The sequence below is a fragment of the Streptomyces sp. bgisy027 genome (genome assembly GCF_057710365.1).
This window is the reverse complement of the sequence record NZ_JBYIVZ010000017.1, coordinates 111,845-165,208: the sequence shown is the minus strand read 5'-3', so window position 1 is coordinate 165,208 and position 53,364 is coordinate 111,845. Positions and strand designations below refer to the sequence as shown.

At 70.6% G+C, this 53,364-nt stretch carries 59 protein-coding genes and 1 tRNA gene (2 of these 60 only partly in view); 27 read left to right on the top strand and 33 right to left on the bottom strand.

The annotated features are described in order from the left end of the window. Positions 1-627, bottom strand: partial view of an MDR family MFS transporter gene (locus AC3ETA_RS19695; protein ID WP_432194206.1) — the start only. Its footprint begins 633 nt before the window's first position; 627 of the gene's 1,260 nt are visible here — the first part of the coding sequence; its start codon is at positions 625-627; its stop codon lies off the left edge, out of view. Positions 628-800: 173 nt separating this feature from the next. Here AC3ETA_RS19695 and AC3ETA_RS19690 point away from each other — a divergent pair, with 173 nt between their 5' ends. Beyond that, on the top strand, positions 801-1,562 hold the full coding sequence (locus AC3ETA_RS19690; RefSeq protein ID WP_432194205.1) for a phosphoglyceromutase: 762 nt from the start codon (positions 801-803) through the stop codon (positions 1,560-1,562). 78 nt (positions 1,563-1,640) lie between these two features. On the opposite strand, the gene AC3ETA_RS19685 is transcribed toward AC3ETA_RS19690, so the two are convergent. From AC3ETA_RS19685 to AC3ETA_RS19625, 13 genes are all read right to left on the bottom strand, one after another. Next, positions 1,641-2,876, bottom strand: a complete 1,236-nt coding sequence (locus AC3ETA_RS19685; RefSeq protein WP_432194204.1) for a tyrosine-type recombinase/integrase — start codon at positions 2,874-2,876, stop codon at positions 1,641-1,643. Between the two features lie 86 nt (positions 2,877-2,962). Then, positions 2,963-3,205: a helix-turn-helix domain-containing protein gene (locus tag AC3ETA_RS19680; protein ID WP_432194203.1), complete on the bottom strand. Its 243-nt coding sequence runs from the start codon at positions 3,203-3,205 to the stop codon at positions 2,963-2,965. Positions 3,206-3,429: 224 nt separating this feature from the next. Next, on the bottom strand, positions 3,430-3,618 hold the full coding sequence (locus tag AC3ETA_RS19675; protein WP_432194202.1) for a hypothetical protein: 189 nt from the start codon (positions 3,616-3,618) through the stop codon (positions 3,430-3,432). 51 nt (positions 3,619-3,669) lie between these two features. Continuing rightward, positions 3,670-5,148, bottom strand: coding sequence for an ATP-binding protein (locus AC3ETA_RS19670; protein WP_432194201.1), 1,479 nt, complete (start codon positions 5,146-5,148; stop codon positions 3,670-3,672). A gap of 2 nt (positions 5,149-5,150) precedes the next feature. Beyond that, on the bottom strand, positions 5,151-6,041 hold the full coding sequence (locus AC3ETA_RS19665; protein ID WP_432194200.1) for a bifunctional DNA primase/polymerase: 891 nt from the start codon (positions 6,039-6,041) through the stop codon (positions 5,151-5,153). 89 nt (positions 6,042-6,130) lie between these two features. Then, positions 6,131-6,421: a hypothetical protein gene (locus tag AC3ETA_RS19660; protein WP_432194199.1), complete on the bottom strand. Its 291-nt coding sequence runs from the start codon at positions 6,419-6,421 to the stop codon at positions 6,131-6,133. Between the two features lie 18 nt (positions 6,422-6,439). Further along, positions 6,440-6,904 carry a hypothetical protein gene (locus tag AC3ETA_RS19655; protein WP_432194198.1) on the bottom strand — a complete coding sequence of 155 codons (465 nt, stop codon included), beginning with the start codon at positions 6,902-6,904 and terminating at the stop codon, positions 6,440-6,442. 202 nt (positions 6,905-7,106) lie between these two features. Next, complete coding sequence (locus tag AC3ETA_RS19650; protein WP_432194197.1) at positions 7,107-9,233, bottom strand: FtsK/SpoIIIE domain-containing protein; 2,127 nt, start codon at positions 9,231-9,233, stop codon at positions 7,107-7,109. 103 nt (positions 9,234-9,336) lie between these two features. Next, positions 9,337-9,654: a hypothetical protein gene (locus tag AC3ETA_RS19645; RefSeq protein WP_432194196.1), complete on the bottom strand. Its 318-nt coding sequence runs from the start codon at positions 9,652-9,654 to the stop codon at positions 9,337-9,339. 236 nt (positions 9,655-9,890) lie between these two features. Next, a complete protein-coding gene (locus AC3ETA_RS19640; RefSeq protein WP_432194195.1) occupies positions 9,891-10,715 on the bottom strand; it encodes a phosphoadenosine phosphosulfate reductase in 825 nt (274 codons plus the stop codon). Continuing rightward, positions 10,712-11,611 carry a DUF2637 domain-containing protein gene (locus AC3ETA_RS19635; protein ID WP_432194194.1) on the bottom strand — a complete coding sequence of 300 codons (900 nt, stop codon included), beginning with the start codon at positions 11,609-11,611 and terminating at the stop codon, positions 10,712-10,714. Before AC3ETA_RS19635 ends, AC3ETA_RS19640 begins: the two co-directional genes overlap by 4 nt. Beyond that, entirely contained in the window at positions 11,608-12,033 is a 426-nt protein-coding gene (locus tag AC3ETA_RS19630; protein ID WP_432194193.1) for an RlpA-like double-psi beta-barrel domain-containing protein, read from the bottom strand. Before AC3ETA_RS19630 ends, AC3ETA_RS19635 begins: the two co-directional genes overlap by 4 nt. Beyond that, a complete protein-coding gene (locus tag AC3ETA_RS19625) occupies positions 12,033-12,302 on the bottom strand; it encodes a DUF6284 family protein (RefSeq protein ID WP_432194192.1) in 270 nt (89 codons plus the stop codon). The genes AC3ETA_RS19630 and AC3ETA_RS19625 overlap by 1 nt, the downstream gene beginning before the upstream one ends. A gap of 459 nt (positions 12,303-12,761) precedes the next feature. Here AC3ETA_RS19625 and AC3ETA_RS19620 point away from each other — a divergent pair, with 459 nt between their 5' ends. Together AC3ETA_RS19620 and AC3ETA_RS19615 are read left to right on the top strand one after the other, a co-directional pair. Further along, a complete protein-coding gene (locus AC3ETA_RS19620) occupies positions 12,762-13,535 on the top strand; it encodes a GntR family transcriptional regulator (RefSeq protein WP_432194191.1) in 774 nt (257 codons plus the stop codon). Beyond that, entirely contained in the window at positions 13,532-14,101 is a 570-nt protein-coding gene (locus tag AC3ETA_RS19615) for a GNAT family N-acetyltransferase (protein ID WP_432194190.1), read from the top strand. Before AC3ETA_RS19620 ends, AC3ETA_RS19615 begins: the two co-directional genes overlap by 4 nt. 290 nt (positions 14,102-14,391) lie before the next feature. Here AC3ETA_RS19615 and AC3ETA_RS19610 read toward each other — a convergent pair whose 3' ends face one another. The 3 genes from AC3ETA_RS19610 to phoU all read right to left on the bottom strand — a co-directional run bounded on the left by AC3ETA_RS19610 (position 14,392) and on the right by phoU (position 16,945). After that, positions 14,392-14,916, bottom strand: a complete 525-nt coding sequence (locus tag AC3ETA_RS19610; protein WP_432194189.1) for a lamin tail domain-containing protein — start codon at positions 14,914-14,916, stop codon at positions 14,392-14,394. 318 nt (positions 14,917-15,234) lie between these two features. Further along, positions 15,235-15,594: a hypothetical protein gene (locus AC3ETA_RS19605; protein ID WP_432194188.1), complete on the bottom strand. Its 360-nt coding sequence runs from the start codon at positions 15,592-15,594 to the stop codon at positions 15,235-15,237. Positions 15,595-16,243: 649 nt separating this feature from the next. After that, positions 16,244-16,945: a phosphate signaling complex protein PhoU gene (gene phoU, locus AC3ETA_RS19600; RefSeq protein WP_150501549.1), complete on the bottom strand. Its 702-nt coding sequence runs from the start codon at positions 16,943-16,945 to the stop codon at positions 16,244-16,246. A 453-nt stretch (positions 16,946-17,398) separates the two neighbouring features. On the opposite strand from phoU, the gene phoR reads away from it, so the two are divergent. Further along, the gene (phoR, locus tag AC3ETA_RS19595) at positions 17,399-18,676 is read left to right on the top strand and encodes a two-component system sensor histidine kinase PhoR (protein ID WP_432194187.1); all 1,278 of its coding nucleotides are present in this window, start codon (positions 17,399-17,401) and stop codon (positions 18,674-18,676) included. Continuing rightward, positions 18,673-19,353, top strand: a complete 681-nt coding sequence (phoP, locus tag AC3ETA_RS19590) for a two-component system response regulator PhoP (RefSeq protein ID WP_109496890.1) — start codon at positions 18,673-18,675, stop codon at positions 19,351-19,353. Before phoR ends, phoP begins: the two co-directional genes overlap by 4 nt. 216 nt (positions 19,354-19,569) lie before the next feature. Here phoP and AC3ETA_RS19585 read toward each other — a convergent pair whose 3' ends face one another. Beyond that, entirely contained in the window at positions 19,570-20,265 is a 696-nt protein-coding gene (locus AC3ETA_RS19585; RefSeq protein ID WP_432194186.1) for a copper chaperone PCu(A)C domain-containing protein, read from the bottom strand. A gap of 614 nt (positions 20,266-20,879) precedes the next feature. On the opposite strand from AC3ETA_RS19585, the gene AC3ETA_RS19580 reads away from it, so the two are divergent. The 6 genes from AC3ETA_RS19580 to AC3ETA_RS19555 all read left to right on the top strand — a co-directional run bounded on the left by AC3ETA_RS19580 (position 20,880) and on the right by AC3ETA_RS19555 (position 27,190). Beyond that, the gene (locus tag AC3ETA_RS19580; protein WP_003953493.1) at positions 20,880-21,362 is read left to right on the top strand and encodes a CarD family transcriptional regulator; all 483 of its coding nucleotides are present in this window, start codon (positions 20,880-20,882) and stop codon (positions 21,360-21,362) included. A 322-nt stretch (positions 21,363-21,684) separates the two neighbouring features. Then, positions 21,685-22,449: a 2-C-methyl-D-erythritol 4-phosphate cytidylyltransferase gene (ispD, locus tag AC3ETA_RS19575; RefSeq protein WP_432194185.1), complete on the top strand. Its 765-nt coding sequence runs from the start codon at positions 21,685-21,687 to the stop codon at positions 22,447-22,449. Beyond that, positions 22,439-22,939: a 2-C-methyl-D-erythritol 2,4-cyclodiphosphate synthase gene (ispF, locus tag AC3ETA_RS19570; RefSeq protein WP_432194184.1), complete on the top strand. Its 501-nt coding sequence runs from the start codon at positions 22,439-22,441 to the stop codon at positions 22,937-22,939. The genes ispD and ispF overlap by 11 nt, the downstream gene beginning before the upstream one ends. Positions 22,940-22,991: 52 nt before the next feature. Further along, the gene (gene cysS / locus AC3ETA_RS19565) at positions 22,992-24,386 is read left to right on the top strand and encodes a cysteine--tRNA ligase (RefSeq protein WP_432194183.1); all 1,395 of its coding nucleotides are present in this window, start codon (positions 22,992-22,994) and stop codon (positions 24,384-24,386) included. 99 nt (positions 24,387-24,485) lie between these two features. Continuing rightward, positions 24,486-25,427, top strand: coding sequence for a 23S rRNA (guanosine(2251)-2'-O)-methyltransferase RlmB (gene rlmB / locus AC3ETA_RS19560; RefSeq protein WP_432194182.1), 942 nt, complete (start codon positions 24,486-24,488; stop codon positions 25,425-25,427). 134 nt (positions 25,428-25,561) lie between these two features. Continuing rightward, on the top strand, positions 25,562-27,190 hold the full coding sequence (locus AC3ETA_RS19555; protein WP_432194224.1) for a DoxX family protein: 1,629 nt from the start codon (positions 25,562-25,564) through the stop codon (positions 27,188-27,190). A gap of 379 nt (positions 27,191-27,569) precedes the next feature. Here the strand turns inward: AC3ETA_RS19555 and AC3ETA_RS19550 are convergent, their stop codons facing one another. From AC3ETA_RS19550 to AC3ETA_RS19540, 3 genes are all read right to left on the bottom strand, one after another. Next, positions 27,570-28,301: a nucleotidyltransferase family protein gene (locus AC3ETA_RS19550; RefSeq protein ID WP_432194181.1), complete on the bottom strand. Its 732-nt coding sequence runs from the start codon at positions 28,299-28,301 to the stop codon at positions 27,570-27,572. A 162-nt stretch (positions 28,302-28,463) separates the two neighbouring features. Next, positions 28,464-28,922, bottom strand: a complete 459-nt coding sequence (locus AC3ETA_RS19545; protein ID WP_432194180.1) for a hypothetical protein — start codon at positions 28,920-28,922, stop codon at positions 28,464-28,466. A 209-nt stretch (positions 28,923-29,131) separates the two neighbouring features. After that, on the bottom strand, positions 29,132-30,220 hold the full coding sequence (locus AC3ETA_RS19540; RefSeq protein WP_432194179.1) for an ABC transporter ATP-binding protein: 1,089 nt from the start codon (positions 30,218-30,220) through the stop codon (positions 29,132-29,134). A 217-nt stretch (positions 30,221-30,437) separates the two neighbouring features. Between AC3ETA_RS19540 and AC3ETA_RS19535 the strand changes: the two genes are divergently transcribed. The 5 genes from AC3ETA_RS19535 to AC3ETA_RS19515 all read left to right on the top strand — a co-directional run bounded on the left by AC3ETA_RS19535 (position 30,438) and on the right by AC3ETA_RS19515 (position 32,930). Then, positions 30,438-30,512 (top strand) — tRNA-Thr (locus tag AC3ETA_RS19535). Positions 30,513-30,716: 204 nt separating this feature from the next. After that, positions 30,717-30,953: a hypothetical protein gene (locus AC3ETA_RS19530; protein ID WP_269642014.1), complete on the top strand. Its 237-nt coding sequence runs from the start codon at positions 30,717-30,719 to the stop codon at positions 30,951-30,953. Between the two features lie 336 nt (positions 30,954-31,289). Then, positions 31,290-31,670: a hypothetical protein gene (locus AC3ETA_RS19525; protein ID WP_432194178.1), complete on the top strand. Its 381-nt coding sequence runs from the start codon at positions 31,290-31,292 to the stop codon at positions 31,668-31,670. A 291-nt stretch (positions 31,671-31,961) separates the two neighbouring features. Then, positions 31,962-32,318 (top strand): hypothetical protein, encoded by a 357-nt coding sequence (locus tag AC3ETA_RS19520; RefSeq protein ID WP_432194177.1) that lies wholly within the window; start codon positions 31,962-31,964, stop codon positions 32,316-32,318. Positions 32,319-32,582: 264 nt separating this feature from the next. Further along, positions 32,583-32,930, top strand: coding sequence for a hypothetical protein (locus AC3ETA_RS19515; RefSeq protein WP_432194176.1), 348 nt, complete (start codon positions 32,583-32,585; stop codon positions 32,928-32,930). A 160-nt stretch (positions 32,931-33,090) separates the two neighbouring features. Here AC3ETA_RS19515 and AC3ETA_RS19510 read toward each other — a convergent pair whose 3' ends face one another. The 3 genes from AC3ETA_RS19510 to AC3ETA_RS19500 all read right to left on the bottom strand — a co-directional run bounded on the left by AC3ETA_RS19510 (position 33,091) and on the right by AC3ETA_RS19500 (position 34,629). After that, the gene (locus AC3ETA_RS19510; RefSeq protein ID WP_432194175.1) at positions 33,091-33,390 is read right to left on the bottom strand and encodes a hypothetical protein; all 300 of its coding nucleotides are present in this window, start codon (positions 33,388-33,390) and stop codon (positions 33,091-33,093) included. 254 nt (positions 33,391-33,644) lie between these two features. Further along, positions 33,645-33,938 (bottom strand): hypothetical protein, encoded by a 294-nt coding sequence (locus AC3ETA_RS19505; RefSeq protein WP_432194174.1) that lies wholly within the window; start codon positions 33,936-33,938, stop codon positions 33,645-33,647. Positions 33,939-34,146: 208 nt separating this feature from the next. After that, complete coding sequence (locus tag AC3ETA_RS19500) at positions 34,147-34,629, bottom strand: hypothetical protein (RefSeq protein WP_432194173.1); 483 nt, start codon at positions 34,627-34,629, stop codon at positions 34,147-34,149. 410 nt (positions 34,630-35,039) lie between these two features. Here AC3ETA_RS19500 and AC3ETA_RS19495 point away from each other — a divergent pair, with 410 nt between their 5' ends. From AC3ETA_RS19495 to AC3ETA_RS19470, 6 genes are all read left to right on the top strand, one after another. Further along, the gene (locus AC3ETA_RS19495) at positions 35,040-35,762 is read left to right on the top strand and encodes a hypothetical protein (protein ID WP_432194172.1); all 723 of its coding nucleotides are present in this window, start codon (positions 35,040-35,042) and stop codon (positions 35,760-35,762) included. Positions 35,763-35,832: 70 nt separating this feature from the next. Continuing rightward, positions 35,833-36,114 carry a hypothetical protein gene (locus AC3ETA_RS19490; protein ID WP_125524052.1) on the top strand — a complete coding sequence of 94 codons (282 nt, stop codon included), beginning with the start codon at positions 35,833-35,835 and terminating at the stop codon, positions 36,112-36,114. 132 nt (positions 36,115-36,246) lie between these two features. After that, the gene (locus AC3ETA_RS19485; RefSeq protein WP_432194171.1) at positions 36,247-37,494 is read left to right on the top strand and encodes a wax ester/triacylglycerol synthase domain-containing protein; all 1,248 of its coding nucleotides are present in this window, start codon (positions 36,247-36,249) and stop codon (positions 37,492-37,494) included. A gap of 26 nt (positions 37,495-37,520) precedes the next feature. Continuing rightward, a complete protein-coding gene (locus AC3ETA_RS19480) occupies positions 37,521-37,811 on the top strand; it encodes a phosphopantetheine-binding protein (RefSeq protein ID WP_432194170.1) in 291 nt (96 codons plus the stop codon). Next, entirely contained in the window at positions 37,808-39,016 is a 1,209-nt protein-coding gene (locus AC3ETA_RS19475; protein ID WP_432194169.1) for a beta-ketoacyl-[acyl-carrier-protein] synthase family protein, read from the top strand. The genes AC3ETA_RS19480 and AC3ETA_RS19475 overlap by 4 nt, the downstream gene beginning before the upstream one ends. Positions 39,017-39,065: 49 nt before the next feature. Continuing rightward, on the top strand, positions 39,066-40,370 hold the full coding sequence (locus AC3ETA_RS19470; RefSeq protein ID WP_432194168.1) for a wax ester/triacylglycerol synthase domain-containing protein: 1,305 nt from the start codon (positions 39,066-39,068) through the stop codon (positions 40,368-40,370). Between the two features lie 81 nt (positions 40,371-40,451). Here the strand turns inward: AC3ETA_RS19470 and AC3ETA_RS19465 are convergent, their stop codons facing one another. Together AC3ETA_RS19465 and AC3ETA_RS19460 are read right to left on the bottom strand one after the other, a co-directional pair. Further along, positions 40,452-40,946 (bottom strand): GNAT family N-acetyltransferase, encoded by a 495-nt coding sequence (locus AC3ETA_RS19465; RefSeq protein ID WP_432194167.1) that lies wholly within the window; start codon positions 40,944-40,946, stop codon positions 40,452-40,454. A gap of 35 nt (positions 40,947-40,981) precedes the next feature. After that, complete coding sequence (locus tag AC3ETA_RS19460) at positions 40,982-41,869, bottom strand: aminoglycoside phosphotransferase family protein (protein ID WP_432194166.1); 888 nt, start codon at positions 41,867-41,869, stop codon at positions 40,982-40,984. A gap of 54 nt (positions 41,870-41,923) precedes the next feature. Here AC3ETA_RS19460 and AC3ETA_RS19455 point away from each other — a divergent pair, with 54 nt between their 5' ends. Continuing rightward, the gene (locus AC3ETA_RS19455; RefSeq protein ID WP_432194165.1) at positions 41,924-43,330 is read left to right on the top strand and encodes an NAD(P)/FAD-dependent oxidoreductase; all 1,407 of its coding nucleotides are present in this window, start codon (positions 41,924-41,926) and stop codon (positions 43,328-43,330) included. A 66-nt stretch (positions 43,331-43,396) separates the two neighbouring features. On the opposite strand, the gene AC3ETA_RS19450 is transcribed toward AC3ETA_RS19455, so the two are convergent. From AC3ETA_RS19450 to AC3ETA_RS19440, 3 genes are all read right to left on the bottom strand, one after another. After that, entirely contained in the window at positions 43,397-44,893 is a 1,497-nt protein-coding gene (locus AC3ETA_RS19450; protein WP_488187640.1) for an MFS transporter, read from the bottom strand. A gap of 56 nt (positions 44,894-44,949) precedes the next feature. Further along, positions 44,950-45,930, bottom strand: coding sequence for a zinc-binding dehydrogenase (locus tag AC3ETA_RS19445; RefSeq protein WP_432194163.1), 981 nt, complete (start codon positions 45,928-45,930; stop codon positions 44,950-44,952). Between the two features lie 79 nt (positions 45,931-46,009). Next, positions 46,010-47,170: an FAD-dependent oxidoreductase gene (locus AC3ETA_RS19440; RefSeq protein ID WP_432194162.1), complete on the bottom strand. Its 1,161-nt coding sequence runs from the start codon at positions 47,168-47,170 to the stop codon at positions 46,010-46,012. Positions 47,171-47,359: 189 nt separating this feature from the next. Between AC3ETA_RS19440 and AC3ETA_RS19435 the strand changes: the two genes are divergently transcribed. Then, positions 47,360-48,007 (top strand): pentapeptide repeat-containing protein, encoded by a 648-nt coding sequence (locus AC3ETA_RS19435; protein ID WP_432194223.1) that lies wholly within the window; start codon positions 47,360-47,362, stop codon positions 48,005-48,007. Positions 48,008-48,030: 23 nt separating this feature from the next. On the opposite strand, the gene AC3ETA_RS19430 is transcribed toward AC3ETA_RS19435, so the two are convergent. Further along, positions 48,031-48,531, bottom strand: coding sequence for a hypothetical protein (locus AC3ETA_RS19430; RefSeq protein WP_432194161.1), 501 nt, complete (start codon positions 48,529-48,531; stop codon positions 48,031-48,033). A gap of 41 nt (positions 48,532-48,572) precedes the next feature. Between AC3ETA_RS19430 and AC3ETA_RS19425 the strand changes: the two genes are divergently transcribed. Then, positions 48,573-50,039, top strand: coding sequence for a M1 family metallopeptidase (locus tag AC3ETA_RS19425; protein ID WP_432194160.1), 1,467 nt, complete (start codon positions 48,573-48,575; stop codon positions 50,037-50,039). A 6-nt stretch (positions 50,040-50,045) separates the two neighbouring features. Here the strand turns inward: AC3ETA_RS19425 and AC3ETA_RS19420 are convergent, their stop codons facing one another. Together AC3ETA_RS19420 and AC3ETA_RS19415 are read right to left on the bottom strand one after the other, a co-directional pair. Continuing rightward, positions 50,046-50,594, bottom strand: coding sequence for a GNAT family N-acetyltransferase (locus AC3ETA_RS19420; RefSeq protein WP_432194159.1), 549 nt, complete (start codon positions 50,592-50,594; stop codon positions 50,046-50,048). Between the two features lie 168 nt (positions 50,595-50,762). Next, positions 50,763-51,338: a TerD family protein gene (locus AC3ETA_RS19415; RefSeq protein WP_030955885.1), complete on the bottom strand. Its 576-nt coding sequence runs from the start codon at positions 51,336-51,338 to the stop codon at positions 50,763-50,765. A gap of 168 nt (positions 51,339-51,506) precedes the next feature. On the opposite strand from AC3ETA_RS19415, the gene arfB reads away from it, so the two are divergent. Both arfB and AC3ETA_RS19405 read left to right on the top strand, forming a co-directional pair. Then, positions 51,507-51,944, top strand: coding sequence for an alternative ribosome rescue aminoacyl-tRNA hydrolase ArfB (gene arfB / locus AC3ETA_RS19410; protein ID WP_432194158.1), 438 nt, complete (start codon positions 51,507-51,509; stop codon positions 51,942-51,944). Between the two features lie 84 nt (positions 51,945-52,028). Then, positions 52,029-52,949 (top strand): sigma-70 family RNA polymerase sigma factor, encoded by a 921-nt coding sequence (locus tag AC3ETA_RS19405; RefSeq protein WP_432194157.1) that lies wholly within the window; start codon positions 52,029-52,031, stop codon positions 52,947-52,949. A 49-nt stretch (positions 52,950-52,998) separates the two neighbouring features. Here the strand turns inward: AC3ETA_RS19405 and AC3ETA_RS19400 are convergent, their stop codons facing one another. Next, positions 52,999-53,364, bottom strand: the 3' portion of a protein-coding gene (locus AC3ETA_RS19400) for a GNAT family N-acetyltransferase (protein ID WP_432194156.1). 108 nt of this gene lie beyond the right edge of the window; the window shows 366 of its 474 coding nt (coding positions 109-474); its start codon lies off the right edge, out of view; the stop codon is at positions 52,999-53,001.

Sequence of the window (53,364 nt, the reverse complement as noted above, 5' to 3'; positions counted from 1 at the left end):
CTCCTCCTCGGCCTTCCCGGTGTCCGGCATCTCGGGCCGGGACTCGGGCAGCTTCACGAAGATCACGACCGCGCAGACGGCCGTCATGCCGGCCTCGATCAGGAACCCGGCGAGGTAGCTGACCTCGGCGATGAACCCGGCGGCCATGGAGGAGACGGCGAAGCCGAGGTTGATGGCCCAGTAGTTGAGGGAGAAGGCGCGCACCCGGTCCTCGGGGCGGACGATGTCGGCCATCATCGCCTGGACGGCGGGCCGGGAGGCGTTGGAGGCGGCACCGACGACGAAGGCGACCGCGGCGATGGCGACGGGGTGGTGCACGAACCCGAGCACGGCGACGGACACGGCGGTCGAGGCCTGGGCCACCAGCAGAGTCGGCCGCCGCCCGAGCCGGTCGGTCATGACGCCCGCGCCGATCGAGGAGACGACGCCGCCGAGCCCGTGGAGGGAGGCGACGAGACCGGCGTAGGAGGCGGAGTAGCCGCGGTCGAGGGTGAGGTAGAGCGCCATGAACGTGGCCACGAAGGCACCGAGCCGGTTGACCAGGGTGCTGGTCCACAGCCACCAGAACTCGCGGGGAAGCCCGGCGACGGTCTCTCGGGTGGCGCGTCGCACGGCGGCGAGTGGCATAGGGGTCCCCACGGATGTAGCCGGACACCGGCAGCGGATGTAAGAAGCCAAGAGGGCATCCGCAACTTACAAAGGTGGGGCCCGGGCAGGCCACTCGATTAACAGATCCCGTCAACTGTCCGCCTGCTGGGCGGGCCGCCTGGGGGCCGAATGCGTCGATTACGCTCTGGGGCATGGCCGACGCACCGTACAAGCTGATCCTCCTCCGCCACGGCGAGAGCGAGTGGAACGCGAAGAACCTGTTCACCGGCTGGGTGGACGTGAACCTCAACGAGAAGGGCGAGAAGGAGGCAGTCCGCGGTGGCGAGCTCCTGAAGGACGCCGACCTTCTCCCCGACGTGGTCCACACGTCCCTCCAGAAGCGCGCGATCCGCACGGCCCAGCTGGCGCTGGAGTCCGCGGACCGCCACTGGATCCCGGTCCACCGCTCGTGGCGCCTGAACGAGCGCCACTACGGCGCCCTCCAGGGCAAGGACAAGGCGCAGACCCTCGCCGAGTTCGGCGAGGAGCAGTTCATGCTGTGGCGCCGTTCCTACGACACCCCGCCGCCGCCGCTCGAGGACGGCACGGAGTTCTCCCAGTCGGACGACCCGCGCTACGCGACGATCCCGCCGGAGCTGCGCCCCCGCACGGAGTGCCTGAAGGACGTCGTCGTCCGCATGCTCCCGTACTGGTACGACGGCATCGTCCCGGACCTGCTGGCCGGCCGCACGGTCCTGGTCGCGGCCCACGGCAACAGCCTCCGCGCCCTGGTCAAGCACCTCGACGGCATCTCCGGCGCCGACATCGCGGGCCTGAACATCCCGACGGGCATCCCCCTTTACTACGAGCTCGACGCCGACTTCAAGCCGGTCACCCCGGGCGGCAAGTACCTCGACCCGGAGGCGGCCGCGGCAGCGATCGAGGCGGTCAAGAACCAGGGCAAGAAGAAGTAGTTTTGGTGATCATGCCTCCCACCTGCGCATACGGCGCGGATGGGAGGCATTTTCGTGCTCTGGAACCTCCCTGGAACCTCAGCCCGAGTGATCTTGAGGCCGGAGTGCCTTGCCGAGCGCCTTCCGGGCCCGGTCCCGGCTACTCGGCATGAGGTGCGCGTACACCTTCAGCGTCAGCCCGGGGTCGGAGTGTCCGAGGTACTCCGCGAGCGCCTTGATGCTCTCTCCCGCGTCCAAGAGCACGGACGCGTAGAAGTGCCGCAGGGCGTGCATACCGTGCTCGCGGGCGGCGGCGTGCTCGCGGCTCTTGGCCTTGGGGATGACGCCCGCCTTGGCGAGCGCGGGCTTCCAGTGGTCTTCGTTCAGGGACGTGCGCCAGACGTGCCCACCGTTGGGGCCGGTGAAGATGAGCCGTCGCGTCACTGGCTGACCGTTGCCCCGCATCCACGGGAGTTTGATCTCCACAGGCGGGAACCGCTTGATGTGCGCCTGTAGCGCCTCTGCCACGGGGTCGGGCAGAGGCACGTCACGGAGCTTGCCGCCCTTCGGGGGCGCGAACACGGCCTTGCTCAGGCTCAGCTTGAGTTGCTGCACCACATGCAGAGTGCCGCTGTCGAAGTCGATGTCATCGACGGACAGCCCGAGGATCTCCCCTTGCCGCAGACCGCATCCGGCGCCCACGTCCACCATGGGCCGGAAGCGCTCGACCATGGCGGCGCGCATGGCGAAGACGCGCTCAGGCTCCCAGGGGACGACACGGCGCGCACCGATGGCCGGCGGGGTCACCGTGCGCGAGTTGCAGGGGTTCCGGCGCAGACATCCGTCCTCCACGGCGGCCGAGAGCACGGCGCGGACGTTGGAGAAGATGACGCGCGCGTACGCACCGGACATGCCGGACGCTTCGAGCTGGGTCACGAACTCCCGGATGTGGCTCGGCTGGAACGATCCGAGCTGACGCGACCCGATGCGGGGGAAGGCGTGCAGCTTGAGCTGAGACTCCATCGACGCGCGGGTGTTGGGGTCGCCGCTCTGGCTCGCGAGCCACTTCTCCGCGAACTCCTGGAACGTCGTACGGGACGCGTTCGGGTCGATGAAGTCGCCGCGGGCCACGTCCGCTTGCATGGCGCTCAGCCACTGCTCGGCGAGGCGCTTCTGTCCGTCGGGGAAGGACTTGTTCTTCCGCTTGCCGTCGGGCGTGAGGTAGCGGGCTTGGTAGCGCATCCCCGTGCCGTAACGGTCGGTCCTGACGCGGACCGTCTTGCCGTCGGCGTCGGTGATGGTCTTGATCCAGCGGTCGAAGATGTGGCCAGCCATGTGGTGGTAGTCCCTTCTGGCACATGGGAACGGGAGGGCCACTGGGCGGCCCTCCCTGGGGTGCTGAGCTGTGCGATTGCGCTGCGTCAGGCGGTGGTCTGGTCGGCGCTCTTGCGCTGGGTGACGTAGGTGCGTACGTCGGCGGGGTCGTAGCGGACGTACTTGCCGATACGGAAGCCGGGCGGACCGGTGTGCTTCCGGCGCCACTGGTAGACGGTTTCGAGGGGCACGTCGAACATCTCGGCGATGTCGTCGGGGGTGAGGTAGCGCTCAGGTAGTCCGGCGCGGAGCGTGGCGCGCGGGTCTGACTGTTCGGGCGGGACGGTCATGAGGTGCCTCCGTGCGCGGACTTCCGGGGTGGGGGCCTGTTTCGCGGGCCTGCGTCTGTCCGAGGTGTGGATTTCTGCGTCATCTGCGTCATCTGCGTCATTTGCCGTTCTGACCTGCGACTTTGCGGTGACGCAGCGCGGTGGGGTTGTGTCACCGGTGACACGGACCTGCGTCATGGGGTGACGCAGGTGACGCGGGGTGACGCAGGAATCGGCCGTCTGCGTCACCGCTGTTTCGGCAGGTCACTGGCCGTTTTCGGGGTGTGGGTGACGCAGGTGACGCAGCGTTTCTCTACTTCGGACAAAGAGGGGGTGGTGTCTGTTGTGGTGCGCGGCTCAGAGAGTGAAGAAGGAGCCGCTTCGCGGCGCGTCCATTGCAGGGCGGCGGTGCCGCCGAACAGCAAGAGGAGCACGCGGGGGCGGGTGCTCCTCTTGCTGTTGCGGGCGGTCGTGGTGCCGCGCGGTCAGAAGGCCGCTTCCTGCTCGGACGGGGGTGGCGCGGCGGCCGGGCGGGCGATCTCGATGTAGCGGGATGCGTTGGTGCGTCCCCAGTCGATGAGGACGCCCCGGGCGGCGAGGGTGGGCTGAAGGCGTTTGAGGCGGTCTGAGAGCACCTTGCCGGTGGTCGGCCACCCTTTGGGCAGGGGACGGAAGTCCTCGCCCGTGTAGAGGCCGGTGAGGCTGTGCAGCCATTCGGCGGACGTCATTCGCTGTTCGGTGCCCGGGTCGATGCCGGCGGCGTGCTTGAGCACGGTCTGTGCCAACAGGTCGCCTTCGATGACGTCGTCGTTGAGGTCGTCCAGGCTGGCCCGGTAGGCGGCGAGAGCTCCCAGGCCGGTGGCCGCGTCGAGTTGTGCGCACAGGTGCGCGAAGTCGGCCATGCGCAGGTCGGTCGGGATGTCCGCCTCCGCTGCCCGCACCTGCACGGTGAGGTCCAGGAGCGAGCCGAGGATGACGGGCAGCACTTCTGCGAAGTCGGACCACAGTTCGGCCTCGGTGCGCCGGACGCGGGGGCGTTCCAGGCGGAGCGGCAGGAGCCGTTCGGCGAGGTCGGGCCGGATGACTCCGACGTCGATGCCGGTCAGGAGCAGGGGGCGGCGGTAGCCGATGCGGAAGACGTCCCCGTCGGTGAATAGGGCGCGCTTGACGTTCTCCGCGCCGGTCACGATGCAGCACATCGCATCCGACAGTTCGGGGGTCATGTGGGAGAGGTTGTCCAGGGCGGTGACCCAACCGGCCGCCACCGCTGTGATCAGGTTCTCTTCATCCTTGGGTGCCCGGCGCAGGTCGCCGGTCATGCCCTCGATGATCCGCACGAGCATGCGTCCGCCGGTGGACTTGCCGGCTCCCTGCGGTCCGGTGAGGAACGGGGCCGGGACGGGCACGGTCGGCCCGAGGCAGCCGATGAGCCAGGCGATGGCCAGGCACTCGGTCTCGGCGGTGGCGAAGTTGCACAGTCGCATCAGCAGGTCGCTGCCCTTGCCGTCGGTGTCCTTGACCGGCAAGGGCAGCTCTCCCGTGAGCTGGGTGCGCCGCCAGCACACCTCGCGCGGGTCCGGGGTGCGGATGTTCCATCCGGTGGGGTGGATCCGTACGGACTGCCCGTCGCTGCGCCCGAGGTCCAGCCACGTCGCCCCGTCGGATCCGGGGGCGACGCGGATGTGTACGGGCTGTACGTCCTCGGTCAGCGCGAGTGCCTCGATCAAGTCGAGCGCCTCCTTCATGGCGGTGCCGTTAAACACGCCGATGCCGTCCTTGAACAGTCCGACCATGAGTTCTTGGCGGTGGCTGCCGGTGGTGCCCTGGGAGCGGATCGGGCGGGCCACGGGGTGGCCGTTGCGCTGCGCGTACACAGTTCCGTCCGCGGTGCGGAAGTACCGGAAGTGCGCCTGTGCGTAGTCGGTGATGATCTCGCGGGCCGGGGTCTTCTCATCGTCGGACATCGTCACAGTCCCAACGTGGTACGGGCGTTGGTCCACGCGTCCGTGCAGTGCCGGGCCGTCTCGCCCTTGGTTTGCGCGGCGGTGAACAGTCGGGCGACGTGGGTGTCGGTGAGGCAGCCGCACCGGCCGTGCGTGGACAGCACGGCGAGGAACGTCCCGTAGACGGTGGAGTGGATCGCGCTGCGGGCGGCGGTGATGCGCTGCTCGGCCATGGAGATGCCGCGTTCCAGGAAGACGGGCGTGCGGTGCGGGCACTTGCCGCCGCCGGATCCGGCGGGCACGCCGGCGTGCGGTAGCGGCCGGGCCGGGGAGCGCGTCTTGGTGGCCAGGGCGCGCACGGTGTCCGGCAGGTCGGCCATAACTCCGGTGCCGGGACCGAGGTAGCGGGCGTAGGACATGGACGACTTGATGTCGACACCGGGACGCACCTTGTTGCGGGAGGTCATGGCGCCCCGGTAGATCCAGTGCTCACCGCGTGTGGTCGGTACGGTCCGTGTGGCGGGCAGGGCGGTGCGGGCCCATGCGATGGCGTCCGCGTTGTCCAGGTCGACCACGGTCAGTCCGGCGCCGCCGGGGTGGTAGCCGACGCATACCGCGCGGCGCCATGCCGCCGCCCATGCGGGCGAGACGATGACGGCCGGGTCGGTGGTCGCGGCGGCCCACGCGTGGCAGACGCCGGGACAGCGGCAGGGGCCCGGGGTTTTCATGTTCGGCCGGCCGCCGCACGCGTTGTCCGCGCAGGTGGGGCAGTTGCCGAACGGGACCTTGCCCCGGCGCAGGGGCAGCGCGGGCACGCCGGATGCGGCGAGGCTCAGCGCGGTGGGCCGGGGGTAGGGCGTCTGGCTCATGCCGCCCCCGGCGGACACTCGCCGGTAGGCAGTGGGTTGCGTCATGCTGGGGTATCTCCAGTTCCTTGATGGGTTCTGGTTGGCAAGGGCGGCCCCGTGTTCTTGGCGGAATCGGGGGGCCGCCCTTGGCGTAGCTAGAAGGGCGGTTCGTTGCTGTAGCCGTCCGGGCCCCACGGGTCGGCGTCACGGCCGCGCCGGCGCAGCCAGCGGGGCAGGCCGGGGAGGGGCAAGAGCAGCCAGCGGCGGGACTCGTGCCAGCAGGTGCAGGGCTCCCAGTCGGTGCCCGCGTACTCGCCGGTGTCGTAGTCGCCGTAGTCGTGCTCGATGCCGCCCCATCCGTCGCAGTCAGGGCAGTCAGGGCGGGGCGTGTCGGTCAGGATCACCGCGTTGTGGGGCAACGCGGTGCGCTGGATACGCAGTCGCACGGGTTGGGTCTCCTTGTCTCAGCCGTGGAAGTGGTTGCGCTTGAACGTGGCCTTGCGGATGTTCACGGTCGTGCCGCTCTGGTGGCCGCTCGTGCTGAGCACCTGCACGGCGATCCATCCGCCGAAGATCACGGCGGCAAGGGTGATGAGTTGGGTGATGAACGCGGTGAGCGCGGCGATGAATGAGGTGAGCAGGATGAGCCCGCCGCACACTGCGAGGAATCCGACGCCTCCGAGGGCGACGTTCACGGCCGTCCGCGAGACGGCCGGCTTGGCCGCGACCGGTTCGGGCTGGGCGGGGTTGATGGCGTAGCCGGTGACGACGCGGCCGTCCGGCAGGATGATGCTCGCCACCGCCGGGACGCTGCCGGGCTGCACCGGCACGACCGGTGCGGACACGGCTACGGCGGGCGGGAGCGGGGTGGGCTGGTGGACTTCCACGGCCCGGCGTGTGGGCGCGTGCGGGGTGTGGTCGGGGTACATGCGGAATCCCTTCCGGTGCTCGGCCGGGGAGGCAGGGGCACCCCCTTCGGGGTGCGGTGTGGAGGGGTGTTTCAGGTCTGAGCAGGGCGCCTCCCCGCCTCCCTGAAACGATGTTTGTGCTGATCAGCGCGGGGAGGCGGGCCCGGGGAGGGGATTGGGGAGTTCTCCCCGCCTCCCCGGGCCGGACGGCCGCGCCTCCCCGCTACTCGGCAGCGGAAGCGGAACCTTCGCTGTCGCGGTTGGCGAGGGCGCGGGCCACGTCGTCGCGGCGCACGACCATGACCCCGTGGGACTTCTTCGGCTCCTCGCCGTGCTCCTCCAGCAGCCGCTTGAGCCGTCCGTTGTTCCACTCGCGGTAGACGGCCGTGTCCAGCGCGTGCAGCCGCTTCAGCACCTCATCCGTACGCAGCCGGGCCGCGTCGCCGATGACGGCCGCCACGTCGGCGAGCGCATCGCGCTCCTCGGTGCGGTCGATGGCGTGCAGGGTGGCCACTCCGTCGCGCAGGGCCTTGGCCCGGGCGGCGATCTCCTTGGCCGGGTCGTCGTCGATGAAGTGGGTGCGGACCGTGATGGAGGACTGGCCTGCCGGCATCTCGATGCCGTCGGAAGCGACCACCAGGGTTCCCTTGTCCAAGCCCTGGCGCAGCAGGTGCGGGGCGGCGCCGTCGTCCACGGCTTTGTCACCCAGCGCCATCCGGGACTGAGCCTCGGTGCCCAAGACGAGGGAGGCCCGGGTGTGGGCGCCCTCGCGGACCAGCTTGGGAAGGTTCTGGTCGGTGGGGTCCTGCGTGCCCTGCCACATCAGCACGTCGACCGCACGCCCCTGGTTGTGAATCTTGCGGACGGCCATGAAGTACCGAGAGGTGGCCTTGGCGCCGCCGTAGGGGCGTCCGTCCTCGCCCTTGACGGGGCACATGAACGCCACCTGCGCTTCGTCCACCAGGACGATGAGTGGCGGGAACGTCGCACTGGGGTCGGTGCGGCGCACCTCGATCCGCCGGTTCATCTCCTCGACCGCATCCTCAACCATCTCGGTGGCCTGGACGACGTGGTCGTCGGACGGACCCTCGATCAGCACCTCTGCGATGCCGTCGTACATGGACCAGTCGCCCACGCCCTTGAGGTCGGCGATCCAGAACTGCACGGAGCGGTCCAGCGACAGCCACAGGGCCAGGGAGCGCAGGGCAGCGGTCTTGCCCTGGTTGGAGCGGCCGGTGATGAGCAGGTGCCGCTGATACACGCTCAGCTCCGCTGCGTCCCCGCGCAGGTTCCGACCCCACGGGGCCTTCCCCTTCCTGTAGTCGGCGGTGATCGTCTCGTCCGTGACCAGCGGAGACGGGCCGATCGGCTCATCCAGCGCCCCGGAGTCGGCGATCCACAGCCGCACCGTCCGTGCCGCCTCGGGGATGGTGATGAACACCTCGTGCTCGTGCCGGGTGAGGTTCTCGGCGAGCTTGCGCCGCTTGTTCTGCACCTCGTTGGTGGCCACCCCGGAGGGAAGGGTCACGTCGACTTCCACGCCGCATCCGGCGATCCGGATCGGTCCGAGCATGGAGGCGCCGGCGTCGCCCATCTCCTTGATGGCGTTGCGCAGCGCAGGGACTCCGAGGTCGCGCAGGGCCTTGACCACGATGGACGGGGTGATCGGCTCCCCCTCGCTGCTGCGGACGTTCGCCGGGAGTGCCCAGGCGGGTGCCGCCTGCTGCTTGCGGCCCACCGACCACAGCGCGAGCAGGGCGAGGAACGGGCCGATCGTGAGGGCCGGGCCCCACACGATTTGCACGATGCGGATGAGCAGGGCGATGAAGTCGATGGTGGCCGACAGGGGGGTGATGACGTCGCCGACGTGGCCGGTGTTGAGGGCCATGACGACTCCAAGGGCGACCAGGACACTGATGCTCATGCCGGCGCCGACGGCCACGCCCTTGGCGGCCTCCACCGGGGAGTGGAGCAGGTCCATGCGGCGGTGGTGGCGGGCGGCGCGGAACCGCTGCAACCGCTCCTCCCACTCCTCGGCCGCTTCCAGGTTTCCCGCGGCTTCCGCCGCCCGGATCATCCGCTCGTACCGGGCCCCGGTACGGCCGTCCCACGCGCGACGGGCCACGATCCGCCCGCCGTTGAAGGTGTAGAGGCTGTGCCGGGCCGCCGCCCGGACCGTCGCCCGGGTCTTCTCGTGGGTGACGCCGGTCTTGATGGCGCGGCCGGAGCGGACCCACAGCGGCACGGGCCGCGCGGGCGGCGCGTCCGGTACGACCGTGAGCACGGTGGGGGCCGTGTCGGAGGCCGGGGGGTCGGTGGGCTTGTGGAGGTGAACGACGTTCTCAGACATGCTGGGACTGCTCCTGACTGCCCCCAGCGGGGGCGGGAGTAAAGGGAGAGAGCCGGGGTGGCCGGGTCCGTGGAAAGAGCGGCCACCCCGGTGTGATGGCTGGTCAGAACCAGCCGGACGACTTCCTTTTGGCCTTGACGCGGGCGGCCTCGGTGATCAGCCGCTGACGCTCGCCGTGCAGGGCGGTCAGCTCCGCGTTCAGCCGTGTCTCGGCAGCCGTGCCGATGGAGTCCATCCGGTCCTCCGCACCGGCCGTGCCGCGGTCGCGGTAGACGTTGCGAGCGCCTCCGGCCAGGGCACGGGACATGGCGAGTCGTTCGCGGGCGGTCAGGGGCCACCACTCACCCCGGCGTACGGCTTCAAGCTTCTTCGTGGTTGCCCGGATCTCGCGGTCCAGGCGGCGAATGTCGGAGTTGCCCATCAGGTGCTCCTTCGGGAGGTGAGTGATCGGTGGGTGAGGCACGCGGGGGACGGCCCGCTACGGTGGGGATGTGGGCCGGGGACCAGAGCGCGAGACGCGGCCGTGCAAGTGGTGCGATGCACCGGTCCGGCAGCCGCGGAGCCGTTGGCGCCGACGCCGGTTCTGTAGCCGGGCACATCGTCGGCGCTACGGGGTTGTGTCGGCGGTCGTGAGGTTTCTCGACAACCTCTAGCCGGTCAGGTCATGCACCAGCCGGAGTCACAGCCGGAGTCCCACTCGTCGAACGGCAGGGTGTCGACACCGTCCGGGATCGCGGCGCGCAGCGGCCGGTTGAACCGGGTCAGCCAGACGTGGTCTTTGCCGAGTTCGTCACGGCGCCGGTTGAGGAGTTCTTCGAGCTGGCACGCCTTCTCGAACAGTTCCGGCTCGGTGCGGCGCATGTCGTGCCACGTCTCCGGCCGGTGGAACGGGCAGAACCAGCACGACGACTTCGGTGGCACCGGCAGACCCGCGGCGCGGATGATGCGGGCGCAGTCGATGCGCCGGATACCGCGCTCCAACAACGGATACTCGATGCGCTCGTGCGGCTCGCAGCGCCGGTTGTTCGCCCGCTGGATTTCGTCCAGGCTGATCCCGATACCGACCGTGGCGGGCGCGTCCTTCGTCGCCCCGCGCCGTTTGAGTTCGTCGGCGATGACCTTGATTTTGAACTGGGCCGTGCAGGAGCGAGTGCCGGGGGCCCCGTTCGACATCCGCACCGGGATCTTCAGCGACCGCGACCCCTCCCGGGTCAGGTCCTGCAAGAGAGTGCGGACCTCACCCGAGCGCTTCATCACCCGGTCCAACACGACCAGATCAAGGCCGTGCTCTTGGGCGTACGGGATGGCGTACTGACGCAGGTAGGCAAGGGTGCCGGGGTGCTCGGAGTCGTCCCCGACGTTGGCCATCAGGAAGGTGCGGTAGTCCAGCTCACCCTGTGCCGCGAGGACCAGCGCGGCCGTGGACTGGACACCGCCGCCGAAGCTGAACGACTTCACCGTGCCCATCGTGGGCGTGGTCATCCCCCCACCTCCACCGTGCGGGCCCGCTCAGCAAGGAGCGTGTCCCGCAGCGCCCGGGCGTTCGCGGGTGAGGTGTGGAGGGCGCGGCGGATGCCCTCGCCGGTCACCTTCGCGTCCGGCCAATCAGCCGTCGCCTTACGTGCTTCGGCGAGCAGCTGTTCCGGCGTGCGCTTCGGTCGGGTCGACTTCGCCACCGCCGGGACACGACCGGTGGCGCGGCGCGGTCGGGTCGATTCCGCGGCCACCGCGCGCCGCTCGATCGGCGCGGCGGGGGCCGGTGCGATCGAGGGGAGCGGTTTGGCCGGGAGCGTCGACTTCAGGAAGCCGACGGCCATCGGCCGGGGCAGCACGGTCACATTCGGCGTGATCGGCGCCGGAGTTGATACCGGCAGGTCAGCCATAGACCGTTTCATCTCGGTCTCGGTCGATTCCTCCGCATTCGTGCTCACGGTCGGGATCGGGTCGGGGCGGTGGTGCAGCACCTTTGCCACAAGGTCGGAACCGAAGTAGATCGACCCGACCGGCAGCGACGTGGCGAGCAGGACCAGTGCCCAATTCGCCGGGTCCCAGTCGGCCAGTCGACCCCAGTCGACCGTGCGGCCGTGCAGCTCCGGAACCAGACCGTGCACGTAGTTCAGAACCAGCGAGGCAATCGTGTACGCACCGAGCACCCGCAGCGCGAAGCGTCGGGCGTCGCCGGTGAGTACGAGGGTGGCGATCAGAGCGAGCGCCATCAGGCCGTCGACCACGAACGGGTACAGCATCGCGGCCGTGTCGTCCGCGCCCACGGCGCCGGCGATGTCCCGCAGCGCGTTCCACGACACCCGAAACGCCATGGCGACCACGGCGACCAGGGCGAGCACCAGGGCGGCACGTCCCTTGCGGTGAAGACTCATGACCGGCCCTCCAGCCACGGGAAGGGACGGGTGTGGTGCGCGGCGCGGAAGATGCGCAGGGCCACCCCGGCGGGGGCGTCGGGCTTGGCGACCGGGCGAGCGCCGGTGATCGAGGCGAGCATGCGGGCGGCGTGGTGCTCGCATCCGTCGGCGCCCGCATTCTGCGTGTCGATGATGGTCACGACGACCGGGCCACCGCAGGGCGTCGGGTCCTCCGGGTGCGCGGCCGGGCACCGGACGACGTTCCCGCCGGCCGTCTCGTCAACCATCTCGATCAGCCGCTCCACCGCCACCTCAAGACGGCCGATCATGCGAGCCATGGCACTGCCATCCAGGAGGTTCACACTCTGCGCAGCCGCCAACGTCATCCGGGCGGCCTTGATGGTGCAGCGGTCGTACTCGGTGAGGTCGAAGCGAGCCATCAGGCAGCACCCCCCGGCACGGTCGCGCCGGCCGCGCGGTTGACCAGCGCGACCCGGGCGGCCAGCGCACGGCGGCGGGCCCGGCGGATGCGACGCTCGTCCACCTCGGTCGGCGTGCGGTCCAGGGTGACGACGTACGCGTCCAGCAGGTCGACGTCCGCCAGGATGACGGGCATCTCCTGCTCGATCGCGTCCAGCTCCGCGTCCGTCGGCTCCATGAAGTCGGCGAACGCGGTAACAGCGTCCTGAACAGTCACGATGTGGCTCATTGGGTCGTGTTCCTCTCAGCGTGGAACGGCCCGACAGCACCCCCGGAGCGGCTACTCCGGGGGTGCGCGCCGTTGATGGGGAAAGCCGCGCATCACGCGCGGTGCGGCCACTGAGCAGCGGCCGAAGTGCCCCGGACCGGACTCGAACCGATCGGGTTGCCGTACGAGGCACGCCGGTCTTCTCCGCCTTGTTTCCGACCCCTTCGGGCAGGCGGACCACGGGTTACCGGCAGTTCCCTGTGTGAAGTTCTCAAGGCGCTTGCGCTTCCTTCGTACTCACCCCCGCGGGCTTTCCTCCGGACGCTGTCAGTGCAGGCGGGCATACTTGAAGGTGTTGCACCACCTGTTCAGCTTGTTGGTACAAGCTGATGCAGTGATGCTGCACCCACGGACAGTGAGTCGTCAAGGGGGTTGGCCCACATGTACCAACAAGTTGCGCGAGTGCGTCATGATGAGGGCATGAACAAGCAGCCGAAGTACCGGCAAGTCGCCGATGCCCTACGCCGCGAGATCGACAACGGCACGTTTCCGCCGGGGTCGCGGCTGCCCTCGGAGAACGACCTACAGCAGCGGTTCGACGCGTCCCGGAACACCGTCCGCAACGGGCTGAGCCTGCTGGTCAGCGAGGGACTGCTGACGTCCAGCCAGGGACTCGGCTACGAGGTCAAGTCTCACGAGGTGTTCGAACTCAACGCGTCCCGGTTCGAGAATCTGAACTTCCCGCAGAACGGGGACTCGTACAACACCGACGTCACCAACGCGGGTCGACGGCCGCACCAGACGTTCCGGGTCGAGATGCTGCCGGCGCCGGAGGAGATCGCCCAGCGTCTGAACATCACGACAGGCACGAAGGCGGTATTGCGGTTTTGCCATCGCTATGTGGACGACGTCCCTTGGTCGACGCAGGCGACCTACTACCCATCGTGGCTGGTCGACGCGTCGCCGCGACTCGCCGAGCCAGGAGACATCGAAGAGGGAACCACACGGTACCTAGCGGCTCAGGGCATTGAGCAGATCGGGTACTTCGACGAGATTGCCGCGCGTATGCCGACGCCGGATGAGGCGCGACTGTTGGAGATCGGCGCTGGAGTTCCGGTGCTGCTTTGGACCCGTACCGGCTACTCCGAGGACCGACCCATCCGGTGCACCATCACCACGTTCCGGGGCGACCTCAACCGGATGAACTACGAGATCGGCGATCTGACCGCCCGAAGCGAGAACGAGCCTCAGTGAGAATCATCCCCGCCCGCCCAGACGACGTTTCCAGGCTGCTGGCCTTCCGTGAGGAGGCCGCAGCTTGGCTTTCCCGTCTCGGCACCGACCAGTGGCAACGCCCCTATCCCGCTGACAAGCTGCTGGAGACCATCGAGGCAGGGACTGTCTTCATGGTTGTGGACGGTGATGCGACGGTCGCGACCATCACTCTGACTCTTGATGCAGAGGCAGGGCTCTGGACAGAGCAGGAGCTCTCGGAGCCCTCTCTGTTCATCAACAAGCTGACTGTGGCGCGCACGCATGCCGGGGCGAACGTCGGGGGGCGCCTGCTCGACTGGGCGGGGGATCGGGCTTACCGGGCCGGAGCCAAGTGGCTTCGTCTGGACGCGTGGACGACAAACGAGGGGCTTCAGGCGTACTACCTTCGGCAGGGCTTTCAGCACGTTCGGACAGTTCTTGAGGGAGTGGCCGTGAACGGCGGACCTCGGGTGTCTGGCTGGCTTGCTCAGCGTCCAACACATCCCGCCGAACACGGTTTCGCGGACGAAACTCGCATGCCCGGGCGAGACTGCTCCTCTTCGTGAGTGAGGGCCAGGGCGACACTGCCGGGCCTTCTCCGGAACCTCTGTGGAACCTCCGAGGTCAACCACCAACGACCGACAACGACGAACAACGACCGCCCGACCGCAGGTCAGTTGAGGTGTGCCCCTCGCTGACCAGCCTCAAAAACCGGGCGGTCGAAACCCAGGGCAAGAAGAAGTAGCCCGACACCATCAGATGTACGAAGCGCGCCCGGCCGGGGAGGCCGGGCGCGCTTCGTGGCTTGGCGGTGAGCGGGGACGCGTGCGTTCAGTTCACGTGTGTGGTGCCGGGGTCAGCGGCGGTAGCCGCCGTGGGAGCCGCCGTGGAACCCGTCGTGGTGGCGGTCGTAGCCCCAGGACTTGTTGTCGATGAAGCGTCCGCGGTCGTTGCGCAGGGTGGCGGTGTCGGAGCGGTTGTCCCAGATGTAGTGGCGGCTGTCCTGGTACAGGTCGCTGTCGGTGTCGCGGCCGTAGCCGGTGTGGATGCGTACCGTGGCGCGGCCTTCCAGGCGGTAGCGGTCGAAGGTGTACGTGTGACCGTCCTCGTCCTCGAGGGTCCAGCCGTCGAGGTTGACGGTGTGGCGGGTGGTGTTGGTGATTTCCACCCACTCGCGGTTCAGGGAGCGGTTGGAGCGGTCGTCACGGCCCGGGGAGTCGTACTGGACGTCCGAGATCTTCACCTTCGGCCGCTCGTGGCGGGGGTGGTCGGCGGCGGACGCCGGCAGCGTGACGACCGAGACCAGAGCCCCGGCGGCGAGCGCGGCGGCGGCGAGACGGCGGGCGCTGACAGAAGCGGAAGCGGACAAGGGGTCTCCCATGGTGCGGACACCTTCCCCGAGCGGCAGCTCGGGCTGCCGGGGAGTCGGTGCGGTGTGAGGTGGCGGCCGGCCGGCCGCACGCACACCTTGTCCACGTCGTGGAGGAATTCAGGAGAAGACGTCACCCCTGTTACCTGTTGCCCATATTTCTATGACTCTCGGCTGCAACATCCACTTATGCCGTCTATCGCCTTGTGCTGACATGCCGGCAGGCCGGGAGGCCCTGCGGGCTTTGGGATGTGAGGCCTCCCCGCCAGGGCGCGCCACCCCGCGAGGAATCGGGCCATCACCCGAAAGTGAGTAACAGCGGATCGCCGATCACTCGGCCCCTGGCATGGTGGCTGTCGTCGAGGCGTGGCCGGCCGGGGGCTGGCTCGTGCTGGTTGTTGCCGGCTGGACGTGTCCGACTTCCACGTCGGCCCGGATCACGAGGTGTCTGTCTTCACTGTCGGCCCGGATCACGAGGTGTCTGTCTTCACTGTCGGCCCGGATCACGAGGTGTCTGTCTTCACTGTCGGCCCGGATCACGAGGTGTCTGTCTTCACTGTCGGCCCGGATCACGAGGTGTCCGTCTTCACTGTCGGCCCGGATCACGAGGTGTCCGTCTTCACTGTCGGCCCGGATCACGACGTGTCCGTCTTCACCGTCGGCCCGGACCACGACGTCTCCGACTTCCACGTCGCATCGGAACCCGACGTCACCGCCACGGCCGTCGCCTGCATCGTCTCGGACCAGACCCCGCCGGCAAGGCCGGCCGCCGCGCACAGCGAAGGGCCCGGCGCGTCATCCGCCCCGAGGCCCTCACCGTCGTACGAGATCTACGGCGTCCACCGCGTCCGAGGCGTCCGACGACACCCGCCGCGCCGTGCGCCACGGACCTCCGCGTCCTACACCCTCACCTTCACCCGCACTGGCAAGGGTTCCCCGACTGGCACCCGCACCCGCAGCCCGAGCCGCAGCCGCACGCGCCGAAGAGCGGGAGGCTCCTGATGTCGGCGGACTGCTCGGTCGGGAGTTCCTGAGTGGGGTCGGGCGTGGTGCCGGGCGTGCTGGGGGATTCGGCCATGGTCCCTCCTCGAGGCTGGTGCCTGTGCCCATTCCATGCCCGCCCCGCTGGGCGCATCAACGGCGCACAGAGGCTTGCCCGCGCCCTGAACGGCTCTCCGCGAGCCCGCTCACGGACCCCACAGAGGGCTCGGGGCGAGCGGACACCCACCCACCCGCGCGCCCTCGGATGCCCATGGCCCGAACCCAGGATCCCCCAGGACCCGAAGGACCTGGGGGACCGAGAGGACTCGAAGCACCCGGAGAGACAGAAGGGACGGACCTACGCCCCCTCCACCCCCGAAACCGGCTGGATGTCGGGCTGGATGTCCTGCTGCAGCTCGTCCGCGTGCTCGCCCGTCACCAGGTAGACCACCCGCTTCGCCACCGCCACCGCATGGTCGGCGTACCGCTCGTAGTAGCGGCCGAGCAGCGTCACGTCGACGGCCGTCTCGATGCCGTGCTTCCAGCGCTCGTCCATCAGGTGCTGGAAGAGCGTGCGGTGGAGGAGGTCCATCGCGTCGTCGTCCTGCTCCAGCTGCATCGCGAGGTCGACGTCCTTGGTGATGATCACCTCGGCCGCCTTCGCCATCAGGCGCTGCGCGAGCTGGCCCATCTCCAGGATGGTGGCGTGCAGGTCCTGCGGAATCGCCCGCTCCGGGTAGCGCAGCCGCGTGAGCTTCGCCACGTGCTGGGCCAGGTCGCCCGAGCGCTCCAGGTCCGCCGACATGCGCAGCGAGGTGACCACTATCCGCAGGTCCGTCGCCACCGGCTGCTGGCGCGCCAGCAGGGCTATGGCCCGGGCCTCCAGGTCGTGCTGAAGGTCGTCGACCTTCTCGTCACCCTCGATCACGCTCTCGGCCAGCTTCAGGTCGGAGTCGAGGATCGCCGCCGTGGCGCGCCCGATCGCCGACCCGACCAGCCGGGCCATCTCGACCAGACTGTCGCCGATCGAGTCCAGTTCCTCGTGGTACGCGTCCCGCATCAGGGTCCCTCTCTTACGTATGCCTCGGGGGGTTCCGGGCGCCAGGAGACTGCCGTCCGACCGGCGGTGCCGTGGCCGTGGCCGCCGTAGGTGCCGACCACCGGCCCTCTCCGACCACTGACCACCGGTCCTGTCGTGCGGCCACCGGTCCCGTCATCGGACAGGAAGTCCTACCGTCATGACCTCCGACAGTACGACCGTCGCGAAAACGACAGTCCGACTGTCGTTAAACCGCCAGTGCGATCTCGCGACCTCTACGCTAAACCGACTGTGTGATCTACGCGCTGAACTGGCCGTGCGAACCCCACGCCCCCACGATCGGGTCTCTACGCGTCCGTTTCCGCCACCCCGAATGAACCGATACTGGCTCCAAGGTGAACTCTGGGCGACGAGTGTTCGAGCTCGCACTCCGACGGCTGTGGGCACAGCCCTGGCCATGCCTAACCTGGGTGCATGGACGTGAACGCGGCGGTCGCCGCAGCGGCAGCGATCGCCGGGGTTCTCACCGGCGTGATCGCCATGCTGGCGTTCCGCTGGAGCGAACGCGACCTGAAACGACCCACCCGAACCTCCCTGCACACCGACCCGGTCCTGCCGCCCGGCGTGGACACGGTCCTGTCGGTGCTGCGCTCCTCGGCGGTGGTCCTCGACGAAGGGGACGCCGTCGTCAAGGCCAGCTCGGCGGCGTACGCCCTCGGTCTGGTGCGCGGCGGCAAGCTCTCCGTCGAACCCATGCTCCAGATGGCCCGGGACACCCGGCGCGACGGCGAGATACGGCAGGTCGAGCTGGACCTGCCCCGGCGCGGCACCGGCCGCGGCGAGGCCCTCGCCGTCTCCGCCCGGGTCGCGCCCCTCGGCTCCCGGCTCGTCCTGCTCCTCGTCGAGGACCTCACCGAGGCCCGGCGCATAGAGGCGGTACGGCGCGACTTCGTCGCGAACGTGAGCCATGAGCTGAAGACACCGGTCGGCGCGCTCTCCCTGCTGTCCGAGGCGGTCATGGACGCCTCCGACGACCCGGAGGCCGTGGAGCGCTTCGCCGGGCGCATGCAGATCGAGGCGACCCGGCTCACCAACCTGGTGCAGGAGCTCATCGACCTCTCCCGGGTGCAGAACGACGACCCGCTGGAGGACGCCGAGCCCGTCCGCGTGGAGGAACTCGTCGCCGAGGCGATCGACCGCTGCCGGCACGCCGCCGGGACCAAGCAGATCACCATGGCCTCCGGCGGCACGGCCGAACTCAGCATCTGGGGCAACCGGGGCCAGCTGGCCGCGGCGCTCGGCAACCTCGTCGAGAACGCCGTCAACTACTCGCCCGCCCGCACCCGCGTCGGCATCGCCGCACGCCGGCTCACCGCACCGGGCGGGGACCACATCGAGATCGCCGTGACCGACCAGGGCATCGGCATCTCGGACAAGGACAAGGAGCGCATCTTCGAGCGCTTCTACCGCGTCGACCCGGCCCGTTCCCGTGCCACCGGTGGCACCGGCCTCGGTCTCGCGATCGTCAAGCACGTGGCCGCCTCGCACGGCGGGGAGGTCACGGTGTGGAGCTCCGAGGGACAGGGCTCCACGTTCACCCTGCGGCTGCCCGAGGCGGGTGCGGCCCGTGACCGTGCTCAGCAGCACCCCGATCTCGACGACGAGGCCGGGCAGCCCGCACCATCGAATTCCCCCACTTCCCCCGACTCACCCGCGTACGAAACGCTTTCCGCCCCGGAGGTCCTTCCGTGACCCGTGTGCTCGTCGTCGAGGACGAGGAGTCCTTCTCCGACGCCCTGTCGTACATGCTCCGCAAGGAGGGCTTCGAGGTCGCCGTCGCGACCACCGGGCCCGACGGACTCGACGAGTTCGAGCGCAACGGCGCCGACCTCGTCCTCCTCGACCTGATGCTGCCCGGCCTGCCGGGCACGGAGGTCTGCCGTCAGCTGCGCGGCCGCTCCAACGTGCCGGTGATCATGGTCACCGCCAAGGACAGCGAGATCGACAAGGTTGTCGGCCTGGAAATAGGAGCCGATGACTACGTCACCAAGCCGTTCTCCTCGCGCGAGCTGGTCGCCCGTATCCGGGCCGTCCTGCGCCGCCGCGGCGAGCCCGAGGAGGTCACCCCGGCCGCGCTGGAGGCGGGACCGGTCCGCATGGACGTGGACCGCCATGTGGTCACGGTCGCCGGCTCCAAGGTCGACCTGCCCCTCAAGGAGTTCGACCTGCTGGAGATGCTGCTGCGCAACGCGGGCCGCGTCCTGACCCGTATGCAGCTCATCGACCGGGTCTGGGGTGCCGACTACGTCGGTGACACCAAGACCCTCGACGTCCACGTCAAGCGCCTGCGCGCCAAGATCGAGCCGGACCCGGGCGCGCCCAGGTATCTGGTGACGGTCCGCGGGCTGGGCTATAAGTTCGAGCCCTAAGTCGCCGACCTGCTACATTAAGTGACCCTCGCCGTCGGGTGGGCGGAGAGGCTAAACGCTTGTGGAGCGTCGGTAGGACCTGGAGGAATCCGGGCGCGGTGCCGTGAAGCAGGAAGCCCCTTGAGGGCGCGCCAAAAGTTCGAGCCGTAGAGCTCGGAAACGCCAAGGGCGGGAACCGATAACCAAGGTTCCCGCCCTAGCTGTGTGCAGTGCTGCTCAGTGGCCGGCGGCCGACTGCGAGGCGGCGTCGGTCGCCGTCGCCTCCCCGGCGCCCGCTCCGGTGCCGGCCCCCGGCGTCTCGCCCGCGGAGGCACCACCGCCAGGCGTGGCCCCGGCACCGGCGTTCGGAGTCCCGGTCGCGGTCCCCGTCGGCGTGGACGTCGTCTCCGGCGCGGCCGGGACCTCGCTCGGGCCCCAGCTCTCGAAGTAGTGCTCGGCCGGCACGACGAAGGCGCGCAGGCTCACGTCACCGGTCTTGCTGAAGGTGAAGGTGATCTTCTGCGCGTTGCCGTCCTGGACGGCCTCACGGCTGCTCGGCAGCACCGCGGAGGCGTTGTCCTTGCCCCCGATGATCAGCCGGCCGCCGGCCGGGATGGTCAGGCTGCCGCCCTTGGCGGCCTTGAGCTCGGCGGTCTTGCCGGTGTCGTCCACCTTGATCGCGTCGAGCGTCTGGGCCGTCCTGCCGGAGTTGAACAGGGTCGCGGAGATCGCGGCCGGTCCGGTCGACTCCAGGTCGGGCTGGGTGATGACGAGAGCGTTCTGGATCTTGATGTCGCCGACGCTGGTGGCCGCGTTGTCCGGCTTGATCTGCAGCGTCTGGGCGTCGTTGCCTGCGGCGCACGCGGCGAGCGAGGTGATCGAGAACGCGAGGGCGGCGGCAGCGAGTGCGCCGCGTCGAAGGCTGCTGCTCACGGCGGCGGCAACTCCTTGACTCGAACGGGGGGCGCCTGAAGCCGCCCTAAGTGTCTGTCAGCGGCCTTAGGTTACCGAGCCGTTCCCGTGCGACCGCACCCGACCCTCCCCTCGGAGAGGGAACAGCCGTCGAAGTCCCTCTTCCAACCCCCCTCTCTTCACCCACAAGCGGCCCGGGAGTCACATTGCCCGGTCGCTCGTCCGTCATTCACATAAGCCCCTCGCAAGCACCCGCGCGAAATTTCCGTGAAGGAATGCGCGACGCTCCGGAAATCGATCACCGGCCATGCCGTCCGGCCTGGCTGTGATCAATTCCGGGATTCGTCCGGGACCCGACTCGGGACGCCGAACGGAGTAGCGGAAGTCGCACACTTGGAACCGGACATTTGTGTACGTTCGGCCACTCGGGGGCGCCGCCGGATGTGTGTAACGTGCGCGTTTCCCTGTGTCCGCAGAGCCGCTCCCACCTGCGAATACCTTCTTCCGGTCGGCCCGCGAAGCACGTTCCTGTTGGAGTTGTCAAGCCCCGAGATATGCCCTGACCTGCGAAAACGTCATTCAGAACCCGCCGTTTCCGTGTTACCCTGGATAGCCACGGAAGGGGTACCTGTCACATGACGTTCAAGGTTGGCGACACCGTGGTCTATCCCCATCACGGGGCCGCGCTGATCGAGGCCATCGAAACTCGCCAGATCAAAGGCGTGGACAAGACCTACTTGGTGCTGAAGGTCGCCCAGGGTGACCTGACGGTACGTGTGCCAGCGGACAATGCGGAGTTCGTCGGCGTGCGTGATGTGGTCGGTCAGGACGGGCTGGACCGGGTCTTCGAGGTGCTGCGCGCGCCGTACGCCGAGGAGCCCACGAACTGGTCGCGTCGTTACAAGGCAAATCTGGAGAAGCTCGCCTCCGGCGATGTCATCAAGGTCGCGGAAGTCGTGCGTGACCTGTGGCGTCGTGAGCGCGAGCGTGGACTCTCCGCCGGTGAGAAGCGCATGCTCGCCAAGGCCCGCCAGATTCTGGTGAGCGAGCTCGCCCTCGCGGAGAACACCAACGAGGACAAGGCCGAGGCCCTGCTCGACGAGGTTCTCGCGTCCTGACGCGGTTTCATCCGCCTCAGTTCATTCAGCACAGTGCTGTATGGCTTTAAAAAGTGCCGCGGTGCCCGATGACGTATTTGCTGTCGCCGGGCGCTGCGGCATGTTCGCTCGCGGGCGCTGTTCCACCTGCTTCGCAGGCCTGTCTCGGGGGTGCCCCCGATACTTGACGTGCCGGGCCCGGCAGCAGGCTCGACCGACTGTCACGGAAGGGTCCGGTCAAGGCTCGCGCCCGGCACTCCCCCAAGCTCTCGAATCAGTCGAGCAGGGGGCACCTCCAGGGCCATACCCAACTAGGCCGAGCACACAAACCTGACAGGAACCGATGTCTGACGATTCGCGCCCTTCGCCCTCGGAAACCCGCAGCGCAGCCCGTACGGCCGTGGTGATTCCGGCCGCCGGCAGGGGCGTACGCCTCGGTCCGGGCGCGCCCAAGGCACTTCGCGCGCTGAACGGCACGCCCATGCTCATCCACGCGGTCCGCGCGATGGCCGCGTCCCGTGCCGTCTCCCTGGTGGTCGTCGTCGCCCCGCCCGACGGCGCCTCCGAGGTCAAGAGCATGCTCGACGCGCACGCCCTGCCCGAGCGCACCGACTTCCTGGTGGTCCCCGGCGGTGAGTCCCGTCAGGAGTCCGTCAGGCTCGGCCTGGACGCGCTGCCGCCGGACTTCGACATCGTCCTGGTGCACGACGCGGCCCGCCCGCTGGTGCCGGTGGACACGGTGGACGCGGTGATCGAGGCCGTACGCGACGGGGCGCCGGCCGTGGTGCCCGCGCTGCCGCTCGCGGACACGGTCAAGGAGGTCGAGCCCGCGCCGGCGCCCGGCGCACCCGAGCCGGTGGTGGCCACCTTGCACCGTGCCCGCCTGCGTGCCGTGCAGACCCCGCAGGGCTTCGACCGCGCCACGCTGGTCCGTGCGCACGAGACGGTGACGGACGACGTCACCGACGACGCGAGCATGGTCGAGCAGCTCGGCCCGGCCGTCGTGGTCGTCCCCGGCCACGAGGAGGCCTTCAAGGTCACCCGCCCGCTGGACCTGGTCCTGGCCGAGGCGGTCCTGGCGCGCCGGAGGCTGAACGATGGCTTCTGAGCAGCCCATGCTGCTGCCCCAGGTGGGCATCGGCACCGACATCCACGCCTTCGAAGAGGGCCGCGAGCTGTGGTGCGCGGGCCTGAAGTGGGAGGGCGAGGGGCCCGGACTCGCCGGCCACTCCGACGCGGACGTCGTCGCGCACGCCGCGTGCAACGCGCTGTTCTCGGCGGCCGGCCTCGGCGACCTGGGGCAGCACTTCGGCACCGGGCGCCCCGAGTGGTCGGGCGCCTCCGGCGTCGCACTCCTCACCGAGGCGGCCCGGATCGTGCGCGAGGCGGGCTTCCGCATCGGCAACATCGCCGTCCAGGTCGTCGGCCCGCGCCCGAAGATCGGCAAGCGGCGCGAGGAAGCCCAGAAGATCCTCTCCGAGGCCGCCGGCGCGCCGGTGTCGGTGTCGGGCGCGACGACGGACGGGCTGGGGTTCCCCGGCAGGGACGAAGGGCTGATGGCCGTGGCGACCGCGCTCGTGGTGCGGACCACGATCTGACTGTTGTCCACAACCGTCCGAGGCACCGGGCATCGCCGACTACCCTGGACCCGTGACTATTCGCCTGTACGACACCAGCGCCCGGCAGATCCGTGACTTCACCCCGCTCAAGCCGGGTTGTGTCTCGATCTACCTCTGTGGTGCCACCGTGCAGGCAGCACCGCACATCGGGCATATCCGCTCCGGCCTGAACTTCGACATCATGCGCCGCTGGTTCGAGTACCGCGGCTACGACGTCACGTTCATCCGCAACGTCACCGACATCGACGACAAGATCATCAACAAGGCGGCCGACCAGGGCCGCCCCTGGTGGTCCATCGGCTACGAGAACGAGCGCGCCTTCAACGACGGTTACCGCGCGCTCGGCTGCCTGCCGCCCACCTACGAGCCCCGCGCCACCGGCCATGTCACCGAGATGGTCGAGATGATGCGCACGCTCATCGAGCGCGGGCACGCCTACGAGGCCGACGGCAGCGTCTACTTCGACGTGCGCTCCTGGCCGTCGTACCTGGAGCTGTCCCGGCAGGACGTCGACGACCTGCGCCAGCCCGACGAGGGCGTCTCCGGCAAGCGTGACGCCCGCGACTTCGCCATGTGGAAGTCGACCAAGCCGGGCGAGCCCGACTGGGAGACGCCGTGGGGCCGCGGGCGCCCCGGCTGGCACCTGGAGTGCTCGGCCATGGCCCACAAGTACCTGGGCAGCGCCTTCGACATCCACGGCGGCGGCCTGGACCTGATCTTCCCGCACCACGAGAACGAGATCGCCCAGGCCAAGGCCTTCGGCGACGACTTCGCGCGGTACTGGGTGCACAACGCCTGGGTCACCATGAGCGGCGAGAAGATGTCGAAGTCGCTCGGCAACAGCGTGCTGGTCTCCGAGATGGTCAAGACCTGGCGCCCGATCGTCCTGCGCTACTACCTGGGCACCCCGCACTACCGCTCGACCATCGAGTACAGCGAGGAGGCCCTGCGCGAGGCCGAGTCGGCGTTCGCGCGGATCGAGGGCTTCGTGCAGCGCGTGGTCGAGAAGGCCGGCCCCGTCGAGCCGTCCGCGGAACTGCCGCCCGCCTTCGTCGAGGCCATGGACGACGACCTCGGTGTCCCGCAGGCCCTGGCCGTCATCCACACCACGGTCCGCCAGGGCAACAGCGCGCTGGCGACCGACGACAAGGAAGCCGCCGTGGCCCGCCTCGCCGAGGTCCGTGCCATGCTCGGCGTCCTCGGCCTGGACCCGCTGGACGCGCACTGGGCGGGCGAGTCCGACCGGGGCGAAGATCTGCACGGCGTGGTCGACAGCCTCGTCCGGCTGGTCCTCGACCAGCGCGAGGCCGCCCGGGCCCGCAAGGACTGGACGACCGCGGACGCCATCCGCGACCAGCTCAAGCAGTCCGGCCTGGCCATCGAGGACGGCCCCGACGGACCCCGCTGGAGCCTGGGTCCGCGCTGACCGGCCCCGGCTCCCGGAAGATCGATTGTGCCGCCCGGCCCCCCGGGCGGCACACTTCATAGACGTACGTACGACACACCCACGACAGACAGGTAGGTCATGGCCGCGAACAACCGCCGCATGTCCGGCAAGAAGGGCGCGCAGGTCGGCAGTGGCGGCCAGCGGCGCAAGGGTCTCGAGGGCAAGGGCCCGACCCCGCCGGCCGAGATGCGCAAGGGACACAAGAAGAACCGCATCGCCACCGCCAAGGCGAAGCAGACCGCACGCCGTCCCGCGCCGCGCGGCCGCGGCGGCAAGAGCACGTCCGAGCTGGTCGTCGGCCGTAACCCGGTCGTCGAGGCGCTGCGTGAGGGGGTCCCGGCCTCCACGCTCTACGTCCAGCAGTTCATCGACAGCGACGAGCGCGTCCGCGAGGCCCTCCAGCTCGCCGCCGACCGCGGCGGCATCAACCTCATGGAGGCCCCGCGCCCCGAGCTGGACCGCATGACGAACGGCCTCAACCACCAGGGCCTCGTCCTCCAGGTCCCGCCCTACGAGTACGCCCACCCCGAGGACCTCGCCGCCGCTGCCGCCGACGCGGGCGAGGATCCGCTGATCGTCGCCCTCGACGGTGTGACGGACCCGCGCAACCTCGGTGCCGTGGTCCGCTCGGTCTCCGCCTTCGGCGGCCACGGGGTCGTCGTCCCCGAGCGCCGCGCGGCGGGCATGACGGCCGGCGCCTGGAAGACGTCCGCCGGCACCGCGGCCCGTACGCCGGTCGCCCGCGCCACGAACCTGACCCGCGCCCTGGAGGCGTACAAGAAGGCGGGCATCGCGGTCGTCGGTCTCGCGGCCGACGGCGAGGCGGAACTCGGTGACCTCCAGGCCCTCGACGGCCCGGTGGTGATCGTGGTCGGCAGCGAGGGCAAGGGCCTTTCCCGCCTGGTCGGCGAGACGTGCGACTTCCGTGTCCGCATCCCGATGCCGGGCGGCGCGGAGTCCCTCAACGCCGGTGTGGCGGCGGGGATCGTCCTCTACGAGGCGGCCGGCCGACGCGTCTGAACAGACATCCGCGGCGTCACCCGTGCGGGTTAATTCTGGTGACAGTGGTGCGACCTGCGCATCTTTGACGGGGTCCGGACAGATCGGACCGGTCAAAGCAGTGTCCTAACCACACGTCACTCGGTTAGTTGAGTGTGGACACCAGAACACCCCGCACACCCACGGGGGACCGCTCGTCGGGATACGACGACGCTCCCGCGCTGAGCATGGTGAAGGTGCCGAGCGATCCGGCGCAGATCATCGTCAATCACGCGAGTTTCCGCGTGCTGCTGGGTTCGTCTGCCCGGCGCGCCAAATCTCCGCGGATCGCACGGCACCTGAGCGCCACCCAGGACACCTCCCTCATGCCGCTCGTCAACGCGGCCGGCAGAGCGGGCGCGGCCCCGGGCGCCCGCCGCCGGGTCGCCGTCTGGAACGGCACGTCCGCGCCCGACGACACCGGCGCCCACCGGCTCCTCCAGGCCGCGCGGGACGGCAGTGTCCGCCACGGCGACGAACCGCTTCCCGCCGGGGGCGGCACGCAGGTCATCCCGCGCGTCGACGTCGGTTACGGCGGCGGCTACGAGGACGAGATGGCGCGGACCGTCGAGACGCCGATCGTGGGCGCGCAGCGCACGCACGAATCTGTCGAGACCCGGCTGCTGCCCCACATGCGAACGGTCGAGAGCGCCTACGACGAGGAATTCGCGTACGCCGCCGAGGACTTCGTCGACGAGGAGCCCGACGGCCCGGACGACGACGCCTCGCCCCGCCGCCCGGGCGCCGACGACCCCGCGCGGCACGCGTACTACCCCGGCCGCCGGATGAACCTCGGCGTCGTCCTGCTCCCCCTCCGGGTCTTCCTCGGCTTCATCTCCATCTACGCCGGCATGGGCAAGCTCTGCGACCCCGTCTACTTCGACGGCGGCAAGCGCGGCTCGATGGTCAAGTGGCTCAACACGCTCCACCCCTGGGAAGTGGCCGAGCCCCTCCGCCAGTTCGCCCTGGAACACCCCGTCGGCTCCGGCCTGGTCATCGCCTTCTTCCAGGTGATCGTGGGCGTGCTGACCGTCCTGGGCTGCTGGCAGCGGGTGGCCGCGGTGGTCGGCGCCCTGTTGTCCGCCGCGCTCCTGGTCACCGTCAGCTGGAAGAGCGTCCCGGTCTACGACACCCCCGACATCATCTACCTCGCCGCCTGGTCCCCGCTGATCATCGCCGGTGCTCCCGTCTACTCGATCGACGGCCGCCTGGCGGGCATGGCCTGGCGTCGTCTCGGTCCCCGCTCCGACATCTGGGAGCTGCGCCGCTACGTCCTTCGCCGCGGCGCCCTGATCACGGCGATCGTGACCGGCCTGACGCTGCTGGTGGGCTCCCTGCTCGGTGGCGCGGTCCGTGACGCCGACCGTGTCGTGGTCCCCGGCCCCGGTGAGGCCCCGCGCAACGAGCTGCCGGGCTCGCCCCTGCCGGAGGAGTCCGACCGGCAGCACGACAAGTCGCCGTCCGCCTCCAACTCGCCCACCCAGGGCGCGACATCGGGCGCGACCACCCCGTCCGGCGCGGCGACCACGCCGGGCGCCACCGTCGACACGGGGTCGACGGGCGCCGGTACGCCCAGCCAGACGCAGGGCACGGAGGGCCAGGCCCCACCCCAGCAGTCGGCACCCGCCGACGAGGCCCCCAGCACCACCACCGGCCCCACCTCCGGCGGCCCCACCTCCGGCGGCAACTCCTCGGGCGGCTCCACCGAGGAAGAACCGGGCCTGGTAGGCGGCCTCCTGGGCTGACCACCACCCCCCTGAAGGGGCCCCGGCCGCAACCAGCGCCCGGGGCCCATCGCTGTCCCCCACCTCTGGGACTGCCGCCCCAGACCGGGTGCGGACCGGCTGAAAACATCCCCAGACGGGCTGACATGGTGCGGACCGGCGTAGATAGGTGCTCAAAGAAGCGGCCGCCGTCGAGAGACGCACCCGCAGCCGCGTACGGCGGCAAGGGGACGTGTCGGGGGGTGTCCGCCCGCAGCGGCCGGCGTCAAGACACAGCACCCTCTGAGACACAGCAACCGCCGGACCGAGGACGGACACCCCCCGGCACGGCCCCGACCCACCCACCGGACCACCGGCGCTGCACGCACCCCCACCGAGGCCGCACAGGCCGCCGCAGGCATCAGCGTCCCAGTGCCGCCAGCTCCTTCGCGGCCTCAGTCAGATCCTTGGCCGTATCGATGGCACGCCAATACGCCCCCTGCGGAATCGGGAACCCGGCCAGACGCCGCTCCCGGGCAAGATGGGGGAACGTCGTGCGCTCATGGTCGCCGCGCTCGGGCAGCAGCGAAGCAAAGGCGGGCGAGAACACGTACACACCCGCGTTGATCTCGAACGTGGACGGTGGAGCCTCGATGAAGTCCGTGATGTGCCCGAAGCCGTCCGTCTGCACAGCCCCCCAAGGCAGACGAGGCCGAGCGAGCGCCAGCGTCGCCACGGCGTCCCGCTCGGCATGGAAGTCGGCCATGTCGCGCAGCGAGAACCGCGTCCAGATGTCACCGTTCGTCGCGTACCAGGGCCTGTCCGGATGCGGCAGATGCGCCGCCGCGTACTTCAGACCGCCACCCCGCCCCAGCGGCTCCGTCTCGACGACAGTCGTGACCCGCACAGGAAGATCCGCCGTCTTCAGCCAGTCCTGAAGCACCTCGGCGAGATGCCCACAGCTGATCACCACATCCGTCACACCCTCCTCGGCCAGCCAGACGAGCTGATGGCCGATGATCGGCGTCCCCGTACCAGGGATCTCGACCATCGGCTTGGGCCGATCGTCGGTGTACGGACGCAGCCGGGACCCCTGGCCCCCGGCCAGGACGACGGCTTGAACGGGGCGGGTCGCGGCGTTCGGATCAGTCATGCCCGAACTGTACGCGGCGCCCCGCTCACGGCATTCGTCGGCAACGGTTCCTTAATCAGCCGTTACCGTCCGGAAGCGGAGTGTTCCTCGAACCGCACCTCGAATGGGGCGGCGGCAACAACGCCGGGCGCCATCCAGCGGCGCCGGCGCTCGTGCCCGCCGCTAGCGGTGCGCCGCAGCGACCCCCGAGGCGAACGCGGTGTCGCACACGGGCCGCGCATAGGACTGCGCCCGAGTCGGCCCGTACACACGGACCGCCGCGCGACCGAGTGCGCGGGCGATCGAGGCGCAGTGCCGGGCGAGCGACGGCCGGTCGTCGACGGCCTGCTGGAGGTGGGTGAGCGCGACGCTCGGGTTCTTCTCCTGGAGCTCGGTCAGCAACTGGTCGCGCAGCACGTCCTGCGGAGCGCGCGGCGCGCTGTTCCCAGCGGCACCCGCGCTCGAGACGTCGGTCGCGGTGAGCACCGAGTCCGAGGGGTTTCCCGACCAGTTGACCCGGGTGACCGCGAGGGTCCCGGAGAGCACCAGGACGACGGGCAGGACGAAGGCGATGGTGCGGCCGAGCTGGCGGGCGGGGCCCCGGTGGCCGCGTCGTGTCTGTTGGGTGGTGGAGTGCTTCACGCGAGTGAGGGTAGCGTTCGGTGCTGATATGGCGACATTTAGTCACCGGTTCGGGGGACGAAGGGGCCCTCAAACTCGGGCGGCACGTTGACGCACAATGCTCGAAATGACCGGTATGCCGGGGTATTTGTCGACAACGAAGAGGGCCCCGCAGCGCTCTGCGGGGCCCTCTTCGTCAACCTGGGTGAATTACCCGGGGTTGTGCTGCCTCAGTCGGACAGGCGCGCACCCGTGGAGGTGGAGAACACGTGGGTCTCACCGGAACGCGGGATGATGTGCAGCGTGCTGCCCTTCTCGGGCACGTCACGGCCGCTGACGCGGACGACGAGGTCCTTGCCCTCGTCGCCCACCTTGGCGGTGCCGTAGACGTACGCGTCGGCGCCGAGCTCCTCCACCACGTTGACGGTGACGGCGAGGCCCTGGTCCGACTCCGAGCCGGCCACGTCGAAGTGCTCGGGGCGGACACCCACGGTGACGGTCTTGTCGGTGGTGCCGGAGAGCGCCTCACGGTCCACCGGCACGACCGAGTTGCCGAACTTCACGCCACCGTCGGTGATCGGGACCTCGACCAGGTTCATGGCCGGGGAGCCGATGAAGCCGGCGACGAAGAGGTTGGCCGGACGGTCGTACATGTTGCGGGGGGTGTCGACCTGCTGGAGCAGACCGTCCTTGAGGACGGCCACGCGGTCGCCCATCGTCATGGCCTCGACCTGGTCGTGGGTGACGTAGACGGTCGTGATGCCGAGACGGCGCTGGAGCGAGGCGATCTGCGTACGGGTCGAGACACGGAGCTTGGCGTCGAGGTTCGACAGCGGCTCGTCCATGAGGAAGACCTGCGGCTCGCGCACGATGGCGCGGCCCATCGCGACACGCTGGCGCTGACCACCGGAGAGCGCCTTCGGCTTGCGGTCCAGGTACTCGGTGAGGTCGAGGATCTTCGCGGCCTCTTCGACCTTCTTGCGGATCTCCGCCTTGTTCACGCCGGCGATCTTGAGCGCGAAGCCCATGTTGTCGGCGACGGACATGTGCGGGTACAGCGCGTAGTTCTGGAACACCATGGCGATGTCCCGGTCCTTGGGCGGCAGGTGCGTGACGTCGCGGTCACCGATGCGGATGGCGCCGCCGTTGACGTCCTCGAGCCCCGCCAGCATGCGGAGCGAGGTGGACTTGCCGCAGCCGGACGGGCCGACCAGAACGAGGAACTCGCCGTCCTCGATGTGGATGTCGAGCGCGTCCACGGCGGGCTTCTCGGTGCCCGGGTAGATCCGGGTCGCCTTGTCGAACGAGACAGTGGCCATGATGAATGGGCCCCCTTCTACCGGCAGGAACGTGCCGGACGATCCGTTGTAGGAAGGTGGTTGGTTTAGTCCACATGTGCGGACTGGCTCTGGACGGTACCTGGCGTTCGCCTGGTCTGTCAGTACCTGGGGGCATGTGAACTTCGCGGAAATTTTCGACAGGGCCCACTCGGAACCTGGGTACACTGCACGGGCGCGTGCGTGACGGCGCGTGCAGGCCTCCTTAGCTCAGCTGGTCCAGAGCGGCTGTCTTGTAAACAGCAGGTCGTCGGTTCGAATCCGACAGGGGGCTCAATCTGCGGGGCGGTTGTCGATGACACCGCCCCGCTCTTCTTTTCCCCACACCCTTGTCGGTGAATTCCATCGCCTCATGTCCCCATAGGGACACGGGACATGCGTCTGCGTGGAATAGGATCCCGGATCGCTACTGCTAGTGTTCGTGCAGTCACAGTAGGCAATCAGCCTCAATGTACATGTAATGAAATCCGAGGGTTCCATGCGCAAGCTTCACCAGGTCATGATCGCCGCAGCTGCTGCCGGCGGCCTGTCCGCCATCGGTGCCGGCACGAGCGTCGCCTACGACGCCGCGCCGTCCGTTTCGGACCTTTACCGCCCCTACCAGGAGTGCAGCCCGCAGACGGTCGCCGCGACCGACGTCCCGGTCGCCGTGCTCGGCCTCTCCGAGACCTTCGACACCACCTGCGGTCAGTTCAACAACGCCTTCACCGGCTGAGGTCGGCGGCGTAGTCGTGCGCGACGCCTTCCGCGGGCCCCTTCGGGGTCGTACCCGAAGGGGCCCGCTCATGTGCGGATGCCTGGAGCGCGAGCCCGCTCCAGCGGCCCGCAGGCGGTCGCGGCGGCCCTGATGAACTCCGGTGCGGCGATGTGCGGTTGGTCGGACGCGGATCGGTCGCCCTCAGGTCAGTCCTTCGTTTCCTAAGCGAAACGGCTCCGAGTGTCCCGGTCGTGCCGGGCGCCGGGGTCCGTCTCTGCGACACCCCCCGGGCCCGGCGCGGCCGTTCGCGGTGTACGACGTCCGGGCACACCCCCACAAAAGGAGACGCAACACATGTTCAACGGCAAGAAGTTCGTGGCCCTCTCGGGGCTTCTCGGCGGCCTCGCCATGACCTGTTTCGGCGCCACGCAGGCCCACGCGGCGGGCCCGGGCGCCTGCACCATGGACCCCGGCGGCAACATCATCTGCACCCAGCAGGTCACGGGCCAGACGCCCGAGGGGGACGGCTTCGTCCTGCGCAGGACCGTGAACTGCCAGCCGACGCAGCCCTTGACCCTGCCCACCCCGGGCGTGCTGTCCAACGGTCAGACGCGGATCGGCCCGCACATCACCTGCGCCGACGCCGAGACCCCCGCTCCGGTGGCGGCCCCCACTACCAACGACACCAGTGACCGGGACGAGAGCAGCCCGTTGCTGGCACGCCTGTTGGGCTGAGCGTCTTCTTCGGCGGATGGCCGGACCGGGTGACCGGCTCCGGCCATCCGCCGTTTTCGCGCGTCACGACCCACTTCCCGGCAAATGGGTGACCGGCGCTCAACGCCCGTGTCCAGACAGCGGGGAAGAGTCGTTTTCCATTCAGGGAAATCGGTGTGCGCACCGATGCCTTGTCATGGCCCGACACGACACGGAAGGAACAGAGGTCCCGAATTGCTACGGTTTGCGTGTATATGCTCACATTAAGTAGTCAAGCCAGGGCGTCACGCCCCGGGAAGAAAGGGTCAAACTATGCGCAGGTTTCAGCGCGTTGCAGTCGTAGCGGCTGCGGTCGCGGGTCTGTCCGCCTTCGGTGTCGGCGCGGGTAGCGCCTTCGCCGGCGACGAGGGCTACGACGGCCAGGCTGTCACCGCGGTCGCCACCTCGACGGCCAACGCCGTTGCCATGGCGGGTGCTCCGTACGACAAGGCCGCCGCTGCCCCGCAGGCCGCTCCGCAGGCTGCGCCGGAGGTGGCTCCGCAGGCCGCCCCCGAGGCTGCCCCGCAGGTCGCGCCCGAGGCTGCTCCGCAGGTCGCGCCGGAGGCCGCCCCCAAGGCCGCTGCTCCCGAGTACGGCTACGGCGAGTACACCGCTCCCGTCGCCCAGTAACCAGACCCCGAGGGTCGATGCGCGATTCTCAGGGCACAGCCGCATCGACTTCCGTCGGAACACCGTATGCACGGCGCACGATCTGAATACTCCCGCTCCTGGTTCAGGGAACAGGTCGGGCTGTTCGACGGTGTGCTGGACAACACCCTTAGCAACGCAGCCCGGACGCGCGGCAGACCCATCAGGGGAGCGCGGCCGGGCTGTGTCATTTCCGGACTCTTCCAAGGCAATCCGAGATTCTCCAAGGCAGAAGGAACGCAGCACATGACCGCTCGACAGAAGATCGCCACCGTCTCGGGGCTCCTCGGAGCTCTCGCCGCGCTCTACGGCACCGCGGCGCCGGCGCACGCCGATGACACCAAGGGCAGCTGCACGATCACCGCCCAGGGAGACATCGTCTGCATCAAGAAGAGCGAGGTCGTCCGCAAGGACAAGCGCAACGGGTACGTCGTCCAGCAGAAGCAGGACTGCTCCACGGTCGAGCGGCCGAGGTTCGTCGGGCCGGAGGAGGGCATGAAGAACCGCGGGTCCGTGCAGAGCGGCCCGGTCGTGGAGTGCAACAACCGGGCGAAGCTGCCCAAGGGCTTCAAGCTTCCCAAGTTCGATTTCTGAAACGTATGGAAACGAAATGCCGGATCGGAAGGAATTCCGATCCGGCATTCTTTTACTATTTATACGGCTGTGGCGGCTTGTGCGGCTGTGGCGGCCGGCCCGGGAAATGCCGGTGCCCCGGCCGTACGGCCGGGGCACCGGGGGAAGGATCTGGCCTACGTTACTTGCCGAAGGCGCTGTTGTTGCAGCCCATGCTCGAGCCCAGAGAGGTCTCCTGCGCGCCCGGGTTGCCCTCGCCGTTGAGCAGGTTGCCGCCCAGGCCGTTGGCGATGCCGACCTGGCCCAGGATGTCGACGTTGGCGTCGTGCGAGCGGCAGGTGCTGCTCTGCAGGATGCTCAGGCTGCTGCCCTTGCCGCTCTTGCCGTAGTCGCCTCCGTCGGCGTGGGCGACGCCGGACCCCAGAAGTCCGACGCTCCCGAGGGCGGCGACCAGGACGGCGGCCTTGCGGAGCTTGTGCATGTTCATCTCCGGTGGAGTGGAGTGGGCCGATCTGATGCAGACCGACTTCGTACAATTACGGAGGCTAATAGGAAGTATTCCAACGCAATCGGCGGCACGCCGAATTCTGAAAAGACTCACCATCTTGGCCGATAGCGCTGAAATGCTCTTTCGAACGAGCCGATCCGGCGCAAAGAGGAGTCCCGGCACCGGGCTTGACGCTCGGTACCGGGACTTCGTTTCCCGCTTCGGCCGGCTGTGCGGCCGTCAGTGCCTCAGAAGGCGCTGTTGTTGCAGCCCATGGTGGAGCCCAGGTGGGTGTCCTGCGCGCCCGGGTTGCCCTCGCCGTTGAGCGCGCTGCCCAGCAGGCCGTTGAGGACGCCGACCTGGCCGAGGACGTCGACGTTCAGGTCGTGCGACTTGCAGTTGGAGCTCTGCAGGACGCTGAACTTGTCGCCGCCCTTGCCGCCGTGGCCGCCGTGGCCGTCAGCGGTGGCCGTACCGGCGCCCAGCAGGCCGACGGTGCTGATGGCGGCGACCAGGACGGCAGCCTTGCGAAGCTTGTGCATGTCATCTCCGGTGGAGTGAGGTGGGTGCGATCTGTGCGAGATCGACTTCGTACAGTTACCGGAGATTAATACGAAGTATCCGGACATATATGAACGACGCGCCGAGGTTCGCGATCTCAAGCCGGAAGCACCCAGAAGTCGCATGCGAACGGGCCCCAGGCGCCGGCCGTCGCACCGGACGCCTGGGGCGCGTGGTCTCCAGCGCGCGTCAGCGCGTGTAGCGGGCGTGGGTCAGGGAGTTGGCCTGGCTGTTGGCCTGGTCGCAGTGGACGCCCTCGGTCTCGGCGGCGGCGAGCACGGCGACCGGGACGGCGGCGTTGAGCAGGGACTGCGGGCTGCACTCCTGGTACGGGCGGAACAGGTTGGCCTGCTCGATCGGCCCGGACGGCGCGACGGTCGGCTGCTGGTTGACCTGCGGGCTGATCTTGGGGCTCAGCTGCGGGTTGACCTGGGGGGTGACGTCGGCGCCGTGGGCGGGCAGAGTCGCCGGACGCTGCGCGTTCGGCAGGTTGGAGCGCTGGGCGCTCGCCTGCGAGTTCGTCCACGAGGTGGCCTGGAGATCCTGCTGCGGCGCGGGCGGCGGGACGGAGCCGTAGCCGACAGGGGCGTCGGCGACGCTGGGGCCGACGCCGATGGCCGACAGACCACTGGCTGCTGCTACGACGAGCGCGACCTGGTGAAGCTTGCGCATGGAACTCGGCCCTTCATTGACCTGTGCATGAACGTACGGAAATGCGACTGCGATGGACCATCGCTCTCTCTCCTTGTGCGGAACGAGGCAACCGCGAATCCGGTCACGTGAGTCGAAGAGGGGTCACCCAATTGCCGCTGGGTGTGTAAATCCGATGGATGGCAATGGGGTGACGGAAATTCGGATCCCGTGACTCGGCCGAGGAAATGTCGTTGCCAGTCGAGAGAGGGCAGCGCCAGGAATCGGTAAGAGAAGCCATGGGTTCCGCTGCCGGCTCCGGCGTGAAGTCCACATGACAGCTCAGGCATTACCCCTGTAAGGGCGCAGTACGAATATCAGACTGAGCACACGCAAGACTGCACTGAATACAACGGATTTCCCTGTACAGGTAATGAAGGGCCGAGGGTTCCATGCGCAAGCTTCACAGGGCCGCGCTCGTCGTCGCAGCGGCCGGCGGTCTGACCGCGATCGGCGCCGGCGTCAGCGAGGCGGCCGACTATCCCGTCGGGTACGCCGGTGCTCCGGCGCCCGCTCCCGAGTACCCGGCACCTCAGTACGCTCCCGCTCCTCAGTACGCCCCGGCGCCCCAGTACGCCCCGGCTCCGCAGTACGCTCCCGCTCCGCAGTACGCCCCGCCGCCGCAGTACGCCCCGGCGCCCCGGTACGCTCCGGCTCCGCGGTACGCGCCGCCGCGGGTCACCGCGTCGGCCCGGTCGGCCGGTTACGCCGAGGCATCCCGGCCCCACTACCAGCCGCAGCCGGCCCCCCAGTACGCGGCTCCGGCGCCCGCCCCGCGTGGGCAGACCGGTTACGCCACCGCCTCGGCCTCGTCGGGTGGCTTCGCGCAGGCCGGCGTCCCGCAGCACTCCGCTCCGCAGCAGGCTGCTCCGCAGGTCATGCCGCAGACGGCCCCGCAGGTCATGCCGCAGGTCGCTCCGCAGGTCTCCGCTCCGCAGGTCTTCAACCCGGAGCCCCCGCCGCGCGTCGCGCCGCAGGTCAACCCGCAGGTGAACCCCGAGGTGAGCCCGCTGATCAACCCGCTGAACACCAGCACCCCGCAGGTGCCCGGGCTCGGCCTCGGCCAGGTCGCGGCGCCGCCGGTGGGCCAGCTGGGTCTGCCCCGCCTCGGCTGACGGCCCGTTCCAGGCCCCGTTCCAACCTCATTCGCTGCACCCCCTTCCGCTCGATCCATACGGAGAAGAAATGCGCAAGCTCCACAAGGCCGTCCTGGTGGGCGCCGTCCTCGGCAGTGTCGGTTCCCTCGGCATGGGCACCGCCTTCGCCCACGGTGAGGCCGGGGCCCACGACGTGGACATCACGCAGGGCATCGAGTGCCGCTCGCACGACATGAACATCGACGTCCTCGGCAGCGTCGGCGCCCTCAACGGCGTGCTGGCCAACGCGCTCAACGGCGAGGGCTCCCCGGCCGCGCAGCCCAGCCACCTCGGTTCGGACATGGGCTGCAACAGCTCGGCGCTCAAGTAACCGTACGAAGCGTCCGGTTCGACGCCCGCTCCGTCACGGGGCGGGCGTTGGACTTGCGAGCCGTGGACACGGCAGAGATCCGGCGAGGGCAGGGCCGCGCCGTGCACGCCGAGTGAAAGGGCGACCTGTCGCATGAGACTGTCCTGTGCCGACGAGATGCTGCTGCTCAACGGCTGTCCGGGAGTCATCGGCCTGGCGACGGTCCTCTCCGGCGAACGGCCCGATGTGCAGCGGGTACGGGCCCGTGTCGTCGAGCGCTGGGCGGGCCTGGAGCGGATGAGCTGTGTGCTCGACAGGGCATGCGGACGACGTGGGTGCGCGCGGTGGGCCGTACCGGGGCCGTTCGATGCTGCCGCGCAGGTCGTGGAGGAACGGGCCACGTTGGACGAACTGTGGGCCCGCAGCGTGGACCGGCCGCTCGCCGACGGGGTGCCGCCCTGGCGGCTGTACGTGATCCCGGACGCCGAGCACGGCGGTGACTTCGCGCTGGCGCTGGTGGCCCAGCACACGCTGCTGGACGGGCGGTCGCTCGCGACGCTGATGCGTGCGCTGATGGACGACCCCGGGCCGGCGGGCCGGCGGCAGAGGCCGGTGCCGTCGCCGCGCAGCGGGCTGCGCGCCGCCGGCCGGGAACTGCGGGCGATGTCGGCCCCCGGACAGGCCCTTCCGACGTGGCCGCCGCAGCGGACGTATCCCTCGGTCGCGGTGCGTGAACTGCCCGCGCACATCGTCCGGTCCGCGCGCCGGCAGCCCGCCGACGGCCGCGGCGCGACGCTGAACGAGCTGCTGGTGGGCGCGGTGGCCGGGGCGCTGCGGGCCCGGTTCGGGCCGGTGCGGCGCTGGCGGGACCGGGACGTGCCCGTGTACACGGCCGTACCGTGCGATCTGCGCGGCCGGGGGAATCCGGGTGAACTCGGCAACACCCTCACGGTGGTCCGGGTTCCGCTGCCCGTCGACCTCGACGGCTCGGTGGCCCGGCTGCGGGCGTGCCAGGACGCGATGGCCGGCGTCCCCGACCGGGCCGCCGTACACGCCACCGTGCTGTTCCCGGCGGCGGAGGCGGCGCGGCGCACCGGGCCCTGGGTGACCAGGCTGCTGACCAGCCGGGGGCGGCACTCCTGTTTCGCGGCGACCGCGACCACGGCCATGAAGTGGCCCGGCGGGCCGGGCACCTTCCAGGGCCGCCGGCTCGTGCGCACGGTCGGGCTGCCGCCGTTGCAGCACCCGGGCACCGTCAGCTTCGCCCTGGCACAGGCAGGGGACGCGTTCACGCTCACCGCGGTGGGCAACGCGGGCCCGGACGACGCGAGTCGGCTCGCCGACGCGGTCGTCACGGAGTTCGAGACATGGGCTCGGACGGCGACGCCGTCAGTGCTCTGACGGCACCAGGAGATGGAGGCAGTTGCATGGAAGCCGAATGCCGGGACACGGGCGGCGTGTGGGAAGCGCTGCGCCCGCTGTGCGCGCAGGTGATGTCGGTGCCGCAGGAGGCGGTCGTGCCGCAGGCCCGGCTGGTCGCCGACCTGGGGGCCGACAGCCTGGACATCACCGAACTGGAGGCGGCGTCCGAGGAGTTGTTCGGGGTGACCCTGCGGGGGACCGACAAGTCCGCCGTGGCGACCGTGGGTGATGTCGCCGAGCTCATCGTGCGGCTGCGCGCCGGTACGCCCGGTGCCCACAGCACCCTGGCCCGATGACCGGCCGGCACGCCGTCGCCGTCACGGGCCTGGGCGTCCGCTGCGGCGCCGGGGCGACGCCCGAGGAGCTGTGGGAGAGCCTCGTACGGTGCCGTTCGGCGAGCACCCTGCACGCCTTCGACGACGAGGGCACCGTCGTGCACCCCGCGTGTCCGATGCCCCGCTTCGACCCCTCCGGGTATCTGACGGCCAAGGAGATGCGGCGCGCGGACCGGTCGGTGCAGCTGGCCCTGTGCGCGGCCGCGGACGCCGTGGAGGACGCCGGAGGGCTCCATGTCCCCTCGCGCAGGCGGGCGGTGGTCACCGGCACCGGCTACGGCGGGGTGATCAGCCAGGAGGGCGGCATCGGGCATCCCGACGTGCTGTACGCGCCGCGGCTGATGCACAACGCGGGCGCGTACTGGATCAGTGCCCGGTTCGGTGTGACCGGGCCGAGTCTGACGATCTCCACCGCCTGCGCCTCCGGGACGCACGCGGTGGGCGAGGCGATGCAGATGATCCGGGCCGGCTCCGCCGACGTGGTGGTGGCCGGCGGGCACGACAGTCCGCTGACCGCCACGACCGCGCTCGCCTTCGGGCGGGCCGGGGCGATGGTCACCGAGTGCGAGGATCCCACCGCCGCGTCACGGCCGTTCGACGCCGGGCGGCAGGGGTTCGTCCTCGCCGAAGGGGCGGCGTTCCTGGTGCTGGAGCGGCTGGACCTCGCCCGCGCGCGGGGCGCCCGTGTCCACGCCACGCTCACCGGGTACGGACGCACCTCCGACGCCCACCACCTCACCGCGCCGCACCCCGACGGGCTGGGTGCCGTCGCGTGCATGGAGCAGGCGCTCGCCGACGCCGGGACGACGGCCGACGCCGTCGGTCACGTCAACGCGCACGGCACCGGTACCGAGCTGAACGACCTCGCCGAGGCGCGGGCGATCGCGACAGTGTTCGGGTCGCGCAAGGTGCCCGTGACCGCGCCGAAGGCGGTGACCGGGCACGGGCTGGGACTGGCCGGGGCGCTGGAGGCGGTGATCACGGTCATGTCGGTGCGGGAAGGGCTCGCGCCGCCCACCGCGCACCTCACCCGCCTCGACCCCCGGTGCGAGCTGGACCTGGTCACCGGCGAGCCGCGCAAGATCCCCGACGGGCCGGTGATCAGCAACAGCTTCGCCTTCGGGGGCCACAACGCCTGTGTCGTCCTCGACTCGCCCCACGTCTGAGCGGCGAGGGCGGGGCCAGGGGCGAATCGGGAACGGGAGGCTGTGGAAGATGAGGCTGACGGCCATCGAGGAAGGCCATCTGCGCAACGGGATGCCGGGCACCATCGGCATCGCCGCGGTGTTTCCCGGAGAATCGTTCGATCCGGCGCGGGTGCGGACCAGGGTCCAGGACAGCTGGGGCGCTCTGGAGCGGATGAGCCTGGTCCCGGTGCCTCCCGCCGGGCCGTCGGCGGTGTACGGCCACCGGTGGTCGTGCCCCCGGCCGTTCGATCCCGCCGATCACGTCGCCGTCACCGACCAGGACGTGGACGCGCTCCTCGCCGACGGTGTCGCGCGCACGCTGCCCGCCGGACTGCCGCCGTGGAAGCTGCTGGTGACACGGCACCCGACCGCGGCGGGCGAACAGGCCGTGGTGCTGCTCGCCCATCACGCGCTGCTCGACGGCAGGTCGCTCGAAACCCTCTTCCGGCTGCTGATGGACGGCGCCGCGCCGCCGGGTCCGCCGGCACCGGTCGAGGGGACACGGCAGCGGCCGTCGGTGGGGCTCGCCACCGTGGGCAGGGAGCTGCGGCGCATCGGGGTTCCGGGCCGGCCCGTGCCGCCGTCGTCCGGCGGGGGCCCCGGCCCGTCGGTGGCCGTGGTGCGGATCGACCCGCAGGTGATGCGCGCGGCGCGGCGGCAGCCGGCGGGTGGGCGCGGGGCCACGCTCAACGAACTTCTGCTGAGTGCGTACGCCGGAGCCCTGCGCGCCTGCCACGGGCCGCTGCGGTCCTGGCCGAAGGGACCGACGCCGTTCTACGCGACGGTGCCGGTCGACCTGCGGACCCGGTACGACGCACAGCGGCTCGGCAACGGCGTCACCGCGCTGCGCGTCGCGCTGCCGGTCGACCTCGACTCGCCGGTGGCCCGGCTGCGGGCCTGTCAGGACCAGGTCGCCGAGTTCGAGCACCGCTGCGAGGCGCATCGCGCGATCCTGCCCGCGCTCCAGGGCGCCGCGCGCACCGTGCCGTGGCTGGCCGGGGTGATGGCCAGGCGTCTGGCGCGTCCCGAGCTGACCACGAGCCTGTGCACCGCCTTCAAGTGGCGTGACAACCCCAGCCACTTGCTCGGGCGTCCGCTCGCGCGTGTCGTTCCCCTGCCGCAGCTGTCCCCGCCGGGCACGGCGAACCTCTGCCTCGTGCACACCGCCGACGCCTACACCCTCACCGTCGTCAGCCATCTGCGCACGGGTGACGCCGAGCTGATCGGGGCCGGGGTGGTCCGGGAGCTGGAGGCGGTCGCGGAGAGCGGGGAGCCTGCCGCGCGGGCGGTCGAGGGCCAGTCTTCGGGAGGTGCTCGGCCGGCAGGTGTCTGATCCTGGTCGGCCGAGTGGGGGAGTCGGAGGGGTGACGCATATTCGTAGGGCTCATGCCGGGGAGCCGTGCCCAACGGTGGTTCACACCGTCGTGGGCCGGGGGTCGGAGCCGAGCTTCGTCAGGGCCTCGTCCGTCAGGCGGTACACCGTCCACTCGTCCTGGGGGCGGGCGCCCAGGGAGTCGTAGAAGGCGATGGACGGAGTGTTCCAGTTCAGGACGGACCACTCCAGGCGCTGGTAGCCGCGTTCCACGCAGATACGGGCCAGTTCGGTGAGGAGGGCCTTGCCGTGGCCGGCGCCGCGGGCGGTGGGGCGGACGTAGAGGTCCTCCAGGTAGATGCCGTGGACTCCGCGCCAGGTGGAGAAGTTCAGGAACCAGATGGCGCAGCCGACGGTCTCGCCGGTCGCGTCGTCGGCCGCGATGTGGGCGTAGGCGGCGGGGCGGTCGCCGAAGAGGGCCTCGTGGAGCTGCTCCTCGGTGGCCCTGGCCTCCTCCAGTGCCTTCTCGTACTCGGCGAGTTCCCGGATCAGGGCGTGCAGGGCGGGGATGTCGGCGGGTGTGGCGGGTCGGATCATGAGGCGAGGCTATGGCCTGTCCGGCGGATCGGGGCCTAGCAGGGGCGGTTGCGCAGGCGGCGGGCGATGTCCAGGTGTGCTTCGAGGGGAGCCTCGTCCTCCTCGATCTGCCACAGGGAGTTCTGGAGCACGCGGCCCAGTGTCCAGGCGCGGGCCCGGGCGCGGTCGAGGCCGAGGACCTCGGTCATGGCGTCGAAGCGCCAGAGCACCTCGTCGGCGTCGAAGCGGTTCCACAGGGCCGGGAACAGGTCGAAACCGGGGTCGCCCGCGAGGGGCTTGGGGTCGATGGCGAGCCACGGGGCGCGCTCGGCGGCGAGGACGTTCTCGAAGTGCAGGTCCCAGTGGAGGAGACGGTCGCCGGGCGTGTCCGCGACCTCGCGTACCGCTGCCGCGCAGTCGGCGAGGAGGCGGCGGGTCGCGGGGTCGGGGACTTCCTCCAGGGCCGCGGGTGTGTCGTCCAGCATGGCTCGCGCCAGGTCGCCCAGGCGGCGCAGGTCCGGCGGGGCCTGGGTGGTGGTGAGGTGGGCCAGCAGGCGGGCGACGATCAGGGTGGCCTCGCGGGAGTCCGGGAGGCCGTCCAGGAGGCGGTCCGAGTCCAGGCGCTCCAGGAGCAGGGTGCCGGTGGCGTCGTCGCAGTCCAGGAGCCGGACCGCTCCGTCGCCGTGCCAGGCCCGCAGCGCGACCGGCTCGCCGACGGTCTCCTCGTCGACGTCCTGGAGCTTGAGCACGGCCCGTGCCCCGTCGGCCCGCAGGACCGGCAGGACCAGCGCGCAGCGGCCGTACATCGTCGGCCCGTCCGGGCGCAGCTCCCAGTGCTCCAGGAAGCGTGTGGCGCGGGCCGCGAGGGAGGCGACGTGGGCGCGGCCCGCCTCTCCGGCGTAGCGCACGTGCTGGGCGATGAGCTCGTCCGGAATGTCGATCACTTCGCGACCCTACCGGGGTGCCGGAATCGGCTCACGCGAATTAACGTCCTCGCCATGAGCAGCTCGGTCAGTGACGCCGTGAACGGCGGGATCTCCTTCTGGTACGCGGACGACGGCCTCCCTGCGGCGCGTGAGCCGCTCGGCGGGGACGCCTCCGCGGACGTGGTGATCGTGGGCGGTGGATACACGGGACTGTGGACGGCCTACTACCTGAAGCAGGCCGTTCCCTTCCTGCGGATCACCGTCCTTGAACAGAAGTTCTGCGGCTACGGCGCCTCGGGGCGCAACGGCGGCTGGCTGTACAACGGCATCGCGGGCCGCGACCGGTACGCCAAGCTGCACGGCCACGAGGCCGCCGTACGGCTGCAGCGGGCCATGAACGACACCGTGGACGAGGTGATCCGGGTCGCGCAGACGGAGGGTTTCGACGCCGGGATCCACAAGGGCGGCGTGCTCGAAGTCGCGCGTACGCCCGCGCAGTTGGCGCGGCTGAAGGAGTTCCACGCGCAGGAGCTGGCGTTCGGCGAGAAGGACCGTGAGCTGTACGACGCCCGGCGGACCGCCGAGCGGATCAAGGTGGCCGACGCGGTCGGCTCGACGTGGACACCGCACGGGGCACGGGTGCACCCGGTGAAGCTGGTGAAGGGGCTCGCGGCGGCCGTCGAGGCGCTCGGCGTGACCATCCACGAGCTGACGCCGGTCACCGAGATCCGGCCCAAGCACGCCGTCACCCCGTACGGCACCGTGCGCGCGCCCTACGTCCTGCGCTGCACCGAGGGATTCACGGCGAACCTCAAGGGCCAGCACCGGACCTGGCTGCCGATGAACTCCTCGATGATCGCCACCGAGCCGCTGACCGACGAGCAGTGGGAGTCGGTCGGCTGGGACGGGCGCGAGACGCTCGGCGACATGGCGCACGCCTACATGTACGCCCAGCGCACGGCCGACGGGCGGATCGCGCTGGGCGGGCGCGGGATGCCGTACCGCTTCGGGTCGCGGACGGACAACGACGGGCGCACGCAGCCCGAGACCGTCGAGGCGCTGCGGGACATCCTGGTCGGCTTCTTCCCGTCGCTGGCCGGGCTGCGGGTCGAGCACGCGTGGTCGGGGGTGCTGGGCGTGCCGCGCGACTGGTGCGCGACCGTCACGCTGGACCGGACGAGCGGGCTCGGCTGGGCGGGCGGCTACGTCGGCTCAGGCGTCGCCACCGCGAACCTCGCGGCGCGGACCCTGCGGGACCTGGTGCAGATCGACTCGGGGCAGGGCGTGCGCACCGAGCTGACCGATCTGCCCTGGGTCGGGCACAAGGTGCGCAAGTGGGAGCCGGAGCCGCTGCGCTGGCTGGGCGTGCACGGGCTGTACGCCGCGTACCGGGCTGCGGACCGGCGGGAGTCCGGCACGCCCGGCGCCGAGTCGTCACGGGCGGCACGGGTGGCCGACCGGATCGCCGGGCGGCACTGACGGAACAGGGAGGACGGGGGAGGGGCCGCGGTCCGAGGGGCCCCTCCCCCCGTGTGCGGGGCCCGGTCAGGCCACCGGTTCCGGTGCCGGTGGCCGGTGCGGTGCCCCGTGCTTCGGGGCCTTCACCGTCACCATCAGGGTCGCGACCAGGCCCGCCATGAGCATGATCGCGGCGGCCCACCAGATGGCGACCGTGTAGCCGTGCACGATGCCCTCCCGGGTGACCAGGTCCCGCCGGGCCGGGTCGGTCAGACGGGCCGTGATGTAGGCGGCGCTGCTGCTGGTCGCGATCGTGTTCAGCAGGGCCGTGCCGATCGAGCCGCCCACCTGCTGCGAGGTGTTGACGGTCGCCGAGGTCACGCCGGAGTCCCGCGGGGCCACACCCGCCGTCGCCGTGGCGAACACCGGCATGAAGATCAGGCCCATGCCGAGGCCCATCAGGATCAGCGCGGGCAGGATCTCGCTCGCGTACGAGGAGTGCACCGTCAGCCGGGTCAGCAGCACCATGCCGATGGCCGCGAGCAGGGCGCCCGGGCCCATGAGCAGGCGGGGCGCCACATGGTCCAGGAGGCGGGCGGCGATCTGGGTCGAGCCGATGATGATCGCGGCCGTGAGCGGCAGGAAGGCGAGGCCGGTCAGCACCGGCGAGTAGTCGAGGATGACCTGGAGGTAGTAGGTCATGAACAGGAACAGCCCGAACATGCCGATCACGGCCAGCGCCATGGTGAGGAAGCAGCCGGCACGGTTGCGTTCCTTGATGATGTGCAGCGGCAGCAGGGGCATCGGGGCCCTGGTCTGCCACCGGACGAAGGTCGCGAGCAGGGCGACGCCGCCCGCGAACAGGGCGAGCACCAGCGGGTCGGTCCAGCCGCGCGGCTCCGCCTCGGCGAAGCCGTAGACGATGGCGACCAGGCCGCCGCAGCCGAGCAGCACGCCGGGCACGTCGAGGCGGGCGCCCGCCTGCACGGGGCTGTCGTGCAGCAGGGCGAGGGCGCCGAAGACGGCGATCACGGCGATGGGCACGTTGACGTACAGGCACCAGCGCCAGTCCAGGTACTCGGTGAGCAGTCCGCCGACGATGAACCCGATCGCGCTGCCGCTGCCGGCCAGGGCGCCGTAGATGCCGAACGCCTTGCCGCGCTCCTTGGGGTCGGTGAACGTCGTGGTCAGCAGGGACAGGGCCGAGGGGGCCAGGACGGCGGCGAAGACGCCCTGGAGGGCGCGGGCGCCGAAGAGCATGCCGGCCGTGGTGGCGGCACCGCCGAGCGCGGAGGCGGCGGCGAAGCCGACCAGGCCGATGACGAAGGTGCGCCTGCGGCCCACGAGGTCGGCTATCCGGCCGCCGAGCAGCAGCAGTCCGCCGAAGGCCAGCGTGTAGGCGGTGATCACCCACTGGCGGTTGCCGTCGGTCATGCCGAGGTCGGCCTGGGCGGAGGGGAGCGCGATGTTCACGATGGTCGCGTCCAGGACGACCATGAGCTGCGCCAGCGCGATGATCACCAGTCCCCACCAGCGGCGGGGATCCGCGTCTCGGGCTGATTCACCCGTCCGGGTGACGGTCACCTGGTCAGAAGACCATGGTCCGGGACGTGTCGCATCTGGGGAGTTGTTGTCGCCGGTCACGGCTCCAGCACCACCTTTCCGGTGGTCGCGCGGGTTTCCAGGGCGCGATGGGCGGCCGCCGCCTCGGCGAGCGGGAAGCGCTGCACGGCCGGGGTGAGCCGGCCCGCGGCGGCCTCGGCGAGCGCGCGCAGTTCGAGGGTCTGTACGGGGTTGGGGCCGCCGGCCCGGCGCATCATCGCGGGGCCGAGGACGTTCTCGGAGACGCCGTCGACGAGGTGGGGCTCGCCGTCGTGCAGGCCCTGCCCCGACCAGCCGAAGACGAGGTGCCGGCCGCCGGGCGCGAGCAGGGCGACGCACTCGCGGGCCACGTCGCCGCCTACGCCGTCGAGGACGACGGTGGCGCCGCGCCCGCCGAGGAAGGCACGCACCTTCCCGGGCCACGCCGGGTCGGAGTAGTCGACGGCGAGATCGGCGCCGTTCTCCCGCACCCGGGCGGCCTTCCCGGACCCTCCGGCCAGCCCGACCACGAGTGCGCCCGCGTTCTTGGCGTACTGCACGAGCAGGGTGCCGATGCCGCCGGCCGCCGCCGGGATCACGGCCACCGCGTCCGGGCCGAGCTCGGCGAACTGGAGGATCCCCATCGCCGTACGGCCCGTGCCGATCATGGCGACGGCCTCCGCGAAGTCGAGGTTCGCCGGGATCTCGTGGACGCGGTCGACGTCGGTGACGGCGAGCTCGGCGTAGCCTCCCGGCGCGAAGCCGAGGTGGGCGACGACCCGCTTGCCGAGCCAGAGCCGTGCGACGCCCTCGCCGAGGGACTCGACGACTCCGGCGACCTCGCGGCCGGGGATCGTGGGCAGTGCGGGCGGCTCGGGTGCCGGGCCCTGGACGCCTTCGCGCAGGGCCGTGTCGAGGAGGTGGACGCCGGCCGCCGCCACGGCGATCCGGACCTGGCCGGGTCCTGGTACGGGGTCGTCGGTCACTTCGTGGGCGAGGTTCTCGGCCGGGCCGAAGGTGTGCAGGCGGATGGCGTGCATCGGGGTCCCCCATCGTTCGGAAGCCGGTTGTGTCGGGCCGCCCCTCCCGTCGTCGGGGCGGCTCGACGATGCTCCGACCTCAAGCTCGCTTGAGGTCAAGGGCGGGGCGGCCGAGGGCCAGGGACACGGCCGTCAGCGCGCTGTTGAAGGACACCTCGGAGAGCACGCCGGGGGCCGCGACCTGATCGCCCGCCAGGTAGACGCCGTCGCCGCGGTCGACGGCCGGGCGGTCCCGCCAGCTGGTGCCGGGCAGGTCGACGGCGCCGGTACGGCCGTTCGCCAGGGCCTCGCGGCGCCAGGTGACGCGCTCGCGCCAGCCGGGGAAGCCGAGGTCGAGGAGCTGCTCGGCACGGGCGATGCCGTCGGCCCGCGACTCGTGCGGGGCGATCGGGATCTGCCCCTGGATCAGCTGCTCGCCGACCGGCGCCAGCGAGCGGTCCTGCGCGGTGAACCGCTCCAGCCACCCGGCCCGGTCGAGGTCGGAGACGACGAACGCGTCCCCGCGCCGGGTGCGCACGGCGAGGTCGATCAGTGCCGTACGGCCGCTCGTCCAGGTCAGCGAGTCGTCCCCGAGGAGGCGGCGGGCGGAGTCGAGGGAGGTGGCGACCACGACGGGCGTGTCGTTCGCGAGGACGTCGACCCTGGACATGGTCTCCATCCGCACCCCGAGGTTCCACGCCCGCGAAGCCATCCGGTCGATCACGCTCGCCCAGCCGCCCTTCGGATAGTGGGCCTCCGGCGGCAGCTTGGTGGCCCGGCGCAGCCGCTCCTGCACGAACGCGGCGGACAGGGCGCCGGGGTCGTGGTGGAACAGCGCGACGGCGGAGTAGTGGGCGGCGGCACGGGCGCCCTCCTCGCCGGCGATGCCGGCCGCCCACGTCAGGAAGTCGACGTCGACGGGTGCCTGCGGCAGGGCGGGCCGCAGCAGCTTGAGCATGGCGAACGGCGGGGTGCGGCGCAGGACTCCACGGTGCCGCAGCCTGAGCCGGGCGGCCTCCAGGGGCGGGATCGGCGCGAGCGGGCCGATGAGGTCCCGCTGCCTGAGCCAGGCCCAGTGCGGGCCGCCGTTGTACAGCGCGTGCGGTCCCTCGTTCGTCCGGTACGGCCCCGCGGCGGTCCGCGCCCGCCCGCCGAGGGTGTGATGGGCCTCGTACACGGTGACCTTGGCGCCCGCCTCGGCGGCGGTGATGGCCGCGGTGAGTCCGGCGAAGCCGCCGCCGACGACGGTGATGCGGTGCATGGCTGGGGGTCTCCCTCGCGCTCGGTTCGGCTTCATCGCCCTCTTCTGTGAGTACGACGGAAGGGGGCCACCGGAATGTGACATCACCGGTGTCCGCGCAGGTCGGAGGGATTGTCAGTGGCGGGGTGCAGCATGGGGGGCATGGCGAGGAGAGCGACGGGTGAGAGTGGCGGGCCGGGCGGGGGCGCGGTGAAGGCGGTGAGACGGCCAGAGCTGCGGCTGCCGCCGCTGGAGCCGTTCCGGGACGGGGAGTTGGAGCCGGACGGGGACTACGACAGCCTGGAGTTCCGCGAGAAGGACCTCTCCGGGCACGACGGCGGCGGGGCCCGTTTCATGGACTGTGCGCTGAAGGGCTGCGTCCTGGACGAGACGCGGCTGCATCACGCCCGGATCCTCGACTCGCTCCTCTCCGGGCCCCGGGGTGTCGGCACCGACCTCGCCGAGGCGACCCTGCGCGACGTGGAGCTTCTCGACGCCCGGCTGGGCGGGGTGCAGTTGCACGGTTCCGTGCTGGAGCGGGTCGTGATCCGCGGCGGCAAGATCGACTACCTGAACATGCGCAAGGCCAGGCTCAGGGACGTCGTCTTCGAGAGCTGCGTCCTGGTCGAGCCGGACTTCGGCGGAGCCCGGCTGGAGCGGGTGGAGTTCGTCGACTGCGCGGTGAAGGGAGTGGACCTCACCGGGGCGACGCTGGCGGACGTGGATCTGCGCGGGGTCGCGGAGCTGGAGATCGCGCGAGGCGTGGACCGGCTCGCCGGGGCCGTGATCAGTTCCGGCCAACTACTGGATCTGGCACCGGTGCTGGCGGCCCAGCTGGGGGTCCGGGTGGAGGGCTGACGGCCGTCCGGCGGAGTGCCAGGTCACGTCACCCGGGGATAGCGGGCCTGGAGTGTCCAGATCGCCGGGTTCTCGCCCAGGTCCTCGTGCAGGTCGATCAGGTCGGCGAGCAGGTCGTGCAGGAAGTCGCGGGCCTCGCGGCGCAGTTCCGCGTGGGCGAAGGACAGCGGGGCCTCCTCGGCCGGCATCCAGTCCGCCTCGATGTCCACCCAGCCGAAGCGGCGCTCGAAGAGCATGCGGTCGGTCGACTCGGTGAAGTCGAGTTCCGCGTGCTGGGGGCGGGAGGCGCGGGAGCCCGCCGGGTCCCGGTCCAGCCGCTCGACGATGTCGCACAGGGCCCAGGCGAAGTCGAGCACCGGCACCCATCCCCAGGCCGTGGACAGCTCCCGGTCCGCCTTGGTGTCGGCCAGGTACACGTCCCCGCAGAACAGGTCGTGGCGCAGCGCGTGGACGTCCGCGCGGCGGTAGTCCGTCTGCGGGGGGTCCGGGAAGCGGTTGGAGAGGGCGTAGCCGATGTCGAGCACGGAGGTGATGGTGTCACGCCCGCACTCGTAGGATCACTGGCGTGTCCCGTTCCGCGCCTGTTGTCCCGGCCCGTCCGACCGCACGGCTCCCGTCGCCCGGCCGGCCGGTCCCGGCCGCACGGATCTCCCGGGCCCTCGCCTGCGGCCTGCTCGTCCTCGCCCTCACGGCGTGCGGCGGGGTGCACGGCACCCCGGGCGGTTCCGGCGTGCGCGACCCGTACTTCCCCAAGGCGGGCAACGACGGCTACGACGTCACCCACTACGGCCTCGACCTCGCCTACGATCCCGGCGAGCGCCACCTCAGCGGCACCGCCGAGATCACCGCACGCGCCGAGAAGGACCTGTCCGCCTTCGACCTCGACCTGAAGGGGATGGACGTCGAGAAGGTGTCGGTGCAGGGCAGGGCCGCCCGCTGGAGCCGCAACGGCCAGGAACTGGTCGTCCGGCCGCACGACGACCTCGACCAGGGCGAGACCTTCCGGGTCACCGTCCGCTACTCCGGAACCCCGCAGACCATCACCGACCCCGACGGTTCGCAGGAGGGCTGGCTGCCGACCGACACCGGCGCGCTCGCCCTCGGGGAGCCGACGGGGTCCATGGTGTGGTTCCCCGGCAACCACCACCCCTCGGACAAGGCCTCGTACGACATCTCGGTCACCGTGCCCAAGGGGCTGGAGGCCGTGTCGAACGGCGAGCTCGCCGGGCGGACCACCCGCGGGGGCCGTACGACCTTCCGCTGGCGCACGGCCGAACCCATGGCCGGCTATGTCGCGACCCTCGCCATCGGCGACTACGACCTCGCCCGCTCCACGGTCACCACGACCGAGGAGAACCTGACCGTCCACACCGCCGTCGCCCCCGACCAGACCGGTCCCGCGCGCAAGGTGCTGGCGCGGATCCCCGAGATCATGGAGTGGGCGGAGTACAACTTCGGCCCCTACCCCTTCTCCTCCACGGGAGCGATCGTCGCGGGCGAGGGCGACGCCGAGTACGCCCTGGAGACCCAGAACCGGCCCGTCTTCCCGGGCGCCCCCGGCACCGGACTCCTCGTCCACGAGCTCGCCCACCAGTGGTTCGGCAACTCCGTGACCCCGAAGAGCTGGCGGGACATGTGGCTGAACGAGGGCTTCGCGACCTACGCGGAGTGGCTGTGGGAGGAGGACAACGACGGCGACTCCGCCCAGGAGACCTTCGACGCCCTCTACGAACACGGCGAGGACGAGCACGAGGACCTCTGGGACTTCCCGCCGGCCGAGCCCACCGGCGCCGCCCACGTCTCCGATTCGCCCGTCTACGAACGCGGCGCGATGGTCCTGCACAAGATCCGCCAGAAGGTCGGCGACGACACCTTCTACGACATCGTCCAGGGCTGGGCCACCACCCGCCGCCATGGCAACGCGGACACCGCCGACTTCACGTCCTACGTGGAGAAGAAGGCCCCGGACGAGGACTTCACGGCCGTCTGGGAGGACTGGCTGTACGGCGACGGCCGGCCCGAGCACCCGTGACGACGGCTACGCGGGCTCCTCGGCGCCGCTGCCCGATGGATCGGTGAGCTGCTTCTGAAGGACCGTGCAGGGGCGGTCGAGTTCGCGGTCGCGGCCGTGCGCGATGGTGTCGTAGCCGAGGGCCGTCCAGAAGGCGAGGGCGCTGGGGTTGTTGTCGAGGACGGCCAGGCGTACGGCCGTGCGGCCCGCCGCGCGGAAACGGTCCTCCACGAGGGCGGCCAGCCGCCGGCCGTATCCCTTGCCGTGCTCCGTCGCGTCCACCATCAGCAGTCCGATCCACGGGTCAGGGTCGACCGGGTCCGGGTGCTGGGCCAGGGTGATGGCGATGCCGACCAGGCGGCCCTCGCTGCGGGCCAGCAGCACCTCCGCCCCGGGCACCGCCGACTCGTCGGCCAGCGCGGTGGCCACCTGCTCCGGACGGACGTCGTCGGGGTCCGGGAAGTCGCCGCTGAGCGCGTGGAATTCGCGGTTGGAGGCGTAGAGGGCGGTGAGTTCGGTGAGGACCGGGGCCGGGATGTCGTGGTCCGGGGTGAGGGGGAGGGGGTCGAGGATCATCCGGGCAACTTATCGAAGAGCTGCGCGGGGTGGACCGTGGCGGGTGGCCCGGCAGGCCGTGCAAGGCCGGATCTCCCGGCTCGCGGTGTGGCGCCGGAACCCCTCGGTTCGTCGGACAACGCCGGAACCCCCGGCCGGAGCCGGGGGTTCCAGGGTGGTGCGGGGTGCTCAGACGTTCACGCCGAAGTCCTGGGCGATGCCGACCAGGCCCGAGGCGTAGCCCTGGCCGACCGCGCGGAACTTCCACTCGGCGCCGTTGCGGTACAGCTCGCCGAAGACCATCGCGGTCTCGGTGGCCGCGTCCTCGGAGAGGTCGTAGCGGGCGATCTCGGCGCCGCCGGCCTGGTTGACGATGCGGATGTACGCGTTGCGGACCTGGCCGAAGTTCTGCGAGCGGTTCTCCGCGTCGTAGATCGAGACCGGGAAGACGATCTTGTCGATGTCGGCCGGGAGGCCGGCGAGGTTGACGTTGATCGCCTCGTCGTCGCCGGCGCCCTCGCCGGTGCGGTTGTCACCGGTGTGGACGATCGTGCTGTCCGGCGTCTGCTTGTTGTTGAAGAAGACGAAGTGGGCGTCCGAGTAGACCTTGCCCGTGGGGTTGACCGCGATCGCCGAGGCGTCGAGGTCGAAGTCCGTGCCGGTGGTGGTGCGGACGTCCCAGCCGAGGCCCACGGTGACGGCGGTCAGGCCCGGAGCCTCCTTGGTGAGCGAGACGTTGCCACCCTTGGACAGGCTTACAGCCATTGTTGGGAGTCCCTTCCCTCGTTGCGGTACGGCTAGAAGCTACAGCTACCCCTAGGAACGCGGAGAGGGGTACCTCAGGTTCCAGGTGTCTTTACTTTCTTTGCCAAAGAGCACCCGTAGGGGAGACACGGGATATTCGCGTGACGTGGACCGGACGGACGCGCGACCATGGACGGCATGTCCGGTCCCTACGTCATCCGTGGCTCCGTCTCGCTGCCCGAGGCCGAGCTCATGTGGCGTTTCTCCAGATCGAGCGGGCCGGGTGGCCAGCACGTCAACACCAGTGACTCAAGGGTGGAGCTGAGCTTCGACCTCGCGAAGACCGAGGCGCTGCCCCAGGTGTGGAAGGCGCGGGCGCTGGAGCGGCTGGCCGGAAAACTCGTAGACGGTGTCCTGACCGTGCGCGCCTCCGAGCACCGCTCCCAGTGGCGCAACCGCGAGACCGCCGCCGTACGCCTCGCCGCGCTGCTCGCCGAGGCGAGCGCCCCGCCGCCCAAGCCGCGCCGGCCGACCCGCATCCCCCGCGGCATCAACGAGCGCCGGCTGAGGGAGAAGAAGCAGCGCTCCGACACCAAGCGAGGGCGCTCCGGGCGGGACTGGGGGTAGGCGCCGGGGCCGGGAGTCACATTCCGGCCGCGTGATCCGTCAACGCAGTGACGACGGACGGAACGCGACGAGAGGCTGCCGCTGATGAGCGCCGATGGCACTGGCACCGACGACACCGACTTCCTCGCCCGGCGCTTCGAGGCGCACCGCGGCCATCTGCGGGCCGTGGCGCACCGCATGCTCGGGTCGACGGCCGAGGCCGAGGACGCGGTGCAGGAGGCGTGGTTCCGGATGAGCCGGTCCGACACCAGCCGGGTCGACAACCTCGGCGGCTGGCTGACGACCGTCGTCGGCCGGGTCTGTCTCGACATGCTCCGCTCCCGCAAGTCCCGCGCGGAGGAGCCCCTGGAGACCGCGGCGGCACCACCCGCAGGCCCGGCCGAGGGCTCCGCCGGGGCCCTGCCACGGCCGGCCGACCCCGAGCAGGACGCGCTCCTCGCGGACTCGGTGGGCGTCGCCCTGCTCGTCGTACTGGACACCCTCACACCTGCCGAGCGGCTCGCCTTCGTGCTGCACGACCTGTTCGGGGTGCCCTACGAGGAGGTCGCGGCCGTCGTGGACCGTACGCCGGCCGCCGCGCGGCAGCTCGCCAGCCGGGCCCGGCGCCGGGTGCGGGGCGCCGAGGTGCCCGAGCACGACCGGGCCCTTCGGCGCCGGCAGTGGGAGCTCGTCGACGCCTTCCTCGCCGCCGCGCGCGAGGGCGACTTCGAGGGACTGCTCGACGTCCTCGACCCGGATGTCGTCGCCCGCTCCGAGGCCGGGGTGACGACCGGCGCGGCGGCGGTGGCGCGGGGCGCCTCGACGTTCGGGTCGGCCGCTCTGGGCGCGCGGCCCGCCGTCATCGCCCGGCACGCGCTCGTGGACGGCGCGCCCGGCTCCGTGGTGCTGGTCGGCGGGCGGGTGGACCGGGCCCTGCGGTTTGCGTTCGTACGGGACCGGATCGCCGTGATCGACATCGTGACGGATCCGGCGCGGGTGGCCCGGCTGGACATCGAGTCGGTCTAGCGCCGGCCCGGCGGGGCGGGACGCCCGAGGGGGCCGGCTCCCGCCCCGCCTACAGCTCCAGCACGCCGACCGTCTGGCCGCCCGAGGTCTCCCCGGTGGGCCGGAAGCCCAGTTGCGTGTAGAAGCCCTCCGGGCCGTCGGGGCCGGGGTGCCAGGTGACGTGGAGCTCGGTGGCGCCCCGTCGGCGCAGCTCCGTGGCCACGGACTCGACGGCGAAGCGGCCGTAGCCCCGGCCCTGCTCCGCGGCGGCGATGTTCAGCCGCCACAGGCCGGAGCGGCGCAGGCTGCCGTCGCCGCGCCAGTCGATGTCGAGGAAGGCCATCAGGAAGCCGACCGGGCGGTCGCCGGCGACGATGAGACGGGGCCAGGCGACGCCCTCGGGATGGACGTATGCCTCGGCGAGGGACTCCACGAC

Bases quoted from the DNA above. Each gene is read 5' to 3' on its own strand.
- AC3ETA_RS19690 (WP_432194205.1), top strand. From the start codon at position 801: ATGGCCGACGCACCGTACAAGCTGATCCTCCTCCGCCACGGCGAGAGC.
- AC3ETA_RS19685 (WP_432194204.1), bottom strand. From the start codon at position 2,876: ATGGCTGGCCACATCTTCGACCGCTGGATCAAGACCATCACCGACGCC.
- AC3ETA_RS19680 (WP_432194203.1), bottom strand. From the start codon at position 3,205: ATGACCGTCCCGCCCGAACAGTCAGACCCGCGCGCCACGCTCCGCGCC.
- AC3ETA_RS19670 (WP_432194201.1), bottom strand. From the start codon at position 5,148: ATGTCCGACGATGAGAAGACCCCGGCCCGCGAGATCATCACCGACTAC.
- AC3ETA_RS19665 (WP_432194200.1), bottom strand. From the start codon at position 6,041: ATGACGCAACCCACTGCCTACCGGCGAGTGTCCGCCGGGGGCGGCATG.
- AC3ETA_RS19655 (WP_432194198.1), bottom strand. From the start codon at position 6,904: ATGTACCCCGACCACACCCCGCACGCGCCCACACGCCGGGCCGTGGAA.
- AC3ETA_RS19650 (WP_432194197.1), bottom strand. From the start codon at position 9,233: ATGTCTGAGAACGTCGTTCACCTCCACAAGCCCACCGACCCCCCGGCC.
- AC3ETA_RS19645 (WP_432194196.1), bottom strand. From the start codon at position 9,654: ATGGGCAACTCCGACATTCGCCGCCTGGACCGCGAGATCCGGGCAACC.
- AC3ETA_RS19640 (WP_432194195.1), bottom strand. From the start codon at position 10,715: ATGACCACGCCCACGATGGGCACGGTGAAGTCGTTCAGCTTCGGCGGC.
- AC3ETA_RS19635 (WP_432194194.1), bottom strand. From the start codon at position 11,611: ATGAGTCTTCACCGCAAGGGACGTGCCGCCCTGGTGCTCGCCCTGGTC.
- AC3ETA_RS19630 (WP_432194193.1), bottom strand. From the start codon at position 12,033: ATGGCTCGCTTCGACCTCACCGAGTACGACCGCTGCACCATCAAGGCC.
- AC3ETA_RS19625 (WP_432194192.1), bottom strand. From the start codon at position 12,302: ATGAGCCACATCGTGACTGTTCAGGACGCTGTTACCGCGTTCGCCGAC.
- AC3ETA_RS19620 (WP_432194191.1), top strand. From the start codon at position 12,762: ATGAACAAGCAGCCGAAGTACCGGCAAGTCGCCGATGCCCTACGCCGC.
- AC3ETA_RS19610 (WP_432194189.1), bottom strand. From the start codon at position 14,916: ATGGGAGACCCCTTGTCCGCTTCCGCTTCTGTCAGCGCCCGCCGTCTC.
- phoU (WP_150501549.1), bottom strand. From the start codon at position 16,945: ATGCGGGACGCGTACCACGAGGAACTGGACTCGATCGGCGACAGTCTG.
- phoR (WP_432194187.1), top strand. From the start codon at position 17,399: ATGGACGTGAACGCGGCGGTCGCCGCAGCGGCAGCGATCGCCGGGGTT.
- AC3ETA_RS19580 (WP_003953493.1), top strand. From the start codon at position 20,880: ATGACGTTCAAGGTTGGCGACACCGTGGTCTATCCCCATCACGGGGCC.
- ispD (WP_432194185.1), top strand. From the start codon at position 21,685: ATGTCTGACGATTCGCGCCCTTCGCCCTCGGAAACCCGCAGCGCAGCC.
- ispF (WP_432194184.1), top strand. From the start codon at position 22,439: ATGGCTTCTGAGCAGCCCATGCTGCTGCCCCAGGTGGGCATCGGCACC.
- rlmB (WP_432194182.1), top strand. From the start codon at position 24,486: ATGGCCGCGAACAACCGCCGCATGTCCGGCAAGAAGGGCGCGCAGGTC.
- AC3ETA_RS19550 (WP_432194181.1), bottom strand. From the start codon at position 28,301: ATGACTGATCCGAACGCCGCGACCCGCCCCGTTCAAGCCGTCGTCCTG.
- AC3ETA_RS19540 (WP_432194179.1), bottom strand. From the start codon at position 30,220: ATGGCCACTGTCTCGTTCGACAAGGCGACCCGGATCTACCCGGGCACC.
- AC3ETA_RS19530 (WP_269642014.1), top strand. From the start codon at position 30,717: ATGCGCAAGCTTCACCAGGTCATGATCGCCGCAGCTGCTGCCGGCGGC.
- AC3ETA_RS19525 (WP_432194178.1), top strand. From the start codon at position 31,290: ATGTTCAACGGCAAGAAGTTCGTGGCCCTCTCGGGGCTTCTCGGCGGC.
- AC3ETA_RS19520 (WP_432194177.1), top strand. From the start codon at position 31,962: ATGCGCAGGTTTCAGCGCGTTGCAGTCGTAGCGGCTGCGGTCGCGGGT.
- AC3ETA_RS19515 (WP_432194176.1), top strand. From the start codon at position 32,583: ATGACCGCTCGACAGAAGATCGCCACCGTCTCGGGGCTCCTCGGAGCT.
- AC3ETA_RS19510 (WP_432194175.1), bottom strand. From the start codon at position 33,390: ATGCACAAGCTCCGCAAGGCCGCCGTCCTGGTCGCCGCCCTCGGGAGC.
- AC3ETA_RS19505 (WP_432194174.1), bottom strand. From the start codon at position 33,938: ATGCACAAGCTTCGCAAGGCTGCCGTCCTGGTCGCCGCCATCAGCACC.
- AC3ETA_RS19500 (WP_432194173.1), bottom strand. From the start codon at position 34,629: ATGCGCAAGCTTCACCAGGTCGCGCTCGTCGTAGCAGCAGCCAGTGGT.
- AC3ETA_RS19495 (WP_432194172.1), top strand. From the start codon at position 35,040: ATGCGCAAGCTTCACAGGGCCGCGCTCGTCGTCGCAGCGGCCGGCGGT.
- AC3ETA_RS19490 (WP_125524052.1), top strand. From the start codon at position 35,833: ATGCGCAAGCTCCACAAGGCCGTCCTGGTGGGCGCCGTCCTCGGCAGT.
- AC3ETA_RS19485 (WP_432194171.1), top strand. From the start codon at position 36,247: ATGAGACTGTCCTGTGCCGACGAGATGCTGCTGCTCAACGGCTGTCCG.
- AC3ETA_RS19480 (WP_432194170.1), top strand. From the start codon at position 37,521: ATGGAAGCCGAATGCCGGGACACGGGCGGCGTGTGGGAAGCGCTGCGC.
- AC3ETA_RS19475 (WP_432194169.1), top strand. From the start codon at position 37,808: ATGACCGGCCGGCACGCCGTCGCCGTCACGGGCCTGGGCGTCCGCTGC.
- AC3ETA_RS19470 (WP_432194168.1), top strand. From the start codon at position 39,066: ATGAGGCTGACGGCCATCGAGGAAGGCCATCTGCGCAACGGGATGCCG.
- AC3ETA_RS19465 (WP_432194167.1), bottom strand. From the start codon at position 40,946: ATGATCCGACCCGCCACACCCGCCGACATCCCCGCCCTGCACGCCCTG.
- AC3ETA_RS19455 (WP_432194165.1), top strand. From the start codon at position 41,924: ATGAGCAGCTCGGTCAGTGACGCCGTGAACGGCGGGATCTCCTTCTGG.
- AC3ETA_RS19445 (WP_432194163.1), bottom strand. From the start codon at position 45,930: ATGCACGCCATCCGCCTGCACACCTTCGGCCCGGCCGAGAACCTCGCC.
- AC3ETA_RS19440 (WP_432194162.1), bottom strand. From the start codon at position 47,170: ATGCACCGCATCACCGTCGTCGGCGGCGGCTTCGCCGGACTCACCGCG.
- AC3ETA_RS19420 (WP_432194159.1), bottom strand. From the start codon at position 50,594: ATGATCCTCGACCCCCTCCCCCTCACCCCGGACCACGACATCCCGGCC.
- AC3ETA_RS19415 (WP_030955885.1), bottom strand. From the start codon at position 51,338: ATGGCTGTAAGCCTGTCCAAGGGTGGCAACGTCTCGCTCACCAAGGAG.
- arfB (WP_432194158.1), top strand. From the start codon at position 51,507: ATGGACGGCATGTCCGGTCCCTACGTCATCCGTGGCTCCGTCTCGCTG.
- AC3ETA_RS19405 (WP_432194157.1), top strand. From the start codon at position 52,029: ATGAGCGCCGATGGCACTGGCACCGACGACACCGACTTCCTCGCCCGG.